Raw genomic sequence first — 56,457 nt, forward strand, 5'->3', positions numbered from 1 at the left:
TCCATCCTGGATCTCGGGAATCATCGTGAGCCCGATCTGGAGAACGTGGTCGCAGCGGAGCCTGACCTGATCATCAACGGGCAGCGTTTCCAGGACTACTACGAGGATCTCAGCGCCCTGGCGCCGGACGCCACCATCTTGGAGTTCGAGCCGCAGCCCGAGGCTGACCTGGTCGAAGAGCTGATCCGCAAGACCGAGTCGCTCGGCGAGGTCTTCGGGAAGGAAGATGTCGCCGCGGAGCTGGTCGAGGAGCTTCAGACCGAGATGACTCGGGTCCAGGACGCCTATGACGGCGAATCCACTGTGATGGGCCTGCTCACCTCCGGCGGCGACATGAGCTACGTGGCGCCAGGGCCCGATGGTCGCGCCATCGGCCCGGTCTTTGACTCATTCAACCTCACCCCCGCGCTGGAGCAGGAGGGTGAGAACGAGTCCCACGGTGATGACATCTCCGTGGAGGCGATCGCCGCCGCAAACCCGGACTGGCTGCTCGTGTTGGACCGCGACGCCCGGCTGACCCTGGATGAGGGTGAGGAGTACAGTCCCGCGGCCGAGATCGTGGAGGACTCGGCCGCGCTGGCCAACGTCTCTGCCGTGGAGAACGACCAGATCGTGTACCTGCCGGAGAACTTCTACCTCACCGAGGACATCCAGGCGTACACCGAATTCTTCCGCGACTTCGCAGACGCACTCGAAGCCGCGGAATGACCGCAGTTCACTTTCTTGCCAGTCGGTGAATGATGGTCGCCCGACGGTCCCGCGCAGGCCTGGACAACCTGCGCGGGACCGTCCCAATATCAACACGCCGGTATTCGCTAATACGTGTCCTCTTGGCGACACTGCATGTTTCGCTGCTCAGCCCTGCCTTCGTCCTCGTGAAAGCCACCTATGCCTGACACCTCCTCCGCGGCACCGAATCGCCACCGATCTGCCCGCCCGGAGCCCCCGCGACGATCCCTCCAGCAGTACCCGCCGCCGCAGCCGCCGTCGTTCCCGGATGCCCGCGCGATCCGCAGGCAGCACCGGTTCACCCCGGCACTGCTGATCGGGATACTGCTCACCCTCGGACTGCTGCTGCTCTCCCTGAGCACCGGGCAGTACGCCGTCTTCTCCGAAGATGGGTTCTGGATGTTCGGCATCACCCGGGTGCCGCGCACCGTGGCACTGGTGCTCGCCGGTGCCTCCATGGCCATGTGCGGGCTGATCATGCAGCTGCTCACCCAGAACCGCTTCGTGGAGCCCACCACCACTGGGACCACCGAGTGGGCCGGACTGGGACTGATCCTGGTGCTCTGGCTCTTCCCCGGCGCTTCGATGCTCGCCCGGATGAGCGGGGCCGTGACCATGGCCTTCATCGGCACCGTCATCTTCTTCCTCTTCCTGCAGCGGGTGACGCTGAAGTCCTCGCTGATCGTGCCGATCATCGGCATCATGCTGGGTGCGGTGGTCAGCTCCTTCACCACCTACATCGCGCTGATGACCGACCACCTGCAGACCCTAGGCATCTGGTTCGCCGGATCCTTCACCCGGATCGTGGAAGGGCGCTATGAGCTGATGTTCCTGGTGCTGGTGGTGACCGTCCTGGTCTTCCTCACCGCCGACCGGTTCACAGTGGCCGGACTCGGACGCGATATGGCGACCAACGTGGGGCTGAACTACACCGCCGTGCTGTTCCTGGGCACCGCCATGGTCGCCGTGGCCACCGGCGTCACCGCCACCGTGGTGGGCACCCTGCCCTTCCTCGGGCTGATCGTGCCCAACATCATCTCGCTCTTCCGCGGCGATGACCTGCGCAGCAACCTGCCCTGGGTCGCGCTGCTGGGCATCGCCACCGTCACCGCCTGTGACCTGATCGGTCGCACCATCCGGGCGCCCTTCGAGATCCCGGTGGGACTGGTGCTGGGCCTTCTCGGAGCAGTGGTCTTCATCGGGCTGCTGCTGCGGCAGCGGCGGAAGGGCGGGCTGGTCGCATGACCGAACAGCTGGATCGCGCGCGCCACAGCGGACGGGCGGCCTCCGGGGGCCCCGCCGGTTCCGGGACCGCCGCCGATTCCGGGACCATCACCCCTGGTGGTGGAGTCCCGGGCGGCGAGGCCCCTGACCGGGAGGCCCCCGCGCAGACCAGTCGGCATTCCGGGGCGATCACCACCGGGCGCCACCGGGTGCGCTACTGGGGCGTCATGGCGCTGCTGGGCGGGCTCTCGGTGTTCTTCACCGCCGGGATCCTCAGCTACGACAACCCGATGCCCTTCGGCACCGAGGGATACTGGCTGATCGCGAGGATGCGCGCTGAGACCGTGCTGGTCATCGGCGTCGTCGTCCTCGCTCAGGCGATGGCCACAGTGGCGTTCCAGACCGCGACCAACAACCGGATCATCACCCCTTCCATCATGGGGTTCGAGTCGCTCTACGTGGCGATCCAGACCGGTGCCGTGTTCTTCTTCGGCATTGCCGGGGTCACCCTGGTCACCGGTCTGCCGCAGTTCCTGATGCAGGCCGCCGCCATGGTGCTCTTCGCGGTGATCCTCTACTCCTGGCTGCTCAGTGGGAGGTTCTCCAACATCCACATCATGCTGCTGGTGGGTGTGGTGCTCGGCGGCGGGCTCGGCTCGCTCGCCACCTTCATGCAGCGGGTGCTCACTCCCAGCGAGTTCGACGTGCTCACCGCCCGGCTCTTCGGCAATATCGGCAATGCTCGCGGCGAGTACCTGCCCTACGCGATCCCGATCGTGCTGGCCGCGGCACTGCTGCTGTGGTGGCGGGCGCGCCGGCTCAACGTGGTCGCCCTGGGACGCAACACCGCAGAGAACCTTGGGGTGGATCACCGACGGGAGGTGATGCTGATCCTCACGCTGGTATCGGTGCTGATGGCGATGAGCACCTCGCTGGTGGGTCCGATGACCTTCCTGGGCTTTTTGGTCGCCACCCTGGCGTATCAGTTCGCCGACACCTACTCCCACCGGATGCTCTTCCCGATGGCCATCCTGATCGGCTACACCATCCTGGCCGGGGCGTACTTCGTCATGCGCAACATCTTCTACGCCCAGGGCGCGGTGACGCTGATCATCGAGCTCCTGGGCGGAATCGTCTTCCTGATAGTCCTGATGCGAAAGGGTCGCCTGTGATCAGCCTGACCGAGGTCACCAAGAACTACGGCTCGGGGAAAGCCGACGACGCCGTCGCCATCGGCCCGGTCAGCGTGGAGATCGCCGCGGGCGGTGTCACCGCACTGGTGGGGCCCAATGGTGCCGGAAAGTCCACGATCCTGACCATGATCGGGCGGCTGCTCGAGGTGGATGCAGGCCGGATCGAGGTGGCCGGGCACGACGTGGTGAACACGCCTTCGAAGACCATCGCCAAGATCCTCTCCATCCTGCGCCAGGAGAACCACTTTGTCACCCGGCTCACGGTGCGCCAGCTGGTGGGCTTCGGCCGGTTCCCGCATTCCCAGGGTCGGCTGACCGCAGTGGACGAGCGGCACATCTCCGAGGCCATCGACTTCCTGGACCTGACCGCCCTGGAAGGCAGGTACCTGGACCAGCTCTCCGGGGGTCAGCGTCAGCGCGCCTATGTGGCGATGGTGCTGGCCCAGGACACTGACTACGTGCTGCTCGATGAGCCGCTGAACAATCTGGACATGCAGCATGCGGTGCAGATGATGCAGCAGCTGCGCCGCGCCGCCGACGAACTCGGGCGCACCCTGGTGATCGTGCTCCATGACATCAATTTCGCCGCCCGCTACTCGGACAAGATCCTGGCGATGAAGGACGGGGTGGTGGTGGAGCACGGGACACCGGAGGAGATCATGCAGGATGCGGTGCTGACCCGGGTCTTCGACACCGAGGTCACTGTGATCGAGGGCCCGCGCGGGCCGCTGGCGGTGTATTACTGAGCCTCCCTCCGGCCTCACAGGCGGCTGCGTCGGGTCTCAACAGTTGAGACTGCCTGAACCCGTGTACATCGCCCCGCAAGCCCCGACCTATCATTTTGGGTCTGCGCCGGACTCGGTGCTGTTTACCACCAATACTTCTGTGGAGATGCCCAGCAATGTCTACCTCTGTTGACCCCACCGGGCCCGCTGTCTCGAGCCGAAAAGTCGACGACGTGGCCGATGAGAATCTGACGGTCCCGCGCCGCCGGATCATCATGGCCTCGCTGATCGGGACCACGATCGAGTTCTACGACTTCTACATCTACGCCACCGCGGCCGTGTCGGTCTTCCCGCTGCTCTTCTTCTACGGCGATGAGGGTTCCGCGCTGCTGGCCTCCATGGCCACCTTCGGGGCCGCCTTCGTGGCCCGCCCGCTGGGTGCCATCATCTTCGGTCACTACGGAGACAAGATCGGGCGCAAAGCCACGCTGGTCGGCGCGCTGCTGACCATGGGCATCGCCACCTTCCTGATCGGTGCGCTGCCCACCTACCACCAGGTCGGACTGTGGGCGCCGGCGATGCTGACCATCCTGCGCTTCTGCCAGGGACTGGGCCTGGGCGGCGAATGGTCAGGCGCCGCGCTGCTGGCCTCGGAGACCGCCCGGCCGGGCAAGCGCGCGCAGGCCGCCATGTGGCCACAGCTGGGCGCCCCGTTCGGCTTCATGCTCGCCAACGGGCTCTTCCTGATCCTGGCGACGCTCTTCGCCTATGACTCCACCGCTCGGGACCTCAACGACCCGTTCCTGGTGTGGGGCTGGCGGCTGCCGTTCCTGCTCTCGGTGGTCATGGTTGCCGTCGGGCTCTACGTCCGGCTGCGGATCGAGGAGACCCCGGTCTTCGCCAAGGCCATGGCCGGCAACGAGCGGGTCAAGGCCCCCATCGGGGAGGTCTTCCGGCGCAACTGGTGGGAGATCATCCTGGGCACCTTCATCATGCTGGCCACCTACGGGTTGTTCTACCTGATGACCACCTGGATCCTCTCCTACGCCATCGGCAGCGCCGAGGTCGGGGGCCTGAGCTACGGCTACCAGGACTTCCTGGTGCTGCAGATCGTCGCGATCACCTTCTTCGCGATCTTCGTGCCGGTGGCAGGTCGACTGGCCGACCGCTTCGGCCGCCGCCCGATGCTGATCGTGGTCACCATCGCGATCATGATCTTCGGCCTGAGCTTCCGTTGGTGGCTCTCCGCGGGCTCCATGGGCACCGGCGAGGACCTCAACGTCTGGCAGATGCTGGCCTTCCTGGCCGTGGGCATGTCGCTGATGGGGCTGACCTTCGGCCCGATGTCGGCAGTGCTGCCGGAGCTGTTCCCCACCAACACCCGCTACACCGGATCCGGCGTGGCCTATAACGCCGCCTCCATCCTGGGTGCGGCGCTGACTCCCTTCGTCGCGGCCTGGCTGGTCCAGGCCTACGGGGTCGGTGCGGTCGGGCTCTACCTGGCAGGCCTGGGCGTGCTGACTCTGATCGCGCTGATCCTGGCCCCGGAGACCTCGAAGAAGTCGCTCTACACCGAGACCGCCAAGTAACCCGTCGACTCAGCTGCCCCGTCCCCGGTTCGTGAGCCAGGGACGGGGCAGCTCTGTGTCTGGGGTGAGCGGCGTTCCGGGGGCGGGGCAATGCTGTGTCTTAGGGCTGGCAGCGGGACGTCGCAGGTCGGCTCAGCCGTCGATCACCGCGACCAGCTCATCGAGGAATCCGCCGAAGTCGGTGCCGCGGCGCAGGATCCGCTGCAGCGAGTCACGTTCGCTGAGCACCTCGACGAGCTGTTCGAAGATGGTCTGGAACGCGTCGCGCTCTGACTCAGAGAATGCCGCCAGGGCCACGACCTGGATCCTTCCTTCGCCCCAGCGGATCGAGCCCTCGGCGATCCCGATGGAGAGCGCGGTGCGCCGGGCGGTCATTCTCAGCGCGTGCGGGACCGCGAGCGATTCCGTGAAGGCCGTGGAGGAGAGACGTTCGCGCTCGATGGTGCCGCGCAGATAGTCCTCATCGATGATGTCCTGTGCCAGCAGCGGAGCGCTGAGCTGCCGGATCGCGTCCTCCTCATCCTTGGCCTTGAGCGGGCGGATGAACGCCTCGGGGCTGAAATACCGCTCAAGCTCCCCGCGCAGCCGGGTCAGCCGCCGGGCGCGACGCCGCTTCGAGGCCACCGCGGCGATGCGCTGGATGTCCGCGTCGGTGATGAACGGGGCCAGCTGCACGGTGCGCTCATCGGGCACCGGCGGTTCGATCGTGGTCAGCACCAGATCGGTGGCCATGGAGGCCCAATCCGGGTCGGTCCGGGTCTCCACCGCGGTGACCTCGATGCCAGGACCGAGGGACTCATCGAGCCGGGAGCGCAGCAGGTCGTGCAGCTCGTAGTAGCCGGGACACACGATGGTCGCGGTCAGCGCCGCCTCGGTGCGGCGGCTGCGTTCCAGGCGCCCGCCCACATGCATGGCGATATAGGCGATCTCATCCTCACGGATCAGCACGTCCAGCTGCTCGGCGATGTCGCTGGCGATGGAGACCGCCACCTGGAAGATCATCGGATAGGTGGACTTCAGCGACTTGGTCAGCGGGTTGCGTGAGAACGCCTGCTCCCGTGCCCGGTGGACCAGGTTCTGCACGTGCAGGCTCAGCCGCCGGATGAAGTCCGCATGGGCGATGTCCACCAGATACTCCTCCGCGGCGTGGCCCACGGCGCGGACCACCGCGCGTTCCACCTCGGCGTCCAGCGGCACCTCGGTGCCCGCGCTGCCGTCGGAGGCGACCACCCGGGTCAGCACCAGCGAGGCCAGATGCTGCAGGTCGCCCTGACCCAGGCTGACTCCGAAATGCGCCGAGGCCAGCTTCCCGACGACGCCGGCCAGCCGCTCCTGCTGGGCGCTGGGCTGAAGATGGGTCCCCGCCAGGGGGTGGCCGTGACTGACCCGATCCGCGGCGATGGCCACGTGCAGGACCACGTCCGTGGAGGCGAACTCGTTGACGTAGTAGCCCTGCTCGGCCAGCTGCGTCGCCAGCTCGCGCTTGAACGGACCGAAGGCCTCCGCCTCCAGCGACCCCAGCCCTGCCGCGCGGCGCAGGCCCTCGCCGTCGAAGGATCCGTGCTCCATCTCCTCATGGGCGAGCTTCGAGACCAGCCGCCGCTGGGCCAGCTCATCACCGACCAGCAGCGCACGCGAGCCTGATCGGTGGACGGTGTTGCCGGTGCCCGCGAGCAGCTCGCGGACCCGTCCCAGATCTGCCTCCACCGTGGCCACCGAGACGTAGAGCCGTTCGGCAGTCCGGCGCAGATCGACTCCGTTCTGCGCCTCGAGCAGATCGCGCACCAGGCCGTGGAGCCGGTCTCGGGTCGATGTGCGGCCGGAGTCGCTGCGCAGGGACGCCAGTGCGGTCCGGTCCGCTCGGTATCCCGCGGGGCCGGATTCGATCAGGGCCGTCTGCGAGTCAGCTGCGGGGGCGCCAGCGGGGACGCGTGCATTGAGCTGTGCGATATAGGAGCGGACGCTGCGCGGGGTGACGCCGAGCAGATCGGCCAGGGAGCCGGCGGTGATCCATCCGGGCTCACGCAGGAGCACAGTGATCAGCTGCTCCTGGCGTCTGCTCATCCTCTCCACGCTCAAACCTTACCGGGCGCCCGTCTCGGGGAACTCGTTATTTCCTCCCCGGCGGAAAGAACTCTCGGCCCCATCCCGGTGCGGTGTGCCCTGAATCACTGCACAATCGAGGAGGAAGGAGTGTGTGATCAATGGAGATCCTGGTGGTCTGCGGTGCTGGCGCGTCCAGCACCTTCGTGGCGCAGCGTCTGAAGCTGGCGATGCGCTCATCCGGCATCCCCTACACGGTGCGCGCCGGGAATCAGGCCTCCCTGCTCCATGATCTCGACTCCGCAGATCTGATCCTGCTGGGCCCGCACCTCGCGGACTCGCTTGAGGACATCCGAGGGCTCACCGCGCCGGCAGGCACCCAGGTGAGGCTCCTTCCTGAAGACATCTACACCGACCTCGAGGGGACCAGCGCACTGGCGCTGATCCTCGAGGCACTCCCCATGCCCGACGCGGCTGCCGCCGCATCAACCCGAAAGGGACTCTCATGAGCTCAACTCGCACTGTCACCGTCGCCTCCTCCCAGGGCCTGCACGCCCGCCCGGCCAAGCTGTTCGTGGAGGCCGCCCAGGCCTCCGGCGCACAGGTGAGCATCGCCAAGGGTGAGAAGTCCGTGAACGCGGCCAGCATCCTCGGTGTGCTCTCGCTGGGCGTGGAGCGCGATGACCAGGTGCTGCTCACCGCCGAGGGTGAGAACGAGGAGCAGACCCTGGACAGCCTGGAGACGTTCCTGACCACCGATCACGACGAGGCCTCCTGATGCCGGAGCTCTCCGGAATCGGGGTCGGAAGGGGCATCGCCGCGGGACCCGTGGCGCGGATGTCCCCTCCGCCGCCGGCGCCCGCCGATGAAGCCTCCGAGCGCAGCGCCGAGGCCGAGACCGAGCGGGTGCAGAAGGCGGTCGCCGAGGTGGCCGCCGAGCTCGAAGCCCGCGGCCGCACCGCCGGGGGCATGGCGCGCGACGTGCTCGAGGCCCAGGCCATGATGGCCCAGGACCCGACCCTGCACGAGGCTGTCGCGACCCGGCTTCAGGCCGGCAAGACCGGCGAGTACGCCGTGCACGAGGCCTTCGCCGAGTTCCGCGCCACGCTCGAGGAGCTCGGCGGATATCTGGGTGAGCGCGCCTCGGACCTCTCCGACGTCTCCCAGCGGGTGATCGCCAGTCTGCGCGGGCTCCCCGCCCCAGGCGTGCCGGACCCCGGCCACCCGTTCATCCTGGTGGCCGAGGACCTGGCCCCGGCGGACACCGCGCTGCTGAACCTGGACCAGGTGCAGGCCCTGGTGACCATCCAGGGCGGGCCCACCTCGCACACCGCGATCCTGGCGCGCGAGAAGTCGATCACCGCCATCGTCGGCGTCGCCGAGGCCGCGAGCCTCACCGAGGGTCAGCAGGTGATCGTGGACGCCGGAGCAGGCGCGGTGATCACCGATCCCACCCAGGAGCAGCTCGACGAGGCCCAGGCCCGCCGCGCGGCACACGCGGCGCAGGCCGCGGCGCCGATCACCCCCGGCGCCCTGGCAGACGGCACCGCGGTGCCGCTGCTGGCGAACCTCGGCTCCGCCAAGAGCACCGAAAAGGCCGTGGCGCTGGGCGCCGAAGGCGTGGGGCTCTTCCGGACCGAGTTCCTCTTCCTCAGCGCCGACGAAGCGCCTTCAGTCGAGGAACAGCGCGAGGCCTACCAGTCCGTGCTCGAGGCCTTCCCGGGACAGAAGGTCGTGGTCCGAGCTCTCGACGCAGGTGCGGACAAGCCGTTGAGCTTCCTCAACGACGCACCCGAGGAGAACCCGGCACTGGGCCTGCGCGGGCTGCGCGCACTGATGGCCAACGAGCAGATCCTTCGCGACCAGCTCACCGCCCTGGCCCAGGCCCAGGAGAACACCGAGGCCGATGTCTGGGTGATGGCTCCGATGGTCTCCACCGTGGAGGAGGCCGAGGCGTTCACCGCCCTGGCCAAGGAGCACGGCCTGGCCACCGCCGGGGTGATGGTGGAGGTTCCCTCCATCGCGCTGATGGCCGATGAGCTGCTCTCGCGCACCGACTTCGCCTCCATCGGCACCAACGACCTGACCCAGTACACGATGGCGGCGGACCGGCTGCTCGGCTCCGTGGCCTCGCTGCAGGATCCCTGGCACCCCGCGGTGCTGCGGCTCATCCGTGAAGTCGGCGCAGCGGGAATCGCCTCCGAGAAGCCGGTGGGAGTCTGCGGCGAGGCGGCCGCGGACCCGCTGCTCGCCGTCGTCCTGGTCGGGCTCGGGGTGAACACGCTCTCGATGTCTCCGGCGGCGCTCGCCGAGGTCCGCGCCGAGCTGAAGCTGCACACCTTGAAGCAGGCGCGCGGCATCGCGGCCGCCGCGCTCACCGCCGCCACGGCGGGACAGGCCCGGGAGGCCGCGCAGCAGGCCGCTCAGGACGCAGTCCAGGACACGGTCCAGCCCGCGGTGCAGCACTGATCCACGGCTGGAGCACAACTGAATGAATCACTGCCTGAATCACTGAAACTGGTCCCTCGCCCGAGGGCCACCACCTTTGAGGCTCCCTCGGGAGCGTCGCACCAGTACAAGAAAGAGGCCCCGTCATGACAACGGTGTCAGCTGAGACGAAGAGGACGGGCGGCGCACGCGTCGTCGTCCAGAAATTCGGCTCGTTCCTCTCGGGCATGATCATGCCCATCATTCCCGCCCTGATCGCCTGGGGCATCGTGACCGCCGTGGTGGTCAACATCGCTGAGTTCAGCACCGGCTGGGCCCCTGCTGAGGCGCTCTCGGAGACCGTCGGACCGATGATCCACTACCTGCTGCCGATCCTGATCGCGGTGCAGGGCGGCATGATGGTCTATGAGATGCGCGGAGCCGTCGTCGGCGCCGTGGCGACCTTCGGCACCATCGTGGGCTCGGACTGGCTGCTCGGCGAAGACGGACAGATCCACATGTTCATCGGCGCGATGATCATGGGTCCGCTGGCCGCCTGGCTGATGAAGAAGCTCGACGCCCTCTGGGAGGGCAAGATCAAGGCCGGCTTCGAGATGCTGGTCAACATGTTCTCCGCGGGCATCCTCGGATTCGTGATGATCATCGTCGGGTTCTTCATCGTGGCGCCCCCGATCAACTGGCTGATGGAGGTCCTCGGCAACGCGGTGGCCTTCCTCGTGGACACCGGACTGCTTCCGCTGACCTCGATCATCATCGAACCCGCCAAGGTCTTCTTCCTCAACAACGCCATCAACCACGGCGTGCTCACCCCGCTGGGTGTGAACGAGGCCGCCGAGACCGGGCAGTCCATCCTGTTCCTGCTCGAGGCGAACCCCGGCCCCGGTCTCGGGATCCTGCTCGCCTTCTCCTTCTTCGGCGTCGGCGTGGCCAAGGCGACCGCTCCCGGTGCTGCCATCATCCAGTTCTTCGGCGGCATCCACGAGGTCTACTTCCCCTACGTGCTGATGAAGCCAGCACTGCTGCTCGCAGTGGTCGCCGGTGGCGCCACCGGTGTGGGCACCAACATGGTCTTCGACGTGGGTCTGCGGGCACCGGCGGCGCCCGGCTCGATCATCGCGGTCTACCTGCAGGCACCGACCAGCAGCTGGATCGGTGTCGGTCTCTCCGTGATCCTCTCCGCAGGTGTCACCTTCGCGGTGGCCTCGGCGATCCTGCTCTCCAGCCGCAAGCGCGACCTCCTGGCCACCGAGGACGGCTTCTCCGCCGCGGTCGCGAAGACCGCGGCGAACAAGGGCAAGTCCTCCTCACATCTTGCGAACCTCTCCGCCGCGACCCAGGTCCCGGCGCAGAAGATCACCAATGTGATCTTCGCCTGCGACGCCGGAATGGGGTCCTCCGCCATGGGCGCCTCGGTGCTGCGCAAGAAGATCATCGGTGCCGGCATCGAGGGGGTCACGGTCACCAACAAGGCTGTCGCCTCCCTGCCGGGCAACGCTGATCTGGTCATCACCCAGCAGCAGCTCACCGACCGGGCGCGCGCCAAGGAGCCCCAGGCCGTACATGTCTCCGTGGACAGTTTCATGAACGCCCCGGAGTACGACGACGTCGTCGAGCTGATCCGCGAGAGCGAGGCCCAGTCCTCAGGGTCCGGTTCCGCCACCGCCGCGGACACCACGGATACGCGAGAGTCCTCCGCCGGGGGAGTCGCCACAGACACCCGGGTGCGCAGCGAGACGCAGATCCTGACCCGCTCCCAGGTCCGGATCCACGCCGGATCCGCCACCCAGGACGAGGCGCTCACCGAAGCCGCCGAGATCCTCGGCGCCGCCGGCGCGGTCACCGGGGAGTACCTCTCGGCCATGAAGGAGCGCGAGGCCACGGTCTCCACCTACATGGGCAACGAGCTGGCCATCCCGCACGGCACGAACGACGCGAAGTCCGCGATCAAGGCCTCGGCCCTCTCAGTGACCCGCTACGACGGCGGCGTGGACTGGTCCGGGGAGAAGGTCACCTTCGTGATCGGCATCGCCGGGGTCGGCGACGAGCACCTGGAGATCCTCTCCAAGATCGCGGAGCTCTTCTCCGACGATGCGGAAGTGGCCCGGCTGAAGCAGGCCTCCACCGAGGAGGAGCTGCTGCAGCTGCTATCGGCCGTCAACGCGAGCTGAGTCCGCTGCGGCCGGTGCCTGCGCGCACCAGCTGAGCCGAAGGGGGTGCGTCACGCCGGGTCACCCCGGGGGCGCACCCCCTTCGCATCTGTACACACGACAAGAATCTGAGCACTCAATCTTCAGGAGTCAACATGCTGGCAGTCCATTTCGGCGCGGGAAACATCGGTCGAGGCTTCGTAGGCACTCTGCTGCACGAGGGCGGCTATGAGGTGGTCTTCTCCGACGTCGCCGCACCCCTGGTGGACGCGCTGTCCGCGGCGCAGAGCTACACCGTCCACGAGGTCGGCGCCGGCGGCGTGGACCGGAAGGTGGAGAACTTCCGGGCGATCAACAGCGAGGATGATCCTGAGGCGGTGGCCGCCGAGGTCGCCGCGGCCGATGTGGTCACCACCGCCGTGGGGCCCGCGATCCTGCGGTTCATCGCTCCGCATGTCCTTGCGGGACTGCTGCAGCGCCCTGCCGGAGCCGAGCCGCTGCAGGTGATGGCGTGTGAGAACGCGCTGGGCGCCACCGACACGCTGCGTGGGCACATCCAGGACCTGGCCGGGGACCAGTGGGAGCAGCTCTCCGCCCGGGCGGTCTTCGCCAACACCGCAGTGGACCGGATCGTGCCGGGACAGCCCGCCGACGCCGGGATCGATGTCACCGTGGAGCCGTTCTACGAGTGGGCCATCGAATCCGGGCCCTTCGGCGCGAACCGCCCCCACATCCCAGGGGCCCACTTCGTGCAGGACCTGGGACCGTACATCGAGCGCAAGCTCTTCACGGTGAACACCGGGCACGCGGCCGCGGCCTACCTGGGCTCCCGCGCGGGCCGCAGCAAGATCGCCGAGGCGCTGGCCGATGAGGCGGTGTTCGCCGGAGTGCGGGCGGCGCTGGAGGAGACCTCAGCGCTGTTGGTGGCCAAGCACGGCTTCGCCGAGGCGGAGATGGCGGAGTACCGGGAGACCATTCTGCAGCGTTTCCGCAATCCCGAGCTGCCCGACACCGTGGACCGGGTGGGGCGGCAGCCGCTGCGCAAGCTCTCCCGGCATGAGCGTCTGATCGGCCCCGCAGTTCAGGCTCAGGAGCGGGGGCTGCGCGTGGAGGGGCTGCTCGCGGTGATCGAGGCGGCCCTGCACTTCGAATCCGCGGAGGACGAACAGGCCCAGCAGCTGCAGAAGCTGCTCACCGAGCTCGACGCCGAGGCGCTGACCACGGAGGTCACCGGGCTGGGCCCGGCGGATCCGCTCTTCAGCAGGGTCCGCGAGCTGGTCGCCGCGCGGCAGCGCTAACCGCGGCCCCGTCCGCATCCGTCGCACCGCCGTGCCATGTCCCCTCGTTCTAGACGGAAACAACGATGGGACATGGCACAGGCATGCGACAGGCCGCCGGGGGCGGGCCTGATCGTCTGCCTGTGCCGGTGGGGCTCAGTCGACGATGCTGGCCACGACTTGGCCGGCGGTCACCGTGGAGCCGGCCTTCGCCTTGAGCCCCTTGAGTCGTCCGGCCTTGTGCGCCGTGATCGGCTGCTCCATCTTCATCGCCTCCAGCACCAGCACCAGATCGCCCTCGGCGACCTTCGCGCCGTCCTTCGCGGCCACCTTGACGATCGTGCCCTGCATCGGCGAGGTCAGGTCATCTCCGGAGGCCGCGGCGGTCGCGGCGCTGCGGGTCTTGCGCCGCTTCCTGCCCCCGGCCGGCTTGCCCCCAAGCTTGCCGCCGGAGAGGGCGGCGGGCAGGTTCACGGTGATCCGTTTGCCGTTGACCTCCATCACGACTGACTCGCGCGGCGCTTCGTCCTCGTGCGCCGGGTGGGCCATCAGCGCGTTATAGGGCGGGATCTGGTTGTTGAACTCGGTCTCGATCCATCGCGTGTGCACATGGAAGCCCTCCGGGGCCTGCGCCCGTCGTCGTGCCAGTCGCTCCGCCGCCTGGGAGACCGCGTTGCCGTGGCCACCGGCTGTAGCTGAGCTGCTGGAGGCGGAGCCGGCGCCCTCTGAGACCAGCTCCGGGGCGAACGCGCTGTCTTCGAGCACCGCGCGGTGGAAGGGCAGCACAGTGGGCATGCCTTCGACCTTCATCTCCTTCAGCGCGCGTCGGGCGCGGCGCAGCGCCTGCTCGCGGGTGGCGCCGGTGATGATCACCTTGGCGATCATGGAGTCGAAGGCCCCGGAGATGGTCTCTCCGGCGTGGACCCCGGAGTCCACCCGGACCCCTGGTCCGTGCGGCAAGTCGAAGACCTCGAGCGTGCCCGGTGCCGGCATGAAGTTCCGGCCCGGGTCCTCGCCGTTGATGCGGAACTCGATGCTGTGCCCGCGGATCTCCGGATCCTCATAGCCCAGACGCTCGCCGCGCGCGATCCGGAACTGCTCGCGGACCAGGTCGATGCCGGTGACCTCCTCGGAGACCGGGTGCTCGACCTGCAGCCGGGTGTTGACCTCCAGGAAGCTGATGGTGCCGTCCTGGCCGATGAGGAACTCGCAGGTGCCGGCGCCCACATAGCCGGCCTCCTTCAGGATGGCCTTGGAGGCGCGGTAGAGCTGTCGGTTCTGCGCCCGGGTCAGGAACGGCGCGGGGGCCTCCTCCACGAGCTTCTGGTTCCGCCGCTGCAGCGAGCAGTCGCGGGTGGAGACCACGACGACGTTGCCGTGCTCGTCCGCCAGGCACTGGGTCTCCACGTGGCGCGGGGAGTCCAGGAAACGTTCGATGAAGCATTCGCCGCGCCCGAAGGCTGAGACGGCTTCGCGCACCGCGGATTCGTAGAGCTCGGCGATCTCGTCGTACTCGCGGACCACCTTGATCCCGCGCCCGCCGCCGCCGTAGGCGGCCTTGATGGCCAGCGGCAGTCCCTGCTTCTCGGCGAAGCGCAGGACCTCCTTGGCGTCCTTGACCGGCTCCTTCGTCCCCGGAGCCAGCGGCGCGCCGACCCGTTCCGCGAGCTGGCGTGCTGAGACCTTGTCACCGAGGGTGTCGATGGCCTTCGGCGGAGGCCCGATCCAGGTCAGCCCGGCGTCGATCACTGCCTGGGCGAACTCGGCGTTCTCGGAGAGGAACCCGTAGCCCGGGTGCACCGCGTCGGCGCCGGTGGCGCGGGCCGCGGCGAGGATCTTGGGGATGCTCAGGTAGCTCTCGGCAGCCGTGGCGCCGCCCAGGGCGTAGGCCTCCTCGGCCATGCGCACATGCACCGAGTCACGGTCCGGGTCGGCGTAGACGGCGACGGCGGTGAGCCCCTCGTCCTGGGCGGCGCGGATCACGCGCACGGCGATCTCGCCGCGGTTGGCGATCAGGACCTTGGTGAACTCGGTCATGGTTCCTCTTTCTGTGTCGTTCTCACCCGTCGGTGGGTGTGTGGGCGCGGGACGTCCCGCACCTGGTGTGTGTCAGGGGGTGGTCACCGCGTCGGCGGAGACCAGAGGTCGGTGATGGAGTGCCCCAGCTCGGAGAGCATCGAGCGCAGCGCGGCGGGGGAGACACCGATCACGGAGAGGTGGTCACCCTCGATCTCCTCGATGAAGGCGGAGCCGCGCCCGTCGATGGTGAACCCTCCGGCGCAGTGCAGCGGCTCACCAGATTCGGCATAGCGCAGGATCTCGGCGTCGCTGGGCTCTGCGAAGCTGACCCGGGTGGAGAGCGTGCGCTGGGCCCGAGCGCCGCTGGCCGCGTCCACCAGTGTGTGGCCGGTGTGCAGCACCCCGGTGCGGCCACGCATCTGCTTCCAACGCTGCACCGCCACCGCCACCTCGAAGGGCTTGCCGTAGCTCTCGCCGTCGAGCTCGAAGACCGAGTCGCAGCCAAGCACCAGGACCGAGGGCCGGCCGTTGATCCCGGGCAGGTTCGCGACGGCGGCGGCCTTCAGGTCCGCGAGCAGCTGCGCCTCCAGGGCGGGGGTGAGCTGCTCGCCGTCGAGCGTGGACGTCGCGGCGGCGACCGCAGCGGGTTCGTCCACATCAGAGACGCGCACGGTGAAGCTGATATCGGCCTGGGTCAGGATCCGCGCCCGGCTGCTTGAGGCGGAGCCGAGGATCAGGCGGGTCATCGCAGGCCCGCCGCATGCCGCCAGGAGTCCGGTCCGGGCCGACCCCACAGGCCGAGCCGACGGCGCCGCTGCAGCGTGCGGTCCTTCGGCCCGGTGCTGCCGGCCCCGGTGTCCTGGGTCTCAGCGGCCCCGGCAAGGGTGCCCAGCAGGGCGGTCACCGCGGCGAGCTCCTCCTCGGTGAGGGACCCTCCGGCCAGCTGCAGGTCCGATCCCTCCTCGGCTTCGGTGGTCTGCCCGTCCTCAGCCTCGTCCTGGTTCTCGGCCTCCGGGTGAGTCTCGGGGTCGAGATCGGGGCTCACCTCGGAGTCGACGGCGGAGTCGGCAGCGGTGCCCGTCGCGGCGGTGTGCTCGGTCTCGGTGTCCAGGGTCGCATCGGTCATGTTCTGGGGCCCTCCTAGAGCGGAATGTTCCCGTGCTTCTTGGCCGGCAGCGCCTCGCGCTTGTGCTGGGTGGCGCGCAGCGCGTTGGCGATCTGCCAGCGGGTCTCGGCGGGTTCGATCACCGCGTCGATGTAGCCCAGCTCGGCAGCCTGGTAGGGGTTCAGCAGCTCGGCCTCGTAGTCAGCGATCAGGGACTTCCGGCGTCCCTCGACATCGCCGCCGGACTTCTCCACTGCAGCGAGGTCCCGTCGGTAGAGGATGTTCACCGCGCCCTGAGCGCCCATCACGCCGATCTGCGCCGTGGGCCAGGCCAGGTTCACATCAGCTCCGAGCTTCTTGGATCCCATCACGATGTAGGCGCCGCCGAAGGCTTTGCGGGTGATCACCGTGATCTTCGGGACGGTGGCCTCGGCGTAGGCATAGAGCAGCTTCGCGCCGCGCCGGATGATCCCGTTGAACTCCTGGTCGGTGCCGGGCAGGAAGCCCGGGACGTCGACCAGGGTCAGGATCGGGATGTTGAAGGAGTCGCAGAACCGGACGAAGCGGGCGGCCTTCTCAGAGGCGGCGATGTCCAGGGTGCCGGCGAACTGCGAGGGCTGGTTGGCGACCACGCCGACCGAGCGGCCCTCCACCCGGCCGAAGCCGATGCTGACATTGGGCGCGTAGAGGCTCTGCAGCTCCAGGTAGTGGCCGTCGTCGAGGATCTGCTCGATCAGCGTGCGCATGTCATAGGGCGCGGAGGAGGCATCCGGGATCAGCGCGTTCAGCGCCTCGTCCCCGGTCTCGATCTTGGGCCGCTCCTCGTGATCCTCGATGGGGGCCTCGGCGAGGTTGTTCAGCGGCAGGAACTCCAGGAGCTCCTTGGCGAACTCCACGGCGTCGGCCTCGTCGGAGGCCATATACGCGGCAGTCCCGGTGACCGTGGAATGGGAACGGGCCCCGCCCAGGGTCTCCATGTCCACGTCCTCACCGGTGACCGACTTGATGACGTCGGGTCCGGTGATGAACATGTGCGAGGTCTTGTCCACCATGATCACGAAATCGGTCAGGGCAGGGGAGTAGGCGGCGCCGCCGGCGGCAGGTCCCATGATCAGGGTGATCTGCGGGACCACTCCTGAGGAGTGCACGTTGTTCCGGAAGATGTCGGCGAACATCGCCAGCGAGGCCACACCCTCCTGGATGCGCGCGCCGCCGCCATCGTTGATCCCGATCACCGGGCAGCCGTTGCGGGCCGCGAACTCCTGGACCTTAACGATCTTCTCGCCGTTGACCTTCGAGAGCGAGCCCCCGAAGACGGTGAAGTCCTGGGAGTAGACCGCGACCAGTCGGCCGTCGATGGTCCCGTAGCCCGAGACCAGGCCGTCCCCGAGCGGATGGCGGGTCTCCATCCCGAAGGAGGTGGAGCGGTGCACCGCCAGCGCGTCGAGCTCCACGAAGGAGTCGGGGTCCAGCAGCATGTCGATCCGCTCGCGAGCCGTGTTCTTCCCGCGGCTGTGCTGCTTGGCCACGGTTTCCTCCCCGGCTGGGGCATGGGTCTTGTCGCGGCGCCGGCGGAAGTCTGCCAGTTTGCCGGCGGTGGTGGTGAGATCTGACGTCATGGCTGCGCGGGGGCACCTTTCCGATCGCAGGCTGGAGGAAGTCCACAATTCAGCGGCCAGTCTATCCACGGCCGAGGGTGGTTCCGCTGTGGACTCTCTACAAAAAGCCCGGCGGGACTTGCGCGCTCCGACCGGGTCGGACGCTTCCACGTGAGGTTACCCACCGGTAGGGTGTCGCTATGACTCAGTTCACACCTTCCGAGAGCGCCCCGGCCGTGGCGCCGAGCCTGGCCGCCACCGATGACCTCACCGGACGCACCGCGCTGATCTCCGGCGGATCCCGCGGCATCGGTCATGCCATCGCCGTGGCGCTGGCCGCCCGCGGAGCCAATGTCGCGCTGCTGGCCAAGACCGACACCCCGCACCCCAAGCTCGCCGGCACGGTGCACACCGCCGTGGAGGACATCCAGGCCGCCGGAGGCCAGGGGCTGGCCGTGGTCGGCGACGTGCGCCGCGATGAGGACGTGATCGCCGCCGTGGAGCAGACCGTCCAGGCCTTCGGCGGGATCGACATCGTGATCAACAACGCCTCGGCCATCGATCTCTCACCCACCGAGGTGCTGGACATGAAGCGCTATGACCTGATGCATGACATCAACGTCCGGGGAACCTTCCTGCTCTCCAAGACCGCCGCCCCACACCTGCGCACCAGCGCCGAAAAGCACCGCGCCGGCACCGACGCCGGCACCGACGACGACGCGGGCTCGGCTTCCGGGGCGGCCGGCCCAGCCGGGGCAGCGGCGGCACAGGAAGGCTTCACCCCGCAGATCCTGACCCTCTCGCCGCCGCTGGCGCTGCGCGAGTCCGGACTGGACCCGGTCTGGCTGGGCCGGCACCTGGGGTACACGATGTCCAAATACGGGATGTCGATGACCACGGTGGGTCTGGCGGCCGAGCTCGAGCCCGACGGCGTGGCGGTGAACTCGCTGTGGCCCGCCACCTACATCGACACCGCTGCCATCCGGAACCTCGCCGCGCTCGCCGGGGAACAGGGCGAGACCATGATCCGCGGCGCCCGTCGGGTGGACATCGTCGCCGACGCCGCCGTGGCCATGCTCTCCGGCCAGGTGCGCGAGACGGCGCCGGACGGCTCGCAGCGGCCGATCAGCGGAGCCTTCCTCACCGATGAGCAGGTCCTGCGCCGGCTCGGGATCGAGGACTTCACGGACTACGCCGTGGACCCCGAGGCCGAGCTGATCGCCGACGCCTTCCTCTGAGGCAGGGAGGGGGCTCCGTGGCCTAATCTGAGCAGATGACTGCCGCCCTGCCCCCGCTCGACGAGGGACTGCTCGCCCGACGACTGCTCACCGATGCCGGCGGCGCCTACTCCCGGATCCAACGGATGGACTCGGTCGGGTCCACCAATCAGTGGCTGACCCAGGCGCTCACCGCCGAGGCCACCGAGCAGCTGGGCACTGCGTGGCCGCATCTCTCGGTGCTCACTGCGGAGGAACAGACCAGCGGGCGGGGCCGGCTCGGGCGAGCCTGGAGCTCACCGAAGGGCGCATCCCTCTCGAGTTCGATCGTGCTGCGTCCGAAGCTGGACCCTGCCCACCTGGGCTGGCTCTCCATGCTGGCCGGGCGCGCGCTCGTGGACACGCTGCGCCAGGACTGCGGGCTGGACGCCGAGGGCCAGCGCGCGATCCTGAAGTGGCCCAACGATGTTCAGGTGACCCAGGCCGAGGGGCCGGCCAAGAAGATCAGCGGAATCCTCGCCGCTGCGGTCTCCCCGGCCTCATCAGCCACAGCCGCCCCATCAGTTGCCCCCGGCTCATCAGCCATCCCGACCGGACCCGTCTCGACCGGCGCCCGGGCGGCGGTGACTTCGGCAGGGTCCACCGGGCCCCGGCGGACCGGGCCGGGCGCCGTCGTGCTGGGAGTGGGGATCAACGTGCTGCTCACTCCGGAGCAGCTGCCCATCGAGAACTCCACCTCGGTGCTGATCGAGCTGCGCCGCCGCGCCGATCAGGGACCGCGGGGACCACAGGGAGCCGCGCTCGAGGCGAGCAGCGCGCAGTCGAGCAGCCTGGAGCTGGGCAGCTCGGAGCTGGGACCGCTGCGCACCGAGCTGCTGTGCAGTTTTCTGGAGCGCTTCGCGGCCCTTCTGCACTGTGTCGAATCCGCCGCCGAGCGGGACCCGGAGACGGTGCCGCAGCTGCTGATCGCGCAGGTCTCTGAGGTGCTGGCCACCCTCGGCCAGCAGGTCCGGGTGGAGCTTCCCGACGGCAGCGCCCAGCGCGGCGTCGCCGTCGGCCTCACTCCGCTGGGTGCGCTGCAGGTGGAGGTGACGGACCGTCGCGCAGCGCCGGAGCTGGAGTGGACGCCGGTGGTGCCCGCGCTCGCAGCCTTCTCTGCCGGGGACGTGACCCACCTCCGACCCACCCCCTGACGTATTTGCCCACCCCTGACGTTTTACCGGGCCATAGGTGGGATACCTGCCCGACGGTGGGCCCGGTCATCCACGGTGGGCCCGGTAAAAGCTGGGGGAGGGGTGGGGGAGGGGTCAAGCTCGTGCTCAGCCACCCCCGGTAGACTTGGCTTCAGCACGCACATCAACTGGCACGACCTGGCTCGGGGAGCCAGGGGTGGACAAGGACCGGCAGGAGGCTGTGGCTCACGATGAAGCTCAAGCTGGTCGACGGCGAGCAGGTGATCATCCGCACCCGTGCCCATCACCGTGCCCTGCTCCCGGCACTGTTGAACTTTCTCATCGTGGTGATGGTGATGAGCTTCCTGCTGGGCTACATCGCCCGCGCGGACCAGCCAGCGTTCATCGCGCACTATCACCACATCGGGGTGTTCCTGATCTGGGCCGGAGGGCTCCTCGCGCTCGCTTTCGGCACGCTCAAGCCCCTGCTCACCTGGGCCAACCGGATGACGTATCTCACCAGCCACCGTGTGGTGCAGAAAAACCTGATCGGGGCGGCGCAGGCGAGCGTGGTGCCCTTGGGGCTGCTCTCTGAGGTGCAGCTGAAGCAGTCCCGGCTGCAGGCCATGTCGGAGGCCGGGGACCTGCTCCTGCTCCACGGCGCGTATGGGCAGCATCAGCGCACGCGGCTGAGCAACATGCCCGACGCCGCGCATTTCCAGACCGTCATCGCCGAGGAACTGGGCCAGTACCGACGCCACGTCGCCGCGCAGTACGCGAGCCAGGCGCCTGCTCCTGGAGGATACGGAGAGCCGCGCTATGCCTGAGCCCCGCACGGGAGCCGAATCGCCGGGCCACGAGCGGCCTGAGTCGCCCGCTCGCTCGGAATCGTCGGGCCATGAGCGGACCGAGTCGCCCGCGCGCCCGGATGCCCCGCCGATCTATCTCGGTGGGGAGGATACCGACGCCTCCTGGCGGGCGGTGCGCTTCACCCCGCCCGGAGCCAGCCACGGCCTCGAGCTCAGCGGTGAACCGATGCGGATCTCCGCGGAGGCCGCCGGATCTGCAGAGGCCGCGGAAGCCGACGGTCCCTCCAACGAGGTCTCGGCCCATTACTCCTCCGCGGAGCTCGAGGCTGCCCGCCAGGACTGGTCCGACTTCCATTCCCCCCGACTCCAGGGCCGGGTCCGCCGGACGGTTCTGCAGGAGGCCGGCGAGGCCCGGATCACCGTGACCCCGGAACCGCGAGTCCCCGCAGAGGGTCTCGCCGATCGCGGCCCCGGCGTCGCCGACCAGGAACGGCCGGAGGTCGGCGCCGATCGCTCCGACCAGCGCGCGCCGGGCACTGGCACGGACACCAACACCGGTCTGGGCACCGGCGCTGACACCGGCGCCCGGAGCTCGACCAAGACAAACGCCGCGGCGTTCAACGGTCACGAGCGCTCGCCGGAGACCGCCGCGATCCCGATTCCCAGCATGGAGCAGCGCGAATGGCACCGGACCATCCGTGAGCTGGAGCACCGGCTGCTCGGCGCCGAACGCACCCTGACCTACCGGCAGATGGCCGATCAGCTGGGCGTCTCCACCCGCTCGGCCAGGCGGCTCTGGCGCGCCCTGGGCTTCCCCAACCTCGACGACGACGTCAAGGCCTTCACCAAGACCGACGTCGAGGCCCTGGCCACGATGATCGAGCTGGTCCGGGACGGGCACCTCAACGAGGAGACCGCGATCTCGATGACCCGCTCGGTGGGTCAGATGACCGACCGCATGGTGGTCTGGCAGATCGAGGCCCTGGTCGAGGACAAGATCGCCAACGGTCAGCTCTCCGACGCCGTGGCCCGGTCCCAGGTGGTGGAGACGCTGCCGCAGCTGATCGAGCCGATCCAGAAGCTCATGGGCTACACCTGGCGGCGCCAGCTCTCCGCGGCCCTGCAGCGCCTCACGGTCCGAGTGGAATCGGGTCTGGCGGCCACCGAGCAGGGACGCACCGGCGCCGAGGACGACGCCGCCCTGCCGCTGGCCCGGGCCGTCGGCTTCGCGGACCTGGTCTCCTACACCTCACTCTCACGGCAGATGAACGAACGCACTCTGGCCCACATGGTCCAGCACTTCGAGTCCAAATGCGCCGAGATCATCTCCATCGGCGGCGGCCGACTGGTCAAGACAGTGGGGGACGAGGTGCTCTACAACGCGGAGACCCCTGAGGCCGGAGCCGAGATCGCGTTGGCCCTGGCAGAGTCGATCGCCGCTGACGGCGTCCTGCCTGAGGCGCGGGTCTCAGTGGTCTGGGGCCGGGTGCTCTCTCGGATGGGGGACATCTACGGCCCCACCGTGAACCTGGCGGCCCGACTCACAGCACTGGCAGACCCGGGCACCATCCTGGTGGACCAGGTCACCGCCCAGACCCTGGAGTCCAACCCGGACTACCTGCTGGTGCCGCAGCCGCCACGGATCGTGCGCGGCTTCGGCGAGGTCCAGCCGAACATGTTGCTGCGCGGCCAGGGCGCCGGGATCAGCACAGAGCCCCGCTGAGCACGGAGCCCCGTTGAGCACAGGCGAGGCGCCGCGAAATGCGCCATGCGGTCACCACAGTGACCGACCCCGTGACAAGATGGGCATGTGGCAGCCAGCACAGACAGCTCAGAGGAACCCCGGGAGCAGCAGACCCCGCCCGCAGGCCTCTACCTCGACTACGGATACGGGTCCCATGTGGGCCTGCGCCGCGAGCTCAACGAGGACTCCTCGGTGATCACCGACACGCTCTTCGCGGTGGCCGACGGCATGGGCGGACACGAGGCCGGCGAGGTCGCTTCGGCGCTGGCCGTGCAGACCCTTGCCGACGGCTGGAACCAGGCCGAGGGGCGGATCTCCCGGGAGGAGATCCAGGGGTTCCTCACCGAGGCGGACCGGCGGATCCGCGAGGCCACCGACTCCAAGGCCGGCACCACGGTCTCCGGTGCGCTGCTCGAAGACCAGGGCGAGGGCCTGAACTGGACCGTCTTCAACATCGGGGACTCCCGCACCTACCTCTTCGAGGACTCCGCTCTGAAGCAGCTCAGCCGAGACCACTCCCAGGTCCAGGACATGTTCGAGTCCGGACTGATCACCGCCGAGGAGCTGCACAGTCATCCCCAGCGCAACGTGATCACCCGGGCGCTGGGTGCCGGAGACATGTGGGACGCCGACTACTTCAGCGCCCCGGTGCGCGCCGGCCAGCGGCTGATGATCTGCTCCGACGGTCTCAGCGGAGAGCTCAACGACTCCGAGATCGAGAAGATCCTCGGCGCCGGGCGCAACGCCCAGGACACCGTCGACTGGTTGATCCACCAGTCGCTGCGCGCGGGGGGCCGGGACAACGTGACCGTCGTCGTCGTTGACGTCCAGGAACAGGTCGTTTGACCCCGCCTTTCCGTCCTCGATAGCGTCGAAGACAGTCACCTGTTGCCACCAACAGCTCGCGTCCCACGGTGCGAAGCTCAGCTTCCGCCGCATCATGGGCGCAGGAAGGAGCTCACGATGCAGCTGACCAATCTACGAGGCGTCTACGAGGCCCAGGGCCCGTTCGCCACCGTCTATCTTGAAGCACGTTCCCCCGCCGCCGACGCCGAGGACCAGCTCCGACTGCGCTGGCAGGACCTGCGCAGCCAGCTCGCCGACGCCGGCACCCCGGACGCGGCCCTGAGCGAGCTGGACGAGTCCGTCACCGGCCCGGCGCCCACCGAGGTCCACACCGAAGGCCGTGTCCTGGTCGCCGATCAGAACCGGGTGATCCTGGATGAGCACTTCGACGCCGCCCAGGGCTCCGGGGACATCGCGACCGTCGGCGAGCCCCCGCAGCTCGGGGACTACGTCCGGCACCGCCTCGGCGCCGCCCGAATGCTGGTGGTCATCGCTGACCAGCAGCAGGCCGTGATCCGCCGCCTGGTGGTCTCCGGCGATGACCTGCTCGCCTCCGGCGCCGAGGAATCGGTCCAGGGCAGCAGCAGCGAGTCGGTGCACAAGCCGCGCCAGGGCGCGCTGAGCCACAAGCAGATCCAGCGCTCCGCCGACGAGGCCGCCACCCAGAACATCCGGGACATCTCCCAGCGGGTCGCGAAGATCGCAGACGCCTGGAACCCCGACGTGATCGTGGTCGCCGGTGAGACCCAGGGCCGACGCGGACTCCACGAGGAGCTCCCCAAGGCCCTGCAGGAACTCACCGTCGAGGCCGAGACCGGCGGCGGCATCCCCTCCGGCAGCGCCGACGAGGGCACCGAGGAGGCGCTGCGTGACGAGCTCACCGTGATCGCTCGCCGCGTCGTGATCGCCCGCGGCAAGGAGGCGACCGACCGCTACGGCGAGGCCACCGGACACGGCCGCTCCGCTGAGGGCGCCGAAGAGGTCCGGGCAGCGATCCGGCTGGGCGCGGTCGAGACCCTGCTGCTGCGCCAGCACGAGCGCGCCGAGGGCGAGGACCAGCTGCTGGCGGACGCCACCGCTGGCGGCGCCTCCTTCGGCCTGGTCGGCGCTCCGGTCTCCGGGGACGTGGCTGCGATCCTGCGCTACCAGGCCCCGGTCCAGGATGTCGCTGACTGAGCCCAGGGCAGATCCTGCGGGCTGACCAGCTCGACCGGGACAGGCGTCCAAGACGCTGCTTTAAGACAGCGCTCCGGGCCACCGGTCGAATCGACTGATCAGCCCAACCACATGACGACGGCGGCCGCCCACCTGAACAGGTGAGCGGCCGCCGTCGTCGTGTCCTGGCCGATAGACTGGACCGAGTTCATCCACCACCGATCCCCGAGGGAGCTGCATGTCTGAGATCTCGCGCGCAGACGTCGAGCATCTGGCAAAACTGGCCCACATCAGCATGACCGAGCAGGAGCTGGAGAAGATGGCCGGGGAGCTGGCCGTGATCGTGGACTCCGTGGCGACCGTCTCTGAGGCCGTCTCCGGCGAGGTCCACGCCACCAGCCACCCGCTGCCGCTGACCAACGTCTTCCGTGAGGACGAGGTCGGGCATGTCTTCACCGAAGAACAGTCGCTGCTCAATGCACCTGACGCTGAAGCCGGCCGTTTCAAGGTCCCGGCGATCCTGGACGAGGAGTGACCCCCGATATGAGCACCCACACCCATGAGCTGATCCGGCTCACCGCCGCCGAGATGGCCGCGAAGCTGCGCGCCGGGGAGATCACCTCGGTGGAGCTGACCCAGGCGCACCTGGACCGGATCGCCGCCGTCGACGCCGGTGAGCGCGGCATCAACGCCTTCCTGCATGTCTCCGCCGAGGAGGCGCTGCGCACCGCCGCCGAGGTCGACGCGATCCGCGCCGCCGGTGGCGCCGAGGCCGAGGCCCTGCACCCGCTGGCCGGGGTGCCGATCGCGGTCAAAGACCTGATCGTCACGCAGGGCCAGCCCACCACCGCCGGGTCCAAGATGCTCGACGGCTGGATGAGCCCCTACGACGCCACCGTGGTGACCAGGCTGCGCGCCGCGATGCTGCCCATCCTGGGCAAGACCAACCTGGACGAGTTCGCGATGGGCTCCTCCACCGAGCACTCCGCCTACGGGGTGACCCGCAACCCCTGGGACCTCAGCCGGATCCCCGGCGGATCCGGCGGCGGGTCCGCCGCCGCGGTGGCCGCCTTCGAGGCCCCGCTGGCGCTGGGCACCGACACCGGTGGCTCCATCCGCCAGCCCGGCGCGATGACCGGCACTGTGGGCGGGAAGCCCACCTACGGCGCGGTCTCCCGCTACGGAGCCATCGCGATGGCCTCCTCGCTGGACCAGATCGGCCCGGTGGCCCGGACCACCGAAGACGCCGCGCTGCTGCATGAGCTGATCGCCGGACACGACCCGAAGGACTCCACCTCGCTCACCGGAGAGGTCCCGGCCCTGGCCGAGACCGTCCGCGGCGCCGATGTGGCCGGTCTGCGGATCGGGGTGATCAAGCAGCTTCAGGGCGAGGGCTACCAGGAGGGCGTGCTCGCCCGCTTCCACGAGGCGCTGGACGCGCTGCGCGCCGCCGGGGCCGAGATCGTGGAGGTCGACTGCCCCAGCTTCGACTACGCGCTGGGCGCCTACTACCTGATCATGCCCTCCGAAGCCTCCTCCAACCTCGCGAAGTTCGACGGCGTGCGCTACGGCACCCGGGTGCTGCCCGAGGACGGCCCGATGACCATCGAACGGGTCATGGGCTCCACCCGCGCCGCCGGGTTCGGCGACGAGGTCAAGCGGCGGATCATCCTGGGCACCTACGCGCTCTCGGCCGGCTACTACGACGCCTACTACGGCTCCGCGCAGAAGGTCCGCACGCTGATCCAGCAGGACTTCGACGCCGCCTTCACCAAGGCCGACGTGTTGATCTCCCCGACCTCGCCCACCGTGGCGTTCCCGCTGGGTGAGAAGGACGACGATCCGCTGGCGATGTACCTCAACGACGTGGCCACCATCCCCGCCAACCTCGCCGGCATCCCCGGCCTCTCGGTGCCGGGCGGACTCTCCGAGGGCCTTCCGGTGGGCATCCAGTTCCTCGCCCCGATCCGGGAGGACGCCCGGGTCTACCGCGCCGGCGCCGCCCTGGAGAAGCTGCTGACCCAGGACGCTGAACCGCTCTGGGCCCAGGCCCCGGAGCTCGCGGAGACATCGGAAGCGGCGGCTCACCCCGCCGGGAAGTGAAGGAAGAGATGACGCAGACGCTGACTGAGGCAGCCCCGCTGAGCTTCGAGGAGGCACTGGAGAAGTTCGACCCGGTGCTCGGCTTCGAGGTCCACGTGGAGCTCAACACCAAGACCAAGATGTTCTCCTCGGCGCCCAATGCCTTCGGCGACGACCCCAACACCAACGTCAACGAGGTCTGCCTGGGCCTGCCCGGCACCCTGCCCGTGGTCAACGGCAAGGCGGTGGAGTATGCGGTCAAGCTCGGTCTCGCGCTGAACTGCGAGATCGCCGAGCGCTGCCGCTTCGCCCGCAAGCAGTACTTCTACCCGGACACCCCGAAGAACTGGCAGACCTCGCAGTATGACGAGCCCATCGCCTTCGACGGCTACCTCGACATCGAGCTCGCCGACGGGGAGGTCTTCCGCGTGGAGATCGAGCGTGCCCATATGGAGGAAGACGCCGGCAAACTGACCCACGCCGGGACCTCCGGGCGGATCCAGGGCGCGGACTACTCCCTGGTGGACTACAACCGCTCCGGGATCCCGCTGGTGGAGATCGTGACCAAGCCCATCGTGGGCGCCGGCGCCCGGGCCCCGGAGCTGGCGCGCGCCTATGTCTCCGCGGTGCGCGACATCGTCAAGGCCCTGGACATCTCGGACGCGAAGATGGAGCGCGGCAATGTGCGCTGTGACGCCAACGTCTCGATGATGCCCAAGGGCAGCACCACCTTCGGCACCCGCTCCGAGACCAAGAACGTGAACTCGATGCGCGCCGTGGAGCACGCGGTCAGCTACGAGATGCGCCGGCACGCCGGGATCCTCGCCGCCGGCGGGACAATCGTGCAGGAGACCCGGCACTGGCAGGAGGGCACCCGCACCACCAGCTCGGGCCGCCCGAAGTCCGACGCCGATGACTACCGCTACTTCCCCGAGCCGGACCTGGTGCCGATCGTCACCACCGCCGCCTGGGTGGAGGAGCTGCGCTCCCAGCTGCCCGAGCCCCCGGCCGAGCGCCGCCGTCGGCTGCTCGCCGCCTGGGGCTTCTCGGACCAGGAGTTCCGTGACGTGATCGCCGCCGGCCTGCTCGATGAGATCGATCAGACCGTGGCCACCGGGGTCGCCCCCAGCGTGGCGCGGAAGTGGTGGATGGGTGAGATCTCCCGGCTCGCCAACGCCCGGGACCTGGAACCGGCCGCCCTGGGAGTGCAGCCCGCCACGATCAGCGCCCTGAACGCACTGATCGAAGAGGGCCGGATCAATGACAAGATCGCCCGGCAGGTCCTGGAACACGTGATCGCCGGGGAGGGCACCCCGGAGGAGATCGTCACCGCCCGCGGCCTGGAGGTCGTCTCGGATGACTCCGGAGCGCTCACCGCCGCCGTGGAGAAGGCGATGGCCGAGAACCCCGATGTGGTGGAGAAGATCGCCGCCGGCAAGCTCAAGGCCATCGGCGCGCTCATCGGTCCGGTGATGAAGGAGACCCGCGGCCAGGCCGACGCCGGCAAGGTCCGTGAGATCGTCCTGGCGAAGCTGGGGATCGACGGCTGACCCCTTGCTGCGCAGGCCTCACCCCGGCTGAGCCGCAGCACGCCTGACTCACCCACAGACGGCCCGGAATCCGCCCCCATGCGCGATTCTGGGCCGTTTCTGTGTTCTATGGCACAATTCTCTCTTGTGCAATATTCCACCACCTGGAAACATGCACGATACACAATCATTGCGTGTCGCAAACTCGCGGTAATAGTGGGGGAGTAGATTGTTGCGCAACCCAGGGCCTGGCCCTGGAGAGTCAGTTCGCACGCGCTTTGCACCGATCATCGAGTGAGGGAATCACATGAGCACCATGAGTGCATTTATCTCGGCGGCAGCCACGGAGGAATCCGCGCTGCAAGGGGCCGCCACCACCGTGGACGGCTGGTTCGCGGGAATCACTGAGTTTTTCGCCGGAATCATCTTCGCCACCGTCCCGCTGGGCGGCTTCGACGCACCGGTCGTGGTGCTGTGGTCGATTCTGGCCGCCATCGGTTTCACGATCTATTTCGGATTCGTCCAGTTCCGCACGCCCCTGATCAGCCTCGAGGTCGTCCGCGGCAAGTGGACCACCGAGAAGGACCCGGGCGAGGTCTCGCACTTCCAGGCGCTGACCTCTGCGGTCTCCGCCACCGTGGGCCTGGGCAACATCGCCGGTGTGGCTGCCGCGGTCTCGCTGGGCGGCCCCGGCGCCACCTTCTGGATGATCGTCGCCGGTCTCTTCGGGATGTGCACCAAGTTCGTGGAGTGCACCCTGGGTGTGAAGTACCGCTACATCGATGAGAACGGGGTGGTCCACGGCGGACCCTTCCAGTACCTCAAGGTGGCCTACCACAAGCTGGGCCGCATCCCGGTGGCCATCATCACCGGACTCTTCGCCATCGCCATCATGCTCTTCGGCGTGGTCGGCGGCGGCATGTTCCAGGCCAACCAGGCCTTCGGCCAGCTGCGCGCAGCCACCGGCGGCGAAGAGGGCGTCTTCGGCTCGGACCTGGCAGCGCTGATCTTCGGCGTCGTGTTCGCCGCACTGGTCGGCGTGGTCATCATCGGTGGCATCAAATCCATCGGCTCGGTGACCGCCAAGCTCGTTCCCGCCATGGCGATCATCTACGTCGGTGCCTGCCTGATCGTCATCGCGGTCAACTTCGGCAACATCGGCGAGGCCTTCGGTGCGATCATCAGCGGCGCGTTCTCCCCGGAGGGCATCTCCGGCGGCGTGCTCGGCGTGATCATCATCGGTGTCACCCGCGCGGCCTTCTCCAACGAGGCCGGCATCGGCTCCGCACCGATCGCACACTCCGCGGTGAAGACTCGTCGACCGATCTCCGAGGGCTTCAACGCCGCCCTGGAGCCCTTCATCGACACCGTCGTGATCTGCACCATGACCGCGCTGGTCATCATCTTCGCCTGGACCCCGGAGTACCAGGAAGCACTCGACGCCGGGGGCGCGGACAACCCCGTGGGGCTGACCTCGGCGGCCTTCGACTCGTTCCTGCCGGGCTTCAACATCGTGCTGACCATCGCAGTGCTGCTGTTCGCCTACTCCACGCTGATCACCTGGGCGTACTACGGCATCCAGGCCTGGCGCCACCTCTTCGGCACCACCAAGGTCGGTGACGCGATCTTCCGTTCGATCGTACTGGTCCTGGTCGTCATCGGCTGCCTGGTCTCCACGCAGAACATCTTCGACTTCGCCGACTCGGCGCTGTTCATGTGCATCTTCATCAATGTGATCGGCCTGGTCATCCTGGCGCCCAAGGTCAAGGAAGAGATGAAGCAGTACATGGCAGACCGCAAGGCCGGCCGTCTGCTGGAGGATCCGGAGCCGCTTCCGCACGAGCTGGCGGAGCGCCGCTGATCCTGATGGCCCAGCGCGAGACCTCGCGCTGAGCCGAGCAAGAAGCCCGGTGGCACCTCTCGAGGCGAGAGGGGCCACCGGGCTTCTTCGTGCCTGGAGCAGAGCAGTTGCGGCGCTGAAGGAGGGGGCTGGACCGCGGCGCTGGAGGAGGGCGCTGGGCTCGACGTCCTGCGGTCCAGGAGCTGTGCTGCGACTCAGGCCGGGTCTTGGACCGTGCTGCGCAGGAAGAACGGGAAGCGCGCAGACTTCTCGGGCAGATAGAAGTCCCGCTCGGGCATCGCGTGGAAGCCCTCCGAGCGGTAGAGCGCGTGGGCTGCGGTCATCGAGGTCAGGCTGCACAGGGTCAGCGCCTGGATCTCCGGTCGTGATTCGGCCAGGTCGATGATGTGGCGCAGCATCGCCCGAGCGATCCCACGGCCCTGGTGCTCCGGCGCCACGGCGAGCATCCGGAACTCCATCTCCCCGGGCAGAGAGACCTCCGCCATCGGGCCCCCGGCGTCGGTGACCGCCACCGAGGCGGCCACGGCGGGACCATCGGCGGTGCTGACTTCGGCGACCAGCAGCTGCGAGCCGCGGGCACGGGTCGCCACGTCGCTGAGGTGGGCCACATAGGAATCTCCGGCGGTGAGGAAGCCGCCGTCGACGTAGGCGGCCACGGTGAGCTCCGCGATCCGGTCCCAGTCGGCCTCGCTGGCGGCGCGGATCCGTATCGGCGCAAGCCCCTGCCGCGCCGGGGCCGGTCCGGTGTCGGTGTGCTGGTTCGATCTCTGCGGCATGGGGCTCAACGGGTCAGCGGAGCCGGCGACAGCTCGCTGGGGTCGATGCCGATATCCCCGATCACGGTCCAGTCCGGGGTCTTGCTGCTGTCTGCGGCGATGGGGCGGCGCACGAAGACGCCGGCCTCCTCGGCGATCAGCGCGCCGGCGGCCCAGTCGTGCTCCCAGATGCCGTACTCGGCATACGCGTTCTGGGTGCCGTCAGCGACCATGCAGATGTCCAGGGCGGCGGCTCCGAGGCGGCGCATATTGCCGAAGTGCGGCAGCATCGCGGTGACGGCGGCGGTCTGCTCGGCGCGCCGCGCTGGATCGTACCCGAATCCGGTGGAGAGCAGTCCGGCGTCAAGCGGCCCTGCGGGTCCGCTCAGCCGGCTCGGCTCCGAGTCTGCGTGGGTGCTCCAGGCGCCCTGGCCGGCGCTGGCCCACCAGATCCTGGACAGCGCCGGAGCGACGACGACGCCGGCCAGCCAGGTCCCGTCCGGGCCCTGCAGGCCCACCGAGGTGCCGTAGTACACGATCCCGCGCACGAAGTTCGTGGTGCCGTCCAGCGGGTCGATGGACCAGCGGTAGCCGCTGGGCTCGGCAGGGGTGGTGGTCCCATACTCCTCCCCGGAGACCTCATCCGAGGGTCGCCGCCGATGGATGACCTCCCGCACCGCCTGCTCCGCACGCCGGTCGAAATCGGTGACCAGATCCGAGGCCGAGGATTTGGTCTGCACCCCGGAGTGCTCCTGTCCCAGGACCAGCCCCGAGGGAGAGACCTCCTCGCGCTCGGCCAGGACGCCGGCGCCGGCGGCGGCAGCCTCGTGGGCGATCTCCAGCAGGTCTTGCAGCTTCTGCGGGTTCGGCTTCGTCATGCATCATCCAATCCGTCGGGACCCTTGTTCAGCAGTACAGTGAACGCTTCTTCATCGAGCACCGGCACACCCAGTGCCTCGGCCTTCTCGAGCTTGGTTCCGGCGTTCGCACCGGCCACCACGTAGTGGGTCTTCTTCGAGACCGACCCGGCGGCTCGACCGCCGCGAGTGATGATGGCCTCCTTGGACTCGTCCCGGGAGTAGCCCTCCAGGGAGCCGGTGACCACCACGCTGAGCCCCTCCAAGGTGCGCGGTGTGGAGTCGTCGATCTCATCGACCATCCGGACCCCGGCCTGCGCCCAGCGATCCACGATCCTCACGTGCCAGTCGGTGCTGAACCAGTCGGTGAGCGTGGTGGCCATTCTCGGGCCCACGCCGTCGATCCCGGCAAGCTCCTCCTGGCTGGCGCCGCGGATCTTGGCCATCGAACCGTAGGCGTTGGCCAGCGCGCGGGAGGCGGTCGGCCCGACATGGCGGATCGAGAGCGCGACCAGCACCCGCCACAGCGGCTGGGCCTTGGCCTTCTCGAGCTCGGCGAAGAGCTGGACGGTGTTGGCCGTGGGCTCGGAGGCCTTCTTCACGGTGCCGTCCTTGGCGAGCTGGGCCTTGGTGTAGAAGTACCGTGAGGGCGCCCACTTGCCGGTGGGCTCCCGCTCCCCGGTCTCTTCGTTCTTGCGCCGGGTCTCCCGCCAGACGTAGACCTCCTTGAGGTCCTCCACGCGCAGGTCGAAGAGCCCAGCCTCGCCATGGAGGACCGGCTCCTGCGGCAGCGGCGCGCCCTCGTCGTCCAGCGGGAGCTCGATGCCAGAGGTCTTGGTCTCCGCCCAGTCGATGAGCTCAGGGATGGGACGGCGCAGATCCGGGTTGGTCAGCGCCAGTCCGGCCTCCTCGCCGAGGGCCTCGATGTCCAGGGCGCCGCGAGAGCCGATGTGGACCACGCGTTCGCTGACCTGGGCCGGGCAGCTCTCGGCGTTGGGGCAGCGGTAGTCGACGTCGCCCTCTTTGGCGGGGGCGAGCTCGGTGCCACAGACCGGGCAGTGGGTGGGGAAGCTGAACTCCACCAGCTCATCCTCGCGGTTCTTCCGTGAAGGAAGCACCGGTCCGACCACCTCCGGGATCACGTCACCGGCCTTGCGCACGATCACGTCGTCCCCGATCAGCACCCCCTTAGCCTTGACCACGTCGCGGTTGTGCAGCGTGGCGCGGGAGACCACCGAACCGGCGACCTTCTTGGGCTCGAGCACGGCGAAGGGCGTGACCCGCCCGGTGCGCCCGACGTGGACCATGATGTCCAGCAGCCGGGTGTGGACCTCCTCGGGAGGGTACTTATACGCCGCGGCCCAGCGCGGGACTCGGGAGGTGTGTCCCAGTCCGCGCTGGGCGGCGAAGTCATCGACCTTGATGACCACCCCGTCGATCTCATGGACCAGCGAGTGCCGCTTCTTCTCATGCTCATCGAGGTAGGCCTCGATGGCGGCGTAATCATCGAGCAGCGCGGTGTAGGGACTGACCGGCAGACCCCATGCGGCGAGCTGGTCATAGGCGGCGTGCTGACTCTCCGGCTCGAAGCCGGTGCGGGCGCCGATGCCGTGGACGAACATGGACAGCGGCCGCTGGGCGGTCTTTGCGGGGTCCTTCTGCCGCAGCGATCCTGCGGCGGCGTTGCGCGGGTTCGCCAGCGGGGCCTTGCCGGCCTCGGTGAGCTGGTCGTTGAAGGCATGGAAGTCTGCCGTCGGCATGAAGATCTCGCCGCGGACCTCCAGCTCCTCGGGGTGGTCCTGCCCGGCCAGCTGGGCGGGGATGTCCTTGATCGTGAGCACGTTGTGCGTGACGTCCTCACCGGTGGTGCCGTCACCGCGGGTGGCGGCCCGGACCAGCTTGCCCCGGCGGTAGAGCAGATTGATGGCCAGACCGTCGATCTTGACCTCGACGAGCCACTTCACGGTCTCCTCCGGGCGCAGGGAGGCCAGCGAGGCGGTGGCGCGGTCGTACCAGGTGCGCAGCTCGGCGAGCGTGAAGAGGTCTTCCAGCGAGTACAGACGCTGCAGGTGCTGCACCGGGGAGAAGGCCTCGGCGACCTCACCGCCCACCTCCTGGGTGGGGGAGTCCACGGCCACGATCTCCGGGTGCTCGGCCTCGATCGCCTCCAGGCGTTCGAAGAGGACATCGAACTCGGCGTCGGAGATGATCGGATCGTTGTCCTGGTAGTAGGCGATCCGGTGCTTGCGCACCTCCTCCACCAGCTCCACGTACTCCTCGCGCAGCGCATGGGAGGGGACGGCCTCGGGGGAGTCAGCGGCGGGGGTCTTGGTTGATTCGCTCACTCGTCCGAGTCTAGTCCTGACTAGGGTGTGACACATGGCTTTCCTCAAGCAGGCCCCCGCAGATCACCCGCAGGCCACCATGGTCGAAGCTGCCGGGCTGCGCTGGCTCGCCCAGGCGGCCCAGGACGGCGGCGCCCCGGTGGTGCCGGTCCTCGCCGCCTCCCCGGGGGAGGCCTCCGCAGCGGATCGCTCTCCAGGACCGCCGGCGCGGCGCGGTGAGCTGAGGCTTCAAGAGCTCACCCCGGTGGCCCCGGACCCGGAGGCGGCCCGGGACTTCGGCGCCGCGCTGGCGCGGACACACGGCTGGCTGGCTGCACAGACCACTGATGCTCCTGGCTTCGGGGCGCTGCCCCCGGAGCACCCGGCGCGGACCCCGGCCTATTTCGGCCCTGCGGACCAGCCCGTGGAGCTGGGCACCGGTGTGCACGACTCCTGGGGCGCCTTCCTCGCCGCGGAGCGCCTGGACCCGGTGCTGGCGGCGCTGGAGTCAAGGATCACGCGAGAGGACGCCCGGCTGCTGCGCTCGGCGCGGGAGAAGATCGGCAGCGGGGCGCTCGACGACGCCGAGCCGCCCGCGCTGATCCACGGGGACCTCTGGGCCGGCAATGTGGTCTGGGCGTCCACCGACTCCGGCCAGGCACAGGGAGTGCTGATCGACCCGGCCGCGCACACCGGTCACCGGGAGACTGACATCGCGCTGCTGCACCTCTTCGGACTCCCACAGCTCGACGCCGTGATCAGCGGCTACCAGCAGCAGCACGCGCTGCGGGAGGGCTGGCAGGAGCGGATTCCGCTGCATCAGCTCTTCTGCCTCAGCGTGCACTGGCTGCTGTTTGGGGCAAGCTACAGCGGGCCCACCCTGAGTGCTGCGGAGTCTGTGCTCGAGCTCGCATCCAGGAGCAGCCGCTGAGCGCTGGGTCGCCTGCTCAGCGCTGCAGCGCGTCGCGCAGCGTCTCGATCGGGCCGCGGACCTGGGCGAAGGACTCGTCGAAGACCTCATCGGGCATCAGGTACGGGTCCACCACGTCGTCCTGCGCCGTGGAGGTCGCAGCGTGATCGCGCTGCCCGGCGACCAGCGGGAGCAGGGCCGCGAGCTTCTGCGCGGTGGTCTCCGAGGATGCCATCGCCTCGGTGAGGGCGGCTGGCTCCAGGGAATCCAGCAGCCGCGCAAACTCGCGCAGCGTGAAGACCTTCGGTTCGCTCTCGGGGACGTCGGTGAGGATATCGCGCACATGCCCGCGGGTGGCGGTGAGCACGAGCTCGGAGCCGTGGATCATCTCGGGGCTGAGCTGTTCGGCCACGAAGTCCTCGGTGACGGCCCCGTAGTCGAGGAGCCGGTGCTTCATCTGGGGCTCCATATCGTCTCCGACATGCGCCTGGGTGCCGGCCGAGCGCACCTCGATGCCGTCCTCGGAGGCGAAGACGTGGGCGAGCAGCCGGTCCATGGCGGGGGAGCGGCAGATGTTCCCGGTGCAGACGGCGAGCAGGGTGTAGGTCTCAGTCATATCTTCCATCTGACCACACTGATCGGCCGCGGGCAGATCTAGACTCATGAGCGTGAAGCCCACGACGCCGGAGGTCTCCGGTCCGCAGCCCGCCAGCACCCCCGCCCGTGACAGCTCAGTGGGAACGCCGGTGTCGATGACGCGGCGCTTCCTGGGCTGGGAGCTGGCGATCGTGCTGGGGCTCTCGCTGGGGCGCTCGGCGGTCTATGCGGTGCTCCAGCTCGCGGAGCGCCTGACGCTGGCCCCGCTGGCCGAGCAGAGCGCCACGGTGCAGACCTCACGGTCCCGGGCGGAGTTCTTCGACCTCAGTTACCAGGTGCTGGACTCGCTGTTCGCGCTCTTCCCGGTCGCACTGGTCTGCTATCTGTTCTTCCTCCAGGGGGTGAACCCGTTCCGTCGTTTCGGGCTTGACCTGCGCCGTCCGGTCCGGGACCTCAGCCTCGGCGTCGGGCTCTTCCTGATCATCGGGCTGGGCACGCTGGTGGTCTACGGCGCCGGGCGGGCCGCGGGGATCACCACCGAGATCATCCCGGCCGACGTCGGGGAGCACTGGTGGACCTCGCCGGTGCTGATCCTCGCCGCGCTGCGGCATTCGCTGCTGGAGGAGGTGATCATGGTCGCCTACCTCTTCGACCGCGCTCGCCGGATCTGGCCCCGAGCGGGGATCTGGCTGATCATCCTGGCCGCCGCGCTGCTGCGCGGGGCGTATCACCTCTACCAGGGCTTCGGCCCGGGCATCGGGAATCTCCTGATGGGGATCATCTTCGGGTGGCTCTATCACCGCTACGGACGGGTGATGCCGCTGGTGATCGCGCACCTGCTGCTCGATGTGGTGGCGTTCCTGGCGTTCCCGCTGGTGCTGCGGCTGGCCTCGCTGCAGTAGCTGCGAACCACGTGGGGCCCTGACCGAGAACGGTCAGGGCCCCACGTGGTCAGGGTTCAGGCGAGGTCAGTGCTCCTCGTCCTCGTCCTTCCGCTCGACCACCAGGGTCTCGGTGGTCAGCACCAGCGCCGCGATGGAGGCGGCGTTCTGCAGGGCAGAACGGGTGACCTTCACCGGGTCGATGACGCCATCGGCGATCAGATCGCCGTAGACGCCGGTCTTGGCATTGAAGCCGTGGTTCGGTGCCATCTCAGAGACCTTGGAGGAGACGACGAAGCCGTCCTCCCCGGCGTTCTGCGCGATCCAGCGCAGCGGCTGAACCAGGGCGCGGCGCACGATGCCCACAGCAGCTGCGGCATCACCGGTGAGCGCCTTGACATCAGCGTCCTCATCGAGCACCGAGAGGGCGTTGATCAGGGCGGTGCCGCCGCCAGCCACGATGCCCTCCTCGAGAGCCGCGCGGGTGGAGGAGACGGCGTCTTCGATCCGGTGCTTGCGCTCCTTGAGCTCCACCTCGGTGGCGGCGCCGACCTTGATGACGCCGATGCCGCCGGAGAGCTTCGCCAGACGCTCCTGGAGCTTCTCGCGGTCCCACTCGGAGTCAGAAGCGTCGGCCTGGGCCTTGATGGTGGCCGCGCGAGCGTCCACATCTTCCTTGGATCCGGCGCCGTCGACGATGGTGGTCGCATCCTTGGTCACGGTCACCCGACGAGCGGTGCCCAGCGACTCCAGGTCCACCTGGTCGAGCTTCAGGCCCAGATCAGGAGAGATGACCTGTGCACCGGTGAGCACGGCGATGTCCTCGAGCATGGCCTTGCGGCGGTCCCCGAAGCCGGGAGCCTTCACTGCGACCACGTTGAGCGTGCCGCGCAGCTTGTTGACCACCAGCGTGGAGAGGGCCTCGCCCTCGACGTCCTCGGCGATGATGAACAGCGGGCGCTTGGCCTGCAGGACCTTCTCCAGGACCGGCAGGAACTCCGCCATGTTGGAGATCTTGCCCTGGTTGATCAGGATCAGTGGATCTTCGAGGACCGCTTCCTGGCGCTCTGCGTCGGTGACGAAGTGCGGGGAGAGGTAGCCCTTGTCGAACTGCATGCCCTCGGTGATCTCCAGCTCGGTGGAGGTCGAGGACCCCTCTTCGATGGTGATCACGCCATCGGTGCCCACAGCGTCGAAGGCGCGAGCCAGCAGCTCGCCGACCTCGTCGTTCTGCGCGGAGATCGCGGCCACGTTGGCCACCTGCTGGCCCTCGACGTCGCGAGCGTTCTCGCGCAGCCGGCGGGTCACAGCGGCGACCGAGGTCTCGATGCCGCGCTTGATCTCGCTGGGCGCCGCGCCGGCGGCGACGTTGCGCAGGCCTTCCTTGACCAGAGCCTGGGCGAGGACGGTGGCGGTGGTGGTGCCGTCGCCTGCGACGTCGTTGGTCTTGGTGGCGACTTCCTTGGCCAGCTGCACGCCAAGGTTCTCGTAGGGGTCTTCGACCTCCACCTCACGGGCGATGGTGACGCCGTCGTTGGTGATGGTCGGTGCGCCCCAGGACTTGTCCAGGACCACATTGCGGCCCTTGGGACCGAGGGTGACCTTGACCGTGTCTGCGAGCTTATCGATGCCGGCTTCCAGAGCGCGGCGTGCAGCGTCATTGAATTCAAGCTGCTTTGCCATAGGTTAGTGCTCCTTTGAGAGTGTGAGAATCGGAACGTGAGGAGATCCGTGAAGAGCCTTCAGCGGTCCGTTCTTACTTCTCGATGATGGCCAGGACGTCGCGAGCGTTGAGCACCAGGTACTCTTCGCCGCTGACCTTGACCTCGGTGCCGCCGAACTTGGAGTAGATGACGACGTCGCCCTCGGAGACGTCGACCGGGATGCGCTTGCCCTTCTCATCGAAGCGGCCTGGGCCCACGGCGACGACCTTGCCCTCCTGGGGCTTCTCCTTGGCGGTGTCGGGGATGACCAGACCGGAAGCGGTGGTCTGCTCTGCTTCCAGGGGGCGGACAACGATGCGGTCTTCGAGAGGCTTGATGGAGACTGACACGTCAGTACTCTCCTTTGCGTGGTGTGGATTCGGTTTATCTGCACAGGCCCGTGCTGAGCCTCCCGGTGCGTCCGGGGTGCTCGACGAGCCGAAATCTTCTCGCACGCCTTAGGAGTGGCCAACCGTCGTCGCGGTGCCGGATGGTGCCCCGTCAGGCTGATCTCCGCAGGTTGACGGCCCACGGACAAGCTGGCACCCGAGGGTCCCGAGTGCTAAGTCTGACTTTATAGACGGCCTTAGCACTCGGTCAAGCAGAGTGCTAAGGCTTTGGCTCCGGGCGGACGGGCACGGGACGTAGACTTGTCGCTGAGCTATTCGCTTTGACCCCGAGAGGCCCCACCGTGACTGAAACTCATCATCAGACGAGCGCCGCCGGAGGACCGGAGCACGACCCCTTCGGCTTCGTCGGACTGACCTACGACGACGTCCTGCTGCTCCCCGGCGCCACCGACGTCATCCCCTCCGAGGCAGACACCACCACCCGGTTCTCCCGCAACATCGAGCTGCAGTCTCCGGTGGCCTCCGCGGCGATGGACACCGTCACCGAGGCGCCGATGGCCATCGCCATGGCGCGCCAGGGCGGGATCGGCATCCTGCACCGGAACCTCTCCATCGAGGACCAGGCCCGGCAGGTGGACAAGGTCAAGCGCTCCGAGTCCGGGATGATCAGCGACCCGGTGACGATCACCCCGGACGCGACGATCGCCGATCTTGACGAGCTCTGCGCCCATTACCGGGTCTCCGGGCTCCCGGTGGTGGATGGGGAGTCCAAGCTGCTGGGCATCATCACCAACCGTGACACCCGGTTCATCCCGCGCGAGCAGTACCTGACCACCAAGGTCTACGAGAAGATGACCCCGCAGCCGCTGATCACGGCTCACGTCGGGATCCCCAATGAAGAGGTGCTGCGGATCTTCTCCGAGCACCGGGTGGAGAAGCTGCCGCTGGTCGATGACCAGGGCGTGCTCCAGGGCCTGATCACCATCAAGGACTTCGACAAGGCCGACCGCTACCCGCAGGCCACCAAGGACTCCGAGGGCCGGCTCCGCGTGGGAGCGGCCGTGGGCTTCTTCGGTGAAGGCTTCGAACGCGCGATGACCCTGATCGACGCCGGCGTGGACGCCCTGGTGGTGGACACCGCCAATGGGCACACCCGCGGGGTGCTGGACATGATCGCCAGGCTCAAGGCCGAACCGGCCGCTGCCGGGGTGGACGTGATCGGTGGTCAGGCGGCCACCCGGGAAGGCGCCCAGGCGATCATCGACGCCGGGGCCGACGCGGTGAAGGTCGGTGTCGGGCCTGGCTCGATCTGCACCACCCGCATCGTGGCCGGAGTCGGAGTGCCTCAGGTCACCGCCATCTACGAAGCCTCCAAGGCGGCCATCCCCGCCGGGGTCCCGCTGATTGCCGACGGCGGCCTGCAGCACTCCGGAGACATCGGCAAGGCGCTGGTCGCCGGGGCCGATTCGGTGATGCTCGGTTCGCTGCTGGCCGGCTCCGCGGAGTCCCCGGGAGACCTGGTCTTCTACAACGGCAAGCAGTTCAAGGCCTACCGCGGCATGGGTTCGATGGGGGCGATGCAGACCCGCGGGAAGAACACCTCCTTCTCCAAGGACCGCTACTTCCAGGCCGATGTGCCCACCGACGAGAAGCTCATCCCCGAGGGCATCGAAGGCCAGGTGCCCTACCGCGGACCGCTCGAGGTGGTGTTCCACCAGCTCACCGGTGGTCTGCGGCAGACCATGTTCTACGTGGGCGCGTACACCATCGACGAGCTGAAGCACAAGGGCAAGTTCGTGCGGATCACCTCCGCCGGACTCAAGGAATCGCACCCGCATGACATCATGATGACGGTGGAAGCGCCGAACTACCGGCGCTAGTAAAGGAGCAGCTTTGAGCAACGAGATCCCCATCGGCCTGGCCAAGAACGGCCGCCGGGCCTGGGCTCTGGACGATGTCGCCATCGTCCCGAACCGGCGCACTCGCAGCCCCGCAGACGTGAGTCTGGACTGGCGCATCGATGCGTATAACTTCTCCATGCCGGTGATCGGCGCGCCGATGGACTCGGTGATGTCCCCGGCCACCGCCATCGAGCTGGGCCGGCAGGGCGGGCTGGGCGTGCTCAACCTCGAAGGGCTCTGGACCCGCTACGAGGACCCGGCCCCGGTGCTCGCCGAGATCGCGGCGCTGGGCGCCGAGGAGGTCTCGGCGGAGAACACCCGACGGCTCCAGCAGCTCTACTCCGAGCCGATCAAGGCCGAGCTGATCACCGCACGGCTGGCCGAGATCCGCGAGGCCGGCGTCGTCGTCTCCGGCTCGCTGACTCCCCAGCGCACCCAGGAGTTCTACCGCACGGTCATCGAGGCCGGGGTGGACATGTTCGTCATCCGCGGCACCACCGTCTCGGCCGAGCACGTCGCGCAGAACGGTGACCCGCTGAACCTCAAGGAGTTCATCTACGAGCTCGACGTGCCGGTGATTGTCGGCGGGGCCGCCGGGTACACCCCGGCGCTGCACCTGATGCGCACCGGTGCAGCCGGGGTGCTGGTGGGCTTCGGCGGCGGCGCCGCGACCACCACCCGCCGCGCCATGGGGATCCGAGTCCCGATGGCCACCGCGATCAGCGATATCGCCGCTGCCCGCCGGGACTATCTGGATGAGTCCGGAGGCCGCTATGTCCATGTGATCGCCGACGGCGGCATGGGCTCCTCCGGGGATCTGGTCAAGGCGCTCGCCATGGGCGCCGACGCTGTGATGCTCGGGACCACCCTGGCCCGCGCCGAGGAGGCGCCGGGGAAGGGCTGGCACTGGGGACTCGAAGCGGTGCACCCGGACTTCCCGCGCGGACACCGCACCCGGGTGGGCACCGTGGCGCCGCTGCAGGAGGTCCTCTGGGGCCCCGCGCACCACACCGACGGCTCCTCGAACCTGATGGGCGGGCTGCGCCACGCGATGGCCTCCACCGGCTACGTGGACCTGAAGTCCTTCCAGCGCGTGGACGCGATCGTCTCCCCGATGGGCCAGCAGACCCGCTGAGGTCGCACCGCTGGGCCAGCAGACCCGCTGAGGTCGCACCGCTGGGCCAGCAGACCCGCTGAGGTCGCACCGCTGGGCCAGCAGACCCGCTGAGGTCGCACCGCTGGGTAGTATGCGGTCCATGACTCAGAATCTGGCTCCGGCTGCCCGCAGGATAGTGGGCCTCGACGCCCTGACGTGCCTCGCGGCTGCCGTACTGGGAGTGGCCGGGGGACTCCTGCTGATCGGCCTGGGCGAGATGCTCCTCGCCGGGTCGATCAGCGCCGCCACCTGGGGCTTCTACCCGGTGGTGTTCATCATCGTGGTGTTTCCCGCGCTGCTCAGCGCCGGCGCTGCCGTGCTCGCAGTACAGCTCCTGCGCAGATTCTCCGGGACTGAGAAGACTGTGCGTTTCGAGCCCCTGCTGGGGGCCGCCGTGGTGGCTCTGGGCATGTCGCTCGGGATCTTCTCCTGGGGCGGCATGGCCAGCGTCCTGGGCATGTTGGCGACCAGCCTGCCCGTCGCCGTGCTGACCTGGCTGGGCCTGCGGAAGTCCGGGGCCATCGCCGCCCGCCGCGCCGCCCGGGGTGTGTCCTAGAACCTGCTCTCGGCGCGAGGGTGGGATGCCGCCGAGCTCACGCCCTGCAACATCCCACCCTGCGACATCCCACCCTGCTCACCGACGCCTCAACCGCTGCGCCGGCTTCAGCAACGGCTGGACCAGCTCAGCAGCTGCCGGCCGCTTCCCAGGGGCCGTACTGGTTCCCCGGCTCCTGGTTCCGGGTGTACCACTTCGCGGTGTAGCTGAGCCCCTCGTGCACGATGGTCTCGCCGCCGTCGAACTGGGAACTCGGCGCCCACTGCGGCAGGCTCTCGCCGCCGCACATGGTGGGCGCACCGATCTGCGACCAGGCGCTCCACGGGGTGGCTCCCGGAGTCTGGTTCTGGGTGTACCAGAGCGCCCGATAGACCCCGCCCTCGTGACTCACGATGTCCCCGTTGGTGTAGACCGCTGCCGAGTCCCAGGCCGGGTGCTCGGGGGTCTCGCCGGTGTCTCCGTCGCCCTCATCGTCCCCGTCGCCACCGTCGCCGGGGGCTGCGGGGCCGGAGAGCGCCAGGTCGGCGAGGATCGGGTCGTGGTCGGAGGAGCGCCACTGGTCCGGGGTGTGCAGCAAGGTGCCCACCGAGTTGTACCGGCTGTACTCCAGCGCCAGGGGTTCCACGGCATTGATGTTCCAGATCTCGGTCTGCACCACGTCCGCCGCGGCGGCCTCGGAGGCGAAGAGGTGATCCAGGGACCCCACGGCGCCGCCGAACATGTAGCTGTACCCGCCGGTCTCCGCGGAGAGGTTCGCATAGCCGGCGTCGGCGATGACCTGGATCGGGTCCTCCATCTCATAGGAGTTGAAGTCACCCATCAGGAAGACCTTCTCGGTCTCGGCCTCCTCTTCCAGGGCCTCGGCGAAGGCCACCAGCGCCTCGGCCTGACGCACCCGGTCCCCGTTGAAGGAGCCCTGCCCGTTGGTGTCGGCGTTGTCTCCGCTGCCGCTGCCGCCCTTGGACTTGAAGTGGTTCACGATCGCCAGGAAGCTGTCCTCAGCCTCTGCCTGGCCTCCCTGTACCCCTGCGTCCACCGCGGTGAACTCCTGGGCCAGCGGCTCACGGGCGTTGGAGAAGATCGCGTCCAGGTCCAGCTCCCCGAGCTGGCTCTGGTCCAGGTCTTCCACGCCGTCCTCGAAGAGGATCCGGGAATCTCCTTCCGGGGCCACCCGGTCGGTGCGGTAGATGAATCCGTTGCGGATCACGTCCTCCGCCGCGGGAACCTGCTCCGGGGATTCCACGTAGTCCCAGGTGCCGGCGCTGCCCTCGGCCTGGTTCAGCGCCTGGACCAGTGCCGCCAGGGCATGGTCCCGGCCGCCGTCTTCGAAGAAGTGCCGGGTGTTCTCGATCTCCTGGAGCGCGACGACGTCGGCGTCGAGCCCGGAGATCGCCGCGACGATCTTGGACTCCTGACGCTCGAAGCTGGCCTGGCTGTAGGCGCCCCGGGCATCGCAGAAGTCGTTCGTGGTGGGCTCGCCGTCGATGTCGGTGTAGAAATCACAGCCCGGCTCATCCTCACCCAGGGAGATGAAGTAGTTGAGCACGTTGAATCCGGCGATCCGCACATCGCCCTCGCGCTCCGCCGGGGACTCGTTGCCTTCCCGGGTGTTCTCGAAGCTGGCCGGCTGGACCTGCTCGGCGGTCTCCGGGGTCAGCTTGGAGAGCGGCTGCAGACGCCATTCCTCGAAGCGGTAGTCCATGATCACGTCGGTCTCCCAGAGCACCTCGGCGCCGACCCGGATCGGATCCTCGATGGTCAGGTACGGCAGGGGCTGTGCGCGGTCAGCGCTCCAGGACTGCCAGGAGGTCGACGCCGCGTCATCGAGGTAGATCACCCGTTCCTCGTTCTGAGCGGCCAGCGCCTGGGCCTCAGGCCCGGGCCGGAACGCCGAGGTGGGATTCACCAGCGGCTCCTCGCCGAGCACGATGCCGATCTCGCCATACTGGTTCAGCGTGTAGTGGTCGGTCACGGTGTAGGTTCCCTGCGGGTCCAGCAGCATGCCCAGCAGCGATGCACGCTGCTCCGCATTCTCCGGGACCTCGATGGAAGCCGGCTTCACCGCCTCGAAAGGCTCGTCCTGGATCAGCGCGAGCTCGTGGTGCGGGGTCTGCGTGGACCCCGGGTAGAGCGCGATCTGCGGGTTGTCGAAGTAGACCGTGGCGTCGCCGGTGATCTCCACGAAGTCACCGATCTGCACGCTGTCTTCGGCGACCGCAGTGGGGGAGTAGACGAAGATCGCATCCGAGGTCTCGTGGTCTTCGAGATCCACGTCCCCGCCGGTGCCGGCGGTCTGCAGGTAGAAGCCGTTGAAGCTCTGCTGCGCAGGGTAGACCGCGGTGACCACGCCTCGGGTGGTCACCGGGAGGTCCTCCTCGCCGGCGCCGTCCAGGGCCTGGTTGATCTCGGCGATCTCGAGCTCATCGGGCTCGATGGGCTCAGGATCGGTGGGCTCGGGGTCAGTGGGCTCGGGATCGGTGGGCTCGGGATCGGTGGGCTCAGGGTCTGTGGGTTCCGGATCCGCGGGCTCGCTGGGTTCCGGTTCACCGGGTTCGGTCGGATCCGTCGGCTCGGGCTCGCCCGGCTCAGTGGGTTCCGGCTCGCCCGGCTCTCCCAGCGTCTCCCCGGCGGCGTTGGTTGGAGAGGGCTCGCCACGGGTGAAGTCCGCGGAGTTGTCATCGGTGTCGGCGCCTGAGGTGCGACTGATCGATGTGGCGTTCGTGCCGGTGGGGGCCGGTGCCGTCTCGAAGGTGTTGCTGGTGCCGAAGCCCAGCAGGTCTGCCACCTGGTCGTGGTTCACCACCGAGTCCACGGGCAGCTCGCTGAGCGTCTCGGAGGTGCTGGCCAGGATGAAGGTGCCTCCGGCAGCCGCGCCGATGGCCGCTCCGGTCTGGGCATCCGGGGTGGGCAGGGTGGCGCCGTCGCCGTTGTTGCCGCCGCCCTGGATCAGGTAGTGGCCATTGGGGGCGATCTCCCCGCCGAGCGGAATGGTCGTGCTCGGCGCGCCCGTCGTCGTCCTGGCCCGGTACTGCAGGGACCACTCGCTGAGGTCCACGGCCACCTCGCAGGTGTTCAGCAGCTCCACGAACCGGTGGGAGAGTGCAGCCGAACCGCTGCCGCCGTTGGGGAAGGCCTCGTTGATGACGACGCAGTCCGCGCCGCCCTCGCTGTCGGTCTCCTCGAGGGCTGGTGGGGCGGTGGAGCCGAAGGCCGGAGCTGGGGCCAGCAGGGCCGCGCTGAGCCCCAGCGCGGCAAGTGCGCGGGGGAGTGGTCGTCGTCGCCCGGGTGGGGAGACGTCGTGGGAGGTGTTCATCAAGGTGGAGTCCTCTTCGGGTCATGGTGATCGTCCTGCGCTCACCGATGGTCACGTCAGTGCTGCATCCCAGGGCCGGGCGGGCCGCGAGCAGACCGCCGCCGACCGGGACCACCTCGAATCCAAGCAAAGTCATGTGAACAGGATGCTACGGAGAGGGAAACCGCCTTCCTCCAGCTCGGCGGCGAGCACGCGAACCGTCGTGCCTCGAGGCGGCGAAGAGGAAGGCGGATCCTGTATACCCCCTGGGGTATTATGGAGTCACTGTTCACCCGAGAAGAAGGAGCCACCATGTGCCGAGCCGTGACCTGTGAGACCTGCGGAAAGACAACCTGGGCCGGATGCGGCCAGCACGTGGATCAGGTGATGCGCGGGGTCAGTGCGGCCCAGCGCTGCCCGGGGCACGAGCCGGCACCCTCGAGCGGGTTCTTCAGCCGGATCTTCGGCCGCTGAGCCTGACCCGCTGGTGCGAGGCACGGGTGAAGACACGAAGAAGCCCGCCGGTCTGATCTCTCAGACTGACGGGCTTCCATCGGCGGAGGATGGGGGATTTGAACCCCCGAGGGCGTGAACCCAACACGCGTTCCAAGCGTGCGCCATAGGCCGCTAGGCGAATCCTCCTGGCTGCTCCCCGCTGGCTTGCTTTATCGGCGTGGCCCTCGAGAGCAGACTTCATACTAGCGGAGAACCGACGCATAATGCACATCGGGCCCCCGTAGGATGGGTCACTGCCGTGATCTGACCTGAGGAGAGGGGATACCGATGCCCGCCGGACGCTACGCACCGAGTCCCTCAGGGGAGCTGCATCTGGGCAATCTGCGCACCGCGATGCTGGCCTGGCTCTTTGCCCGCTCCACCGGCCGGAGGTTCCTGCTGCGCTTCGAGGACCTCGACCTCGAGCGCACCGTACCCGGGGCGGAGGAGCAGCAGGCCGCGGATCTGCGCGCGATGGGAGTCAGCTTCGATGACCACGAGGGCGCCGGGCTGATCCGGCAGTCAGAACGGATGGATCGCTATGCGGCAGCCATCGCAGAGCTCACGCAGAGCGGGATGACCTACGAGTGCTTCTGCTCGCGCCGCGAGATCCGCGAGGCCACCCGGGCGCCCCACGCGCCCACCGGCGTGTACCCGGGCACCTGTCGGAACCTCAGCGAGGACCAGCGGGCGCGCCGTCGGGCGCAGCGGCCGGCCGCGCTGCGGCTGCGGGCGCCCCGGTCCCAAGCGGGCGTCGCAGAGGAGTTCTCCGCCGAGGACGTGCTGCTGGGCCGGATCACCACCGCGGTGGATGACTTCGTGATCCGACGCAACGACGGCGCCCCGGCCTACAACCTTGCGGTGGTGGTCGATGATCAGCTCACCGCGGTGGATCAGGTGGTCCGCGGAGACGACCTGGCCTCCTCCACGCCGAACCAGGCCTATCTGCGCGGACTGCTCTACGGCGCGGAGGCCGCCGCGCAGGTGCAGTATGCCCACGTGCCGCTGGTGCTCAACACCGAGGGCAAGCGCCTGGCCAAGCGCGACGGCGCCGTGACCCGCGCCGCGCTGAAGGACCAGGGAGTCGATGCCGAGGCGCTGCGCGACCTGCTGCTGGTCTCACTGGGACTGCCTGCGGGCCCGCTGGACCAGGCCCTGGGGTCCTTCGACCCGCAGGCGCTGCCCAGCGAGCCGTGGGTGTTTCAGCCCCCGGGCAGCTGACCCCCCGGTGAGTCGATACCCCGGTGAGTCAACACATTGGGCAGCTGACACCCCGGACCCCGCCGCTGGGACTCAGGGCCGCAGCAGGATCTTGCCCTTGCGGCCTGGGACGAAGTTCGCCTTCGACGCCTCGCGCACCTGATCGAAGGGGTAGGTCGCCTCGGCGGTGAGCGAGAGGGTCCCGTCCTTGACCCGGGTGAGCAGCTCGGTGAACAGCTCGCCCCGGCGCTGCGGCGCCAGCTCGCTCATCACGCGGGAGCCCCAGAAGCCCTTGACGGTGATGTTGTTGAAGATGATGGCCCCGGAGTTCAGTCCCATGGTGCCCCCGGCCATGGCGCCGAAGATCACCAGGGTCGCGTCCTCGCCCAGCTGGGAGAGCACATTGTTGCTCGCATCCCCGCCCACAGAGTCGATGCCGGCGACGATCCTCGCCCCGCCGGTGATCTCGGCGACGCGGCCCTGCCAGCCCGATGACTCGGTGGAGACGACCTGGCCGATGCCCTGAGCGTTGAGCTCCTCGACGCCGTCGTCGCGACGCACCAGACCGAGCACGTTGAGGCCCCTGGTCGGCGCGAGCTGGGCCAGCATCCGCCCCACGGCGCCGTTGGCGGCGTTCTGGATGATCCAGTCGTCCTCCTTCAGATCCAACCAGTCCAGCAGCGCGATGGTGGAGAAGGGCATGGCGACCAGCTGAGCGGCGACCTCGTCGTCGGCGTCGTCGTCCACCGGAATCAGGCCCGCCGCCGGCGCGGTGAAGTACTCCGCCCAGGCGCCGAAGACGCCACCGGCGGCGACCCGCTGACCCAGCTCGAGGTTCTCCACGCCCTCGCCGAGGGCGTCGATGACCCCGACGGCCTCAGACCCGGTGCGGGCCGGCAGCTCCGGCTTGAAGCCGTAGGACCCGCGGATGGTCCAGAGGTCGTGATTGTGGATCGGGGAGAGCAGGGTCCGCACCCGCACCTCGCCGGCACCGGGTTCCGGGGTGGAGACCTCTTCGACGTCAAGGACGTCCCAGGGCTCTCCGAAAGTCTGCTGGGTGACTGCGCGCATCTTCTCCTACTTCCATTCGGGGGTATGCGCTCGAGAACAGGAGATCGCGGACGCCTATTCCTGCGGCATTCTGCTGTGACGGCTCCCACGTAGACTGAGCGCACCGTAGACCGTTGGCCGCCCAGCCGAACCACCCGCATCGCTGGAGCCGGCCAAGACCATGAAGGCGAGACCCATGCCCGAAGAGAACAACACCGAAGTCACCCAGGAAGAGTCCCTCGAGAACTACACCATCGGTGACTACCTGCTGGACCGGTTGGCCGAGCTCGGCCTGACCGAGCTGTTCGGCGTCCCCGGAGACTTCAACCTGCACTTCCTGGACCACGTCGTGGCCCACCGCAGCATCCGCTGGGTCGGCTCCGCGAACGAGCTCAACGCCGGCTACAGCGCCGACGGCTATGCCCGGATCCGCGGCATCGGCGCGTTTCTGACCACCTACGGGGTCGGGGAGCTCTCCGCGATCAACGCGGTGGCCGGCTCCTACGCCGAATCAGTCCCGGTGGTCCAGATCGTCGGGGCCCCGCCGAAGGAGACCCAGGCCTCGGGCCGGAAGATCCACCACTCCCTGGGCGACGGTGACTTCAAGCACTTCCTGCGCATGGCCGAGGAGGTCACCTGCGCCCACGCCGATCTCGACGCCCCGACCGCCACCTGGGAGATCGACCGCGTCCTGCGCGACGTCGTCTTCCGCCGTCGCCCCGGCTATCTGATGCTCGCCGCCGACGTCGCCGAGGTGGCCGCCTACCCGCCCTCGGAGCCGCTGACCACCGATCTGCCGGTGACCACCCCGCGCGCCGTCGCCGCCTTCGAAGAAGCCGTGCGCCGCTTCCTGCCCGGACGCCGCACCGCCGTGCTGGCCGATCTGCTGGTCCACCGGCTCGGCGCCACCGAGGAGCTGGCCTCCTTCCTCACCGACTCCGAGCTGCCCTTCGCCACCCTCGCCTGGGGCAAGACCCTGGTGGATGAATCGGACCCGAACTTCGTGGGCATCTACGCCGGAGCCGCCTCGCAGGAGAGGGTGCGCGAGGTCATCGAGGGCGCCGATGCGCTGATCACCCTGGGAGTGGAATACACCGACAACACCACCGCGGGCTTCTCTATGGACCTGGACCCGGCACGGATGATCGACGTCTCCCGCTTCGGCGCCCGGGTCGGGGACGAGGTCTTCACCCCAATCTCGCTGCAGGACGCGCTGGCGGTGCTGCACCGAGTGACCACCGAGCTCGACGACGTCGCCCCCATGCCCGCGGTGCATGCCCCGGCCACCCAGACGCCACGGGATCCGGCAGAGGGTCCGCTGACCCAGGACGGTCTGTGGTCCGTGCTGGCCTCCCAGCTGGAATCTGCGAACATCGTCGCGGCCGACCAGGGCACCAGCTACTTCGGGATGGCCTCCCACCGGTTCCCGGCGAAGTCCACGTTCATCGGACAGCCCATGTGGGGCTCCATCGGCTACACCCTGCCCGCGATCATCGGTGCCGGTCTCGCCGATCCCAGCCGCCGCCCGGTCTTGCTGATCGGTGACGGCTCTGCGCAGCTGACCATCCAGGAGATGGGCGTGATGATCCGCGAGAAGCTGCCCGTGGTGGTGGTGCTGGTGAACAACGACGGCTACACCGTGGAGCGTGCCATCCACGGACCCGACGAGGTCTACAACGACATCGCGCCCTGGCGCTGGGAGCTGGTGCCCCGGCTCTTCGGCGCCGAGGAGGAGGACTACCTCTACCGCCGGGTCACCACCGAGGCGGAGCTGCTGGCGGCCTGCAAGGACACCATGAGCAACCGCGAGAAGCTGGTCGTCATCGAGGCGATCACCGACCGCGATGACATCCCGCAGCTGCTCGAAGATGTGGCCAACGCGCTCAAGCGATGAGCTCCATTGGCCTTGGACCCTGAGGCCGAGATACGATGAACCCCGGCCCCACGTGCGGTGCCATCCTGCTGAACTCCCCCAGGACCGGAAGGTAGCAAGGGTAAGTGGGCTCTGGCAGGTGCACGTGGGGCTCTTCATGTCTCCGGCGCGCCAGGTTCGACCGGGGCAGGAGCTGCGGCCGCTGTGAGCTTCTAGAATCGAACCCATGGATCACCGGCCCGCGAGCACGCGCACCCGAAGGCTCCTCATCTGGCTGGGCACCTTCGCGGTGATCGGGATGATCAGCGGGGCCAGCTGGCTGATGATCAACGGAACGCTTCCGCTGAGCATCTTCGGCCGCGGATCGATCCCGACCGCCGAGCAGTGCCCCTCCAGCACGCAGCAGCCGGTGGTGCCCGAGCGGGTGCGGATCTCGGTGTTCAACACCACCAACGCCGCCGGGCTCGCCCACGAGGTGGCGGACGAGCTCCGTGATCGCAGCTTCCGAGTCGCCGAGGTGGACAACGACTATTTCGCGGACACCGGCTTCGCCGGAATCATCCGGGTGGGGGACCGGGGTCTGCGCCAGGCGTACACCCTCCAACAGCACATCCCCGGCACGATGGTCGACGTCGATGAGCGCGATGATTACAGCGTGGACCTGATCCTGGGATCTGAGTTCTCGGTCCTGGACATGGAAGAGGCCGGGGACCTCGAGATGGTCCCCGGCCAGCTGCGCTGCTCCACCGACTGAGTTCGCTCAGCCAGCTCGGTGCGATCCGGCGCGGCTCGGAACAGCTCTGCCCAGTTCAGTCAGTCTCAGCGTGCGTTCCTCCAGCGGCGCGCAGCCATGAAGCTGCGCACGCCCAGGATGATGTAGACCACCAGCACGATCACGGTGACCAGGGCGGAGATCACGGCGCCCGGGTTCTCGGACTCGCCGGCGAAGAGCTCGGGCAGGCTCATCAGCGGCATGATCATGCCGAGTGCGCCCAGCAGCGCGACCACCAGGGCGATGTGCACCCCGAGCTTGCGGTTCTTCCGCGCGATGCCGCCGCTGCTCAGCAGCAGCACACCCACCACCGAGGGGATCAGCGCGGTCATGCTCGAGAAAGACGTGGCCACGTAGCCGATGATGCCGACCAGCAGCAGCAGCCCGCCCACGATCAGGGTCAGCCGCGGCATCGGGCTGGAGGGGGCGGCCGGCGTCGTCGTCGGGTGTGTGGAGGTTTCGGGGTTTGTCATGGGTGCTCCTCATGGTCTCGGATGGGCTGAATCTCGGTGTCCTGCGTCTTCTACACAGTGTAGAAGATGGGATCGGCCCGAATCTTCCGGGGTTTCTTCGATTCCGCAAAGAATCGCAGATCTTTGATGAGGAATCTCTAGTCAGGGGGCTTCACAGGGCGTGAACTGGGGTTGTCCCCGAAAAACGGTCCACGATTCAAAGGAGATTCAGATGACCGAGACACTTACTCCGCAGTCCGAGACATCGCAGACCTCGCAGCCCCAGGGCACGCTCAGCCCCGAGACCAAAGAGGTCTTCCAGCAGAAGGTCGACGCGCTGCAGCAGGACTGGGACACCAACCCCCGCTGGGAGCACACCACCCGCGACTACTCCGCAGCCGAGGTCATCAAGCTGCAGGGCAACGTCCAGGAGGAGCACACGCTGGCCAAGCGCGGCTCCGAGAAGCTCTGGAGCCAGCTCACCGCAGAGCACGCCGAGGGCAAGTACACCAACTCCCTGGGCGCGCTGACCGGAAACATGGCGGTCCAGCAGGTCAAGGCCGGGCTGCGCGCCATCTACCTCTCCGGCTGGCAGGTCGCCGGCGACGCCAACCTCTCGGGTCACACCTACCCGGACCAGTCGCTCTACCCCGCGAACTCGGTGCCCTCTGTGGTGCGCAGGATCAACAACGCGCTGCTGCGCGCGGATCAGATCGACTACCTCGAGGGCACCCGCACGGTGGAGGACTACATGGTCCCGATCATCGCCGACGCCGAGGCCGGCTTCGGCGGACCGCTGAACGCCTACGAGCTGATGAAGTCCATGATCGCCTCCGGCGCGGCCGGTGTGCACTGGGAAGACCAGCTGGCCTCGGAGAAGAAGTGTGGCCACCTCGGCGGCAAGGTGCTGATCCCCACCGGTCAACACGTGCGCACGCTGCAGTCAGCCCGTCTGGCCGCCGATGTGCACAACACCCCCAGCGTGGTGATCGCCCGCACCGACGCCGAGGCGGCCACCCTGATCACCTCCGACGTCGACGAGCGTGACACCCCCTTCATCACCGGGGAGCGCACCGCCGAGGGCTTCTACAAGGTGCGCAACGGCATCGAGCCCTGCATCGCCCGCGCCAAGGCCTACGCCCCCTACGCGGACCTGATCTGGATGGAGACCGGCACCCCGGACCTGGAGTACGCCAAGCAGTTCGCCGAGGCGGTCAAGGCGGAGTACCCCGACCAGATGCTGGCGTATAACTGCTCGCCCTCCTTCAACTGGAAGAAGCACCTCGACGACGAGACCATCGCGAAGTTCCAGCGCGAGCTCGGCGCCATGGGCTTCACCTTCCAGTTCATCACCCTGGCCGGCTTCCACGCGCTGAACTACTCGATGTTCGAGCTGGCACGCGGATACAAGGAGAACCAGATGAAGGCCTATGTGGAGCTCCAGGAGAAGGAGTTCGCCGCAGAGGCAGAGGGCTACACCGCCACCAAGCACCAGCGCGAGGTCGGCACCGGCTACTTCGACGCGATCTCCACCACGTTGAACCCCGAGTCCTCCACGGTGGCCTATAAGGGCTCCACCGAAGCAGGACAATTCCACTGATCCACCGGCATTGACAAAGGAGTCAGCCATGAACGCCCAGACCAGCACATCCATCCAGTCCAGCACCGAACCCCGCAATGAGAGCATCGCCGGTCCCACCGAGGAAACGCAGAGCACCGGCATCACCATCAACGGGATCACCCTCACAGCACCGCGGGCACCGCGGCAGAATGAGGTGTTCACCGCGGATGCGCTGACCTTCCTGAGCACCCTGCACCGCGAATTCGGCACACGCATCGCCGAACTTCAGGCGCCGGAGCTGCAGCCGCAGCGGAACTTCGCACCGAGCCCGACGGGCCGGCGCGGCAGCGCGGAGGAGGCCGAGGCCTCCTGGAAGGCGCTGGTCGAGCAGTACCTGGTGGAGCCACCCGCGGCCTTCACGACTCCCCGGCGACTGACCCGCACAGAGGACCGGATCTTCTCGCAGGGGGAGGCGCTCTCGGCCGGACTGGTCGACTTCGCGCTGCACATCCAGCGCCGGGCCCGTCGCCTGGTCTCAGAGGGCAGGGCTCCGTTCATCTCGTTGCTCGGCATCGAGGGTGAGCAGGAGCTGGAGATCTGGCAGGAGATGTTCACCCGGGCCGAGGAGCTGGTCGGACTTCCCGCCGGCACCATCCGGGCCATCACGTTCAGCGCCGAGCAGGACGACGCCGGCGGTGCCATCCTGCTGCAGAAGCGGGCCCGCTGAGCCGCAGCTGCCCGTGGCGCGACAGACGGAGACCCCCGGTCCCACGCTCGAGTCCATGACTCGCAGCGGGGCCGGGGGTCTCCGTCTTCGGGCGCTGAGCAGCTGCTGCTGATCAACGTCTGCAGATCACTCCTTGAGCGAGTCGATCAGCTCGGCGTTGTCTTCCATCCAGGCTGCTGCGCCCTCTTCCTCGTTGTCGGCGTACTCGTTGACCATCATGTCCTCGAGCTCCGCGTACTCCTCGTCGGAGAGCGTGAAGTTGCCCATCCACTCGGCCACCTCGGGGAACTCCTCGGAGAACTCGGAGTTGGCGATGAAGTTCAGCGTCTCGGGCTCGCCCAGCGCGCCCTCCGGGTCCTCGAGGTCCTTCAGGTCGAAGTCGCCGTAGGCGTAGAACGGACGCCACAGGGTCACGACGATGTCTTCCTCGGCATCGATCGCTGAGCCCAGCTCGGTCAACATCGCCGCAGTGGAGGATTCGACGAGCTCGAAGTCTGCATCCAACTCATAGGCAGGGAACACGTCGTTGGCGGTCACGCCCATATGACCGGAGCCGGGCTCGATGCCGATGACCTGACCGTTGAAGTCCTCGGCATTCTCAGGCAGCTCAGCGATCGAGTCGATCTCGGTGTATTCAGGGACCGCCAGAGTCAGCACGGCACCTTCATAGTAGGCGCCGAGGTCTTCCAGATCGTCACCGTATTCCTCCATGTACTCGGCGTGGGTGACCTCCGGCCATGCGGAGGGATACACGTCGAGGTCGCCCTGCGCGACACCCGTGTAGAGCGGGGCGGCGTCGTTGATCTCTTCGATCTCCACCTCGTAGCCCTCGTCCTCGAGGATGCCCTGCCAGAGGTAAGCCATGCTCAGACCATCGGTCCAGCTGGGAATGATGCCCAGGGTGACGGTGCCGGAGCTCTCGGCACCGTCCCCGTTCCCTGCTGCGTCGTCCCCACCGCCGCAGGCGGTCAGCGCGAGGGCCGCCGCAGCGGTCAGGCCGATGAACTTCGATGTCGTGCCAGTGCGTGTACTCATGATGTGCCTCATTCTGTGTGTGCGGGTGCGGTGCGGTCTCTGGTCTGTGGTCTCGGGCGTGGCTTCGCGCAGCGGGCGAGGCCGGATCAGGCGGTCTTCGTAGGGGCCGGCTCAGGGCTGCGTCGAGGACGGCCCCGACGCAGCAGCTTCGACATGCGCCCCATGGCCATGCCGCCGTGACCGATGGCGGAGGTGACTCGGTCCAGATAGATGGCCAGGACGACGACGGCCAGCCCGGCCTCGAACGCCAGACCGATGTCCAGGCTGCCGATGGCTCGCATGACCTCGCCACCGAGCCCTCCGGCTCCGACCAGGCCGGCGATGACAGCCATGGACAGCGCCAGCATGATGACCTGATTGACGCCGGCCATGATGGTCTTCAGTGCCAGCGGAAGCTGGATGCGCAGCAAGATCTGCCCGGGCGTGCTGCCGAACGCGTGGCCCGCCTCCACCACCTCGGAGTCGACCCCACGGATGCCGAGTTCGGTGAACCGCACGCCGGGAGGAAGCGCGAAGATGATGGTGGCGACGACGCCGCTGGTCACCCCGATGCTGAACATGGTCACCACCGGGACCAGCCAGACGAACGCCGGCATGGTCTGCATCAGGTCCATCACGGGCCGGATCGTCTGACTGACCCGGTCTGACCGGGCGGCCCAGATGCCGAGCGGGATCGCGATCACCAGGGCGATGGCGGCCGCCACGGCCACCAGCGCCAGCGTGGTCATCGCGTTCTCCCACTGATCGATGCTGATCACGAAGACCAGCATCACGATCGAGAGCAGGCCGAGCTTCCAGTCCTTGACCAGCCAGCCGAGCAGGGAGAACACCAGCGCGAGCAGGAGTGCATCGGGAGTGTTGAGCAGGTCGTCCAGACCGCTGGTCAGCGTCGAGACCACCATCTGGATGATGTCGAAAAGCCATCCGAGGTTGTCGTTGATCCAGTCGAAACCGGTCTCGATCCATTCGCCGACGTTCAGCCGGGGAATCCCGACTCCTTCGGTCTCTTCGGCAGTCGTGATCATGGGGCCGTCACCGCCTCTGGAGCGTCGTGGGTGGTGTGCTTCGGCTCTGCCAGGGCGTTGAGCAGAGTCACGCGGGCGATGATCCCTTCCAGTCGGCCGGCGTCATCGATCACGGCCAGTCCGGCTTCGCTCTGCGCGGCCTGGGTCATCAGCTCGGCCAGCGGGGTCTCGGCGTGCACCGAGGGTGCCGGCTGCAAGAGTCCCTCGAGGGTGTTCGTGCCCTGCGCCACCGCGGCGGCGACAGCTGCTTCATGGACGAAGCCATGCAGCTTCTTGCCGCGGTCCACGACCGCGAGCACGTTGGTCTGGTGTTCGCGCATCAGCTTGTGCGCGGTGCGGGGGCCCTGCTCCGTGCCGAGCACCGCCACCGGAGGCTCCATGATCGCCCCGGCGGTGAGGACCCGGGTGCGGTCCACGTCCTGGACGAACTGGGCCACGTAGTCGTTGGCCGGGTCGTTGAGGATCTGTTCCGA

General features: G+C 68.2%; 48 protein-coding genes, 1 tRNA gene and 1 other RNA gene (2 of these 50 only partly in view). 32 read left to right on the plus strand and 18 right to left on the minus strand.

The window, feature by feature from the left end:
• From HNR24_RS13040 to HNR24_RS13060, 5 genes are all read left to right on the plus strand, one after another.
• On the plus strand, positions 1-708 hold the 3' portion of the coding sequence (locus HNR24_RS13040) for a siderophore ABC transporter substrate-binding protein (RefSeq protein WP_182495975.1). Its footprint begins 414 nt before the window's first position; the window shows 708 of its 1,122 coding nt (coding positions 415-1,122); its start codon lies beyond the left edge, outside the window; its stop codon occupies positions 706-708.
• 180 nt (positions 709-888) lie between these two features.
• Positions 889-1,974, plus strand: a complete 1,086-nt coding sequence (locus tag HNR24_RS13045; protein ID WP_083504569.1) for an ABC transporter permease — start codon at positions 889-891, stop codon at positions 1,972-1,974.
• Positions 1,971-3,125: an iron chelate uptake ABC transporter family permease subunit gene (locus HNR24_RS13050; protein WP_083504568.1), complete on the plus strand. Its 1,155-nt coding sequence runs from the start codon at positions 1,971-1,973 to the stop codon at positions 3,123-3,125. The genes HNR24_RS13045 and HNR24_RS13050 overlap by 4 nt, the downstream gene beginning before the upstream one ends.
• Positions 3,122-3,892: an iron ABC transporter ATP-binding protein gene (locus tag HNR24_RS13055; RefSeq protein ID WP_182495976.1), complete on the plus strand. Its 771-nt coding sequence runs from the start codon at positions 3,122-3,124 to the stop codon at positions 3,890-3,892. Before HNR24_RS13050 ends, HNR24_RS13055 begins: the two co-directional genes overlap by 4 nt.
• A 155-nt stretch (positions 3,893-4,047) precedes the next feature.
• A complete protein-coding gene (locus HNR24_RS13060; RefSeq protein ID WP_182495977.1) occupies positions 4,048-5,460 on the plus strand; it encodes an MFS transporter in 1,413 nt (470 codons plus the stop codon).
• 132 nt (positions 5,461-5,592) lie between these two features.
• On the opposite strand, the gene HNR24_RS13065 is transcribed toward HNR24_RS13060, so the two are convergent.
• Positions 5,593-7,524 carry a BglG family transcription antiterminator gene (locus tag HNR24_RS13065; protein ID WP_182495978.1) on the minus strand — a complete coding sequence of 644 codons (1,932 nt, stop codon included), beginning with the start codon at positions 7,522-7,524 and terminating at the stop codon, positions 5,593-5,595.
• 140 nt (positions 7,525-7,664) lie between these two features.
• On the opposite strand from HNR24_RS13065, the gene HNR24_RS13070 reads away from it, so the two are divergent.
• The 5 genes from HNR24_RS13070 (at position 7,665) to HNR24_RS13090 (ending at position 13,396) form a co-directional block, all read left to right on the plus strand.
• Complete coding sequence (locus HNR24_RS13070) at positions 7,665-8,012, plus strand: PTS sugar transporter subunit IIB (RefSeq protein ID WP_182495979.1); 348 nt, start codon at positions 7,665-7,667, stop codon at positions 8,010-8,012.
• Entirely contained in the window at positions 8,009-8,281 is a 273-nt protein-coding gene (locus tag HNR24_RS13075) for an HPr family phosphocarrier protein (protein WP_058887492.1), read from the plus strand. The genes HNR24_RS13070 and HNR24_RS13075 overlap by 4 nt, the downstream gene beginning before the upstream one ends.
• On the plus strand, positions 8,281-9,972 hold the full coding sequence (gene ptsP, locus HNR24_RS13080) for a phosphoenolpyruvate--protein phosphotransferase (protein WP_058887491.1): 1,692 nt from the start codon (positions 8,281-8,283) through the stop codon (positions 9,970-9,972). The genes HNR24_RS13075 and ptsP overlap by 1 nt, the downstream gene beginning before the upstream one ends.
• A gap of 125 nt (positions 9,973-10,097) precedes the next feature.
• Positions 10,098-12,119 (plus strand): PTS mannitol transporter subunit IICBA, encoded by a 2,022-nt coding sequence (locus HNR24_RS13085; RefSeq protein ID WP_182495980.1) that lies wholly within the window; start codon positions 10,098-10,100, stop codon positions 12,117-12,119.
• A gap of 134 nt (positions 12,120-12,253) precedes the next feature.
• Positions 12,254-13,396, plus strand: coding sequence for a mannitol-1-phosphate 5-dehydrogenase (locus tag HNR24_RS13090; protein WP_182495981.1), 1,143 nt, complete (start codon positions 12,254-12,256; stop codon positions 13,394-13,396).
• Between the two features lie 135 nt (positions 13,397-13,531).
• Here HNR24_RS13090 and HNR24_RS13095 read toward each other — a convergent pair whose 3' ends face one another.
• From HNR24_RS13095 to HNR24_RS13110, 4 genes are all read right to left on the minus strand, one after another.
• Positions 13,532-15,412 (minus strand): ATP-binding protein, encoded by a 1,881-nt coding sequence (locus tag HNR24_RS13095; RefSeq protein ID WP_182495982.1) that lies wholly within the window; start codon positions 15,410-15,412, stop codon positions 13,532-13,534.
• An 83-nt stretch (positions 15,413-15,495) separates the two neighbouring features.
• Positions 15,496-16,140 carry a Maf family protein gene (locus HNR24_RS13100; RefSeq protein WP_058887720.1) on the minus strand — a complete coding sequence of 215 codons (645 nt, stop codon included), beginning with the start codon at positions 16,138-16,140 and terminating at the stop codon, positions 15,496-15,498.
• The gene (locus tag HNR24_RS13105) at positions 16,137-16,520 is read right to left on the minus strand and encodes an acyl-CoA carboxylase epsilon subunit (RefSeq protein WP_182495983.1); all 384 of its coding nucleotides are present in this window, start codon (positions 16,518-16,520) and stop codon (positions 16,137-16,139) included. The genes HNR24_RS13100 and HNR24_RS13105 overlap by 4 nt, the downstream gene beginning before the upstream one ends.
• Before the next feature lie 14 nt (positions 16,521-16,534).
• A complete protein-coding gene (locus HNR24_RS13110; RefSeq protein WP_058887486.1) occupies positions 16,535-18,118 on the minus strand; it encodes an acyl-CoA carboxylase subunit beta in 1,584 nt (527 codons plus the stop codon).
• A gap of 179 nt (positions 18,119-18,297) precedes the next feature.
• Here HNR24_RS13110 and HNR24_RS13115 point away from each other — a divergent pair, with 179 nt between their 5' ends.
• From HNR24_RS13115 to HNR24_RS13160, 10 genes are all read left to right on the plus strand, one after another.
• On the plus strand, positions 18,298-19,335 hold the full coding sequence (locus HNR24_RS13115; RefSeq protein ID WP_083504567.1) for an SDR family NAD(P)-dependent oxidoreductase: 1,038 nt from the start codon (positions 18,298-18,300) through the stop codon (positions 19,333-19,335).
• A gap of 35 nt (positions 19,336-19,370) precedes the next feature.
• A complete protein-coding gene (locus HNR24_RS13120; RefSeq protein WP_182495984.1) occupies positions 19,371-20,507 on the plus strand; it encodes a biotin--[acetyl-CoA-carboxylase] ligase in 1,137 nt (378 codons plus the stop codon).
• 230 nt (positions 20,508-20,737) lie between these two features.
• Positions 20,738-21,313, plus strand: coding sequence for a PH domain-containing protein (locus HNR24_RS13125; RefSeq protein ID WP_182495985.1), 576 nt, complete (start codon positions 20,738-20,740; stop codon positions 21,311-21,313).
• Positions 21,306-23,018: an adenylate/guanylate cyclase domain-containing protein gene (locus HNR24_RS14420; RefSeq protein WP_375139280.1), complete on the plus strand. Its 1,713-nt coding sequence runs from the start codon at positions 21,306-21,308 to the stop codon at positions 23,016-23,018. Before HNR24_RS13125 ends, HNR24_RS14420 begins: the two co-directional genes overlap by 8 nt.
• A gap of 87 nt (positions 23,019-23,105) precedes the next feature.
• Positions 23,106-23,885 (plus strand): PP2C family protein-serine/threonine phosphatase, encoded by a 780-nt coding sequence (locus tag HNR24_RS13135; RefSeq protein WP_182495986.1) that lies wholly within the window; start codon positions 23,106-23,108, stop codon positions 23,883-23,885.
• Between the two features lie 117 nt (positions 23,886-24,002).
• Entirely contained in the window at positions 24,003-25,061 is a 1,059-nt protein-coding gene (locus HNR24_RS13140) for a baeRF2 domain-containing protein (RefSeq protein WP_058887482.1), read from the plus strand.
• 217 nt (positions 25,062-25,278) lie between these two features.
• A complete protein-coding gene (gene gatC, locus HNR24_RS13145; RefSeq protein WP_058887481.1) occupies positions 25,279-25,575 on the plus strand; it encodes an Asp-tRNA(Asn)/Glu-tRNA(Gln) amidotransferase subunit GatC in 297 nt (98 codons plus the stop codon).
• An 8-nt stretch (positions 25,576-25,583) separates the two neighbouring features.
• A complete protein-coding gene (gatA, locus tag HNR24_RS13150) occupies positions 25,584-27,143 on the plus strand; it encodes an Asp-tRNA(Asn)/Glu-tRNA(Gln) amidotransferase subunit GatA (RefSeq protein ID WP_058887480.1) in 1,560 nt (519 codons plus the stop codon).
• An 8-nt stretch (positions 27,144-27,151) separates the two neighbouring features.
• Positions 27,152-28,672 (plus strand): Asp-tRNA(Asn)/Glu-tRNA(Gln) amidotransferase subunit GatB, encoded by a 1,521-nt coding sequence (gene gatB, locus HNR24_RS13155; protein WP_058887479.1) that lies wholly within the window; start codon positions 27,152-27,154, stop codon positions 28,670-28,672.
• Positions 28,673-28,967: 295 nt separating this feature from the next.
• Positions 28,968-30,512 carry an alanine/glycine:cation symporter family protein gene (locus HNR24_RS13160; protein ID WP_058887717.1) on the plus strand — a complete coding sequence of 515 codons (1,545 nt, stop codon included), beginning with the start codon at positions 28,968-28,970 and terminating at the stop codon, positions 30,510-30,512.
• A 194-nt stretch (positions 30,513-30,706) separates the two neighbouring features.
• On the opposite strand, the gene HNR24_RS13165 is transcribed toward HNR24_RS13160, so the two are convergent.
• The 3 genes from HNR24_RS13165 to ligA are packed head-to-tail and all read right to left on the minus strand — an operon-like array spanning position 30,707 to position 34,469.
• Complete coding sequence (locus tag HNR24_RS13165; protein ID WP_058887478.1) at positions 30,707-31,288, minus strand: GNAT family N-acetyltransferase; 582 nt, start codon at positions 31,286-31,288, stop codon at positions 30,707-30,709.
• A gap of 5 nt (positions 31,289-31,293) precedes the next feature.
• On the minus strand, positions 31,294-32,145 hold the full coding sequence (locus HNR24_RS13170) for an inositol monophosphatase family protein (protein ID WP_058887477.1): 852 nt from the start codon (positions 32,143-32,145) through the stop codon (positions 31,294-31,296).
• Positions 32,142-34,469, minus strand: a complete 2,328-nt coding sequence (gene ligA / locus HNR24_RS13175) for an NAD-dependent DNA ligase LigA (RefSeq protein WP_058887476.1) — start codon at positions 34,467-34,469, stop codon at positions 32,142-32,144. The genes HNR24_RS13170 and ligA overlap by 4 nt, the downstream gene beginning before the upstream one ends.
• A 34-nt stretch (positions 34,470-34,503) precedes the next feature.
• On the opposite strand from ligA, the gene HNR24_RS13180 reads away from it, so the two are divergent.
• A complete protein-coding gene (locus HNR24_RS13180; RefSeq protein ID WP_058887475.1) occupies positions 34,504-35,379 on the plus strand; it encodes a fructosamine kinase family protein in 876 nt (291 codons plus the stop codon).
• Positions 35,380-35,395: 16 nt separating this feature from the next.
• Here HNR24_RS13180 and HNR24_RS13185 read toward each other — a convergent pair whose 3' ends face one another.
• Positions 35,396-35,974 carry an arsenate reductase/protein-tyrosine-phosphatase family protein gene (locus tag HNR24_RS13185; RefSeq protein ID WP_058887474.1) on the minus strand — a complete coding sequence of 193 codons (579 nt, stop codon included), beginning with the start codon at positions 35,972-35,974 and terminating at the stop codon, positions 35,396-35,398.
• 46 nt (positions 35,975-36,020) lie between these two features.
• Here HNR24_RS13185 and HNR24_RS13190 point away from each other — a divergent pair, with 46 nt between their 5' ends.
• Complete coding sequence (locus HNR24_RS13190) at positions 36,021-36,857, plus strand: CPBP family intramembrane glutamic endopeptidase (RefSeq protein ID WP_182495987.1); 837 nt, start codon at positions 36,021-36,023, stop codon at positions 36,855-36,857.
• 66 nt (positions 36,858-36,923) lie between these two features.
• Here the strand turns inward: HNR24_RS13190 and groL are convergent, their stop codons facing one another.
• Positions 36,924-38,519, minus strand: coding sequence for a chaperonin GroEL (gene groL / locus HNR24_RS13195; protein ID WP_179440866.1), 1,596 nt, complete (start codon positions 38,517-38,519; stop codon positions 36,924-36,926).
• Between the two features lie 73 nt (positions 38,520-38,592).
• Positions 38,593-38,889: a co-chaperone GroES gene (groES, locus tag HNR24_RS13200; protein ID WP_058887472.1), complete on the minus strand. Its 297-nt coding sequence runs from the start codon at positions 38,887-38,889 to the stop codon at positions 38,593-38,595.
• A 341-nt stretch (positions 38,890-39,230) separates the two neighbouring features.
• On the opposite strand from groES, the gene guaB reads away from it, so the two are divergent.
• The 3 genes from guaB to HNR24_RS13215 all read left to right on the plus strand — a co-directional run bounded on the left by guaB (position 39,231) and on the right by HNR24_RS13215 (position 42,502).
• Positions 39,231-40,769 (plus strand): IMP dehydrogenase, encoded by a 1,539-nt coding sequence (gene guaB, locus HNR24_RS13205; RefSeq protein WP_182495988.1) that lies wholly within the window; start codon positions 39,231-39,233, stop codon positions 40,767-40,769.
• 13 nt (positions 40,770-40,782) lie between these two features.
• Positions 40,783-41,925 (plus strand): GuaB3 family IMP dehydrogenase-related protein, encoded by a 1,143-nt coding sequence (locus HNR24_RS13210; protein ID WP_058887470.1) that lies wholly within the window; start codon positions 40,783-40,785, stop codon positions 41,923-41,925.
• Between the two features lie 121 nt (positions 41,926-42,046).
• Entirely contained in the window at positions 42,047-42,502 is a 456-nt protein-coding gene (locus HNR24_RS13215; protein ID WP_157075320.1) for a hypothetical protein, read from the plus strand.
• Positions 42,503-42,629: 127 nt separating this feature from the next.
• Here the strand turns inward: HNR24_RS13215 and HNR24_RS13220 are convergent, their stop codons facing one another.
• Positions 42,630-45,815 (minus strand): ExeM/NucH family extracellular endonuclease, encoded by a 3,186-nt coding sequence (locus HNR24_RS13220; RefSeq protein WP_182495989.1) that lies wholly within the window; start codon positions 45,813-45,815, stop codon positions 42,630-42,632.
• Between the two features lie 291 nt (positions 45,816-46,106).
• On the opposite strand from HNR24_RS13220, the gene HNR24_RS14430 reads away from it, so the two are divergent.
• The gene (locus tag HNR24_RS14430; protein WP_502306749.1) at positions 46,107-46,268 is read left to right on the plus strand and encodes a DUF8730 family Cys-rich protein; all 162 of its coding nucleotides are present in this window, start codon (positions 46,107-46,109) and stop codon (positions 46,266-46,268) included.
• Between the two features lie 83 nt (positions 46,269-46,351).
• Here the strand turns inward: HNR24_RS14430 and HNR24_RS13225 are convergent.
• Positions 46,352-46,436, minus strand: a tRNA-Ser gene (locus HNR24_RS13225).
• Between the two features lie 141 nt (positions 46,437-46,577).
• Here HNR24_RS13225 and gluQRS point away from each other — a divergent pair.
• On the plus strand, positions 46,578-47,510 hold the full coding sequence (gene gluQRS, locus HNR24_RS13230) for a tRNA glutamyl-Q(34) synthetase GluQRS (protein ID WP_182495990.1): 933 nt from the start codon (positions 46,578-46,580) through the stop codon (positions 47,508-47,510).
• A 72-nt stretch (positions 47,511-47,582) separates the two neighbouring features.
• Here the strand turns inward: gluQRS and HNR24_RS13235 are convergent, their stop codons facing one another.
• Complete coding sequence (locus HNR24_RS13235) at positions 47,583-48,560, minus strand: zinc-binding dehydrogenase (RefSeq protein ID WP_058887466.1); 978 nt, start codon at positions 48,558-48,560, stop codon at positions 47,583-47,585.
• 175 nt (positions 48,561-48,735) lie between these two features.
• Here HNR24_RS13235 and HNR24_RS13240 point away from each other — a divergent pair, with 175 nt between their 5' ends.
• The 3 genes from HNR24_RS13240 (at position 48,736) to HNR24_RS13250 (ending at position 51,166) form a co-directional block, all read left to right on the plus strand.
• Complete coding sequence (locus tag HNR24_RS13240) at positions 48,736-50,433, plus strand: alpha-keto acid decarboxylase family protein (protein WP_182495991.1); 1,698 nt, start codon at positions 48,736-48,738, stop codon at positions 50,431-50,433.
• Between the two features lie 41 nt (positions 50,434-50,474).
• Positions 50,475-50,571, plus strand: an RNA gene (gene ffs, locus HNR24_RS13245) — signal recognition particle sRNA small type.
• A gap of 67 nt (positions 50,572-50,638) precedes the next feature.
• On the plus strand, positions 50,639-51,166 hold the full coding sequence (locus HNR24_RS13250) for a LytR C-terminal domain-containing protein (protein ID WP_058887464.1): 528 nt from the start codon (positions 50,639-50,641) through the stop codon (positions 51,164-51,166).
• Between the two features lie 65 nt (positions 51,167-51,231).
• On the opposite strand, the gene HNR24_RS13255 is transcribed toward HNR24_RS13250, so the two are convergent.
• Positions 51,232-51,657, minus strand: a complete 426-nt coding sequence (locus tag HNR24_RS13255) for a hypothetical protein (RefSeq protein WP_232301666.1) — start codon at positions 51,655-51,657, stop codon at positions 51,232-51,234.
• Positions 51,658-51,868: 211 nt separating this feature from the next.
• Between HNR24_RS13255 and aceA the strand changes: the two genes are divergently transcribed.
• Both aceA and HNR24_RS13265 read left to right on the plus strand, forming a co-directional pair.
• Positions 51,869-53,236, plus strand: coding sequence for an isocitrate lyase (aceA, locus tag HNR24_RS13260; protein ID WP_083504563.1), 1,368 nt, complete (start codon positions 51,869-51,871; stop codon positions 53,234-53,236).
• Positions 53,237-53,264: 28 nt separating this feature from the next.
• Positions 53,265-53,924: an aldolase/citrate lyase/malate synthase family protein gene (locus HNR24_RS13265; protein WP_058887463.1), complete on the plus strand. Its 660-nt coding sequence runs from the start codon at positions 53,265-53,267 to the stop codon at positions 53,922-53,924.
• A gap of 126 nt (positions 53,925-54,050) precedes the next feature.
• Here the strand turns inward: HNR24_RS13265 and HNR24_RS13270 are convergent, their stop codons facing one another.
• The 3 genes from HNR24_RS13270 to HNR24_RS13280 form a co-directional block, all read right to left on the minus strand.
• Complete coding sequence (locus HNR24_RS13270) at positions 54,051-54,959, minus strand: glycine betaine ABC transporter substrate-binding protein (protein ID WP_058887462.1); 909 nt, start codon at positions 54,957-54,959, stop codon at positions 54,051-54,053.
• 86 nt (positions 54,960-55,045) lie between these two features.
• Positions 55,046-55,984 carry an ABC transporter permease gene (locus tag HNR24_RS13275; protein WP_182495992.1) on the minus strand — a complete coding sequence of 313 codons (939 nt, stop codon included), beginning with the start codon at positions 55,982-55,984 and terminating at the stop codon, positions 55,046-55,048.
• A protein-coding gene (locus tag HNR24_RS13280; RefSeq protein WP_058887460.1) for a quaternary amine ABC transporter ATP-binding protein crosses the window boundary here: on the minus strand, positions 55,981-56,457 show its 3' end. The gene runs 753 nt beyond the window's last position; 477 of the gene's 1,230 nt are visible here — the last part of the coding sequence; its start codon lies beyond the right edge, outside the window; it ends in the stop codon at positions 55,981-55,983. The genes HNR24_RS13275 and HNR24_RS13280 overlap by 4 nt, the downstream gene beginning before the upstream one ends.

The sequence above is a fragment of the Nesterenkonia sandarakina genome (genome assembly GCF_014138825.1).
Lineage (GTDB): Bacteria > Actinomycetota > Actinomycetes > Actinomycetales > Micrococcaceae > Nesterenkonia > Nesterenkonia sandarakina.

What these genes read in the sequence shown, in the direction of transcription:
- ptsP (WP_058887491.1), top strand. Translation starts at nt 8,281, where the DNA reads ATGCCGGAGCTCTCCGGAATCGGGGTCGGAAGGGGCATCGCCGCGGGA.
- HNR24_RS13240 (WP_182495991.1), top strand. Translation starts at nt 48,736, where the DNA reads ATGCCCGAAGAGAACAACACCGAAGTCACCCAGGAAGAGTCCCTCGAG.
- HNR24_RS13120 (WP_182495984.1), top strand. Translation starts at nt 19,371, where the DNA reads ATGACTGCCGCCCTGCCCCCGCTCGACGAGGGACTGCTCGCCCGACGA.
- HNR24_RS13125 (WP_182495985.1), top strand. Translation starts at nt 20,738, where the DNA reads ATGAAGCTCAAGCTGGTCGACGGCGAGCAGGTGATCATCCGCACCCGT.
- HNR24_RS13160 (WP_058887717.1), top strand. Translation starts at nt 28,968, where the DNA reads ATGAGTGCATTTATCTCGGCGGCAGCCACGGAGGAATCCGCGCTGCAA.
- HNR24_RS13275 (WP_182495992.1), bottom strand. Translation starts at nt 55,984, where the DNA reads ATGATCACGACTGCCGAAGAGACCGAAGGAGTCGGGATTCCCCGGCTG.
- HNR24_RS14430 (WP_502306749.1), top strand. Translation starts at nt 46,107, where the DNA reads ATGTGCCGAGCCGTGACCTGTGAGACCTGCGGAAAGACAACCTGGGCC.
- HNR24_RS13095 (WP_182495982.1), bottom strand. Translation starts at nt 15,412, where the DNA reads ATGACCGAGTTCACCAAGGTCCTGATCGCCAACCGCGGCGAGATCGCC.
- HNR24_RS13100 (WP_058887720.1), bottom strand. Translation starts at nt 16,140, where the DNA reads ATGACCCGCCTGATCCTCGGCTCCGCCTCAAGCAGCCGGGCGCGGATC.
- HNR24_RS13085 (WP_182495980.1), top strand. Translation starts at nt 10,098, where the DNA reads ATGACAACGGTGTCAGCTGAGACGAAGAGGACGGGCGGCGCACGCGTC.
- HNR24_RS13060 (WP_182495977.1), top strand. Translation starts at nt 4,048, where the DNA reads ATGTCTACCTCTGTTGACCCCACCGGGCCCGCTGTCTCGAGCCGAAAA.
- HNR24_RS13110 (WP_058887486.1), bottom strand. Translation starts at nt 18,118, where the DNA reads ATGACGTCAGATCTCACCACCACCGCCGGCAAACTGGCAGACTTCCGC.
- HNR24_RS13140 (WP_058887482.1), top strand. Translation starts at nt 24,003, where the DNA reads ATGCAGCTGACCAATCTACGAGGCGTCTACGAGGCCCAGGGCCCGTTC.
- gatB (WP_058887479.1), top strand. Translation starts at nt 27,152, where the DNA reads ATGACGCAGACGCTGACTGAGGCAGCCCCGCTGAGCTTCGAGGAGGCA.
- HNR24_RS13185 (WP_058887474.1), bottom strand. Translation starts at nt 35,974, where the DNA reads ATGACTGAGACCTACACCCTGCTCGCCGTCTGCACCGGGAACATCTGC.
- HNR24_RS13115 (WP_083504567.1), top strand. Translation starts at nt 18,298, where the DNA reads ATGACTCAGTTCACACCTTCCGAGAGCGCCCCGGCCGTGGCGCCGAGC.
- groL (WP_179440866.1), bottom strand. Translation starts at nt 38,519, where the DNA reads ATGGCAAAGCAGCTTGAATTCAATGACGCTGCACGCCGCGCTCTGGAA.
- gluQRS (WP_182495990.1), top strand. Translation starts at nt 46,578, where the DNA reads ATGCCCGCCGGACGCTACGCACCGAGTCCCTCAGGGGAGCTGCATCTG.
- HNR24_RS13180 (WP_058887475.1), top strand. Translation starts at nt 34,504, where the DNA reads ATGGCTTTCCTCAAGCAGGCCCCCGCAGATCACCCGCAGGCCACCATG.
- HNR24_RS13215 (WP_157075320.1), top strand. Translation starts at nt 42,047, where the DNA reads ATGACTCAGAATCTGGCTCCGGCTGCCCGCAGGATAGTGGGCCTCGAC.
- HNR24_RS13255 (WP_232301666.1), bottom strand. Translation starts at nt 51,657, where the DNA reads ATGACAAACCCCGAAACCTCCACACACCCGACGACGACGCCGGCCGCC.
- aceA (WP_083504563.1), top strand. Translation starts at nt 51,869, where the DNA reads ATGACCGAGACACTTACTCCGCAGTCCGAGACATCGCAGACCTCGCAG.
- HNR24_RS13235 (WP_058887466.1), bottom strand. Translation starts at nt 48,560, where the DNA reads ATGCGCGCAGTCACCCAGCAGACTTTCGGAGAGCCCTGGGACGTCCTT.
- HNR24_RS13050 (WP_083504568.1), top strand. Translation starts at nt 1,971, where the DNA reads ATGACCGAACAGCTGGATCGCGCGCGCCACAGCGGACGGGCGGCCTCC.
- HNR24_RS13190 (WP_182495987.1), top strand. Translation starts at nt 36,021, where the DNA reads ATGAGCGTGAAGCCCACGACGCCGGAGGTCTCCGGTCCGCAGCCCGCC.
- HNR24_RS13045 (WP_083504569.1), top strand. Translation starts at nt 889, where the DNA reads ATGCCTGACACCTCCTCCGCGGCACCGAATCGCCACCGATCTGCCCGC.
- HNR24_RS13270 (WP_058887462.1), bottom strand. Translation starts at nt 54,959, where the DNA reads ATGAGTACACGCACTGGCACGACATCGAAGTTCATCGGCCTGACCGCT.
- HNR24_RS13165 (WP_058887478.1), bottom strand. Translation starts at nt 31,288, where the DNA reads ATGCCGCAGAGATCGAACCAGCACACCGACACCGGACCGGCCCCGGCG.
- HNR24_RS13105 (WP_182495983.1), bottom strand. Translation starts at nt 16,520, where the DNA reads ATGACCGATGCGACCCTGGACACCGAGACCGAGCACACCGCCGCGACG.
- HNR24_RS13250 (WP_058887464.1), top strand. Translation starts at nt 50,639, where the DNA reads ATGGATCACCGGCCCGCGAGCACGCGCACCCGAAGGCTCCTCATCTGG.
- HNR24_RS13070 (WP_182495979.1), top strand. Translation starts at nt 7,665, where the DNA reads ATGGAGATCCTGGTGGTCTGCGGTGCTGGCGCGTCCAGCACCTTCGTG.
- HNR24_RS13170 (WP_058887477.1), bottom strand. Translation starts at nt 32,145, where the DNA reads ATGACGAAGCCGAACCCGCAGAAGCTGCAAGACCTGCTGGAGATCGCC.
- gatC (WP_058887481.1), top strand. Translation starts at nt 25,279, where the DNA reads ATGTCTGAGATCTCGCGCGCAGACGTCGAGCATCTGGCAAAACTGGCC.
- HNR24_RS13090 (WP_182495981.1), top strand. Translation starts at nt 12,254, where the DNA reads ATGCTGGCAGTCCATTTCGGCGCGGGAAACATCGGTCGAGGCTTCGTA.
- gatA (WP_058887480.1), top strand. Translation starts at nt 25,584, where the DNA reads ATGAGCACCCACACCCATGAGCTGATCCGGCTCACCGCCGCCGAGATG.
- HNR24_RS14420 (WP_375139280.1), top strand. Translation starts at nt 21,306, where the DNA reads ATGCCTGAGCCCCGCACGGGAGCCGAATCGCCGGGCCACGAGCGGCCT.
- HNR24_RS13265 (WP_058887463.1), top strand. Translation starts at nt 53,265, where the DNA reads ATGAACGCCCAGACCAGCACATCCATCCAGTCCAGCACCGAACCCCGC.
- HNR24_RS13075 (WP_058887492.1), top strand. Translation starts at nt 8,009, where the DNA reads ATGAGCTCAACTCGCACTGTCACCGTCGCCTCCTCCCAGGGCCTGCAC.
- HNR24_RS13220 (WP_182495989.1), bottom strand. Translation starts at nt 45,815, where the DNA reads ATGAACACCTCCCACGACGTCTCCCCACCCGGGCGACGACGACCACTC.
- HNR24_RS13065 (WP_182495978.1), bottom strand. Translation starts at nt 7,524, where the DNA reads ATGAGCAGACGCCAGGAGCAGCTGATCACTGTGCTCCTGCGTGAGCCC.